At 72.5% G+C, this 55,793-nt stretch carries 53 protein-coding genes (2 of these 53 running past the window's edge); 22 read left to right on the top strand and 31 right to left on the bottom strand.

Annotated elements, in window-relative coordinates:
- The 5 genes in view from nuoE to ACZ6Y1_RS21050 are tightly spaced (at most 15 nt apart) and all read right to left on the bottom strand, a layout consistent with a single transcriptional unit that may run on beyond the window.
- Positions 1-683: the 5' portion of an NADH-quinone oxidoreductase subunit NuoE gene (nuoE, locus tag ACZ6Y1_RS21070; protein WP_469631763.1), read on the bottom strand. It extends 67 nt beyond the left edge of the window; the window shows 683 of its 750 coding nt (coding positions 1-683); its start codon is at positions 681-683; its stop codon lies beyond the left edge, outside the window.
- The gene (locus tag ACZ6Y1_RS21065; protein ID WP_469631760.1) at positions 680-2,008 is read right to left on the bottom strand and encodes an NADH-quinone oxidoreductase subunit D; all 1,329 of its coding nucleotides are present in this window, start codon (positions 2,006-2,008) and stop codon (positions 680-682) included. The genes nuoE and ACZ6Y1_RS21065 overlap by 4 nt, the downstream gene beginning before the upstream one ends.
- Positions 2,008-2,742 carry an NADH-quinone oxidoreductase subunit C gene (locus tag ACZ6Y1_RS21060; RefSeq protein WP_469631757.1) on the bottom strand — a complete coding sequence of 245 codons (735 nt, stop codon included), beginning with the start codon at positions 2,740-2,742 and terminating at the stop codon, positions 2,008-2,010. The genes ACZ6Y1_RS21065 and ACZ6Y1_RS21060 overlap by 1 nt, the downstream gene beginning before the upstream one ends.
- Positions 2,739-3,293 carry a NuoB/complex I 20 kDa subunit family protein gene (locus tag ACZ6Y1_RS21055; RefSeq protein ID WP_376658070.1) on the bottom strand — a complete coding sequence of 185 codons (555 nt, stop codon included), beginning with the start codon at positions 3,291-3,293 and terminating at the stop codon, positions 2,739-2,741. The genes ACZ6Y1_RS21060 and ACZ6Y1_RS21055 overlap by 4 nt, the downstream gene beginning before the upstream one ends.
- Positions 3,294-3,308: 15 nt before the next feature.
- Positions 3,309-3,668: an NADH-quinone oxidoreductase subunit A gene (locus tag ACZ6Y1_RS21050; RefSeq protein WP_030028256.1), complete on the bottom strand. Its 360-nt coding sequence runs from the start codon at positions 3,666-3,668 to the stop codon at positions 3,309-3,311.
- A 778-nt stretch (positions 3,669-4,446) separates the two neighbouring features.
- Here ACZ6Y1_RS21050 and ACZ6Y1_RS21045 point away from each other — a divergent pair.
- Positions 4,447-5,286, top strand: coding sequence for a C40 family peptidase (locus ACZ6Y1_RS21045; protein WP_469631752.1), 840 nt, complete (start codon positions 4,447-4,449; stop codon positions 5,284-5,286).
- Between the two features lie 78 nt (positions 5,287-5,364).
- On the opposite strand, the gene ACZ6Y1_RS21040 is transcribed toward ACZ6Y1_RS21045, so the two are convergent.
- From ACZ6Y1_RS21040 to ACZ6Y1_RS21030, 3 genes are all read right to left on the bottom strand, one after another.
- On the bottom strand, positions 5,365-5,625 hold the full coding sequence (locus ACZ6Y1_RS21040; RefSeq protein WP_469631750.1) for a hypothetical protein: 261 nt from the start codon (positions 5,623-5,625) through the stop codon (positions 5,365-5,367).
- A gap of 390 nt (positions 5,626-6,015) precedes the next feature.
- Entirely contained in the window at positions 6,016-6,990 is a 975-nt protein-coding gene (locus tag ACZ6Y1_RS21035; RefSeq protein WP_469631747.1) for a hypothetical protein, read from the bottom strand.
- Positions 6,991-7,022: 32 nt separating this feature from the next.
- Entirely contained in the window at positions 7,023-7,430 is a 408-nt protein-coding gene (locus ACZ6Y1_RS21030) for a hypothetical protein (protein ID WP_469631743.1), read from the bottom strand.
- 250 nt (positions 7,431-7,680) lie between these two features.
- Here ACZ6Y1_RS21030 and ACZ6Y1_RS21025 point away from each other — a divergent pair, with 250 nt between their 5' ends.
- The 5 genes from ACZ6Y1_RS21025 to ACZ6Y1_RS21005 are packed head-to-tail and all read left to right on the top strand — an operon-like array spanning position 7,681 to position 12,412.
- Entirely contained in the window at positions 7,681-8,169 is a 489-nt protein-coding gene (locus ACZ6Y1_RS21025; RefSeq protein ID WP_469631740.1) for a hypothetical protein, read from the top strand.
- Positions 8,170-8,189: 20 nt separating this feature from the next.
- Positions 8,190-10,067: a peptidoglycan-binding domain-containing protein gene (locus ACZ6Y1_RS21020; protein ID WP_469631737.1), complete on the top strand. Its 1,878-nt coding sequence runs from the start codon at positions 8,190-8,192 to the stop codon at positions 10,065-10,067.
- Positions 10,064-10,873 (top strand): ABC transporter ATP-binding protein, encoded by an 810-nt coding sequence (locus tag ACZ6Y1_RS21015; RefSeq protein WP_469631735.1) that lies wholly within the window; start codon positions 10,064-10,066, stop codon positions 10,871-10,873. Before ACZ6Y1_RS21020 ends, ACZ6Y1_RS21015 begins: the two co-directional genes overlap by 4 nt.
- Positions 10,870-12,099 (top strand): ABC transporter permease, encoded by a 1,230-nt coding sequence (locus tag ACZ6Y1_RS21010; RefSeq protein ID WP_469631732.1) that lies wholly within the window; start codon positions 10,870-10,872, stop codon positions 12,097-12,099. The genes ACZ6Y1_RS21015 and ACZ6Y1_RS21010 overlap by 4 nt, the downstream gene beginning before the upstream one ends.
- A 43-nt stretch (positions 12,100-12,142) precedes the next feature.
- Positions 12,143-12,412 carry a hypothetical protein gene (locus tag ACZ6Y1_RS21005; RefSeq protein ID WP_469631729.1) on the top strand — a complete coding sequence of 90 codons (270 nt, stop codon included), beginning with the start codon at positions 12,143-12,145 and terminating at the stop codon, positions 12,410-12,412.
- A 17-nt stretch (positions 12,413-12,429) separates the two neighbouring features.
- Here the strand turns inward: ACZ6Y1_RS21005 and ACZ6Y1_RS21000 are convergent, their stop codons facing one another.
- Positions 12,430-13,713 carry a geranylgeranyl reductase family protein gene (locus ACZ6Y1_RS21000; protein WP_469631726.1) on the bottom strand — a complete coding sequence of 428 codons (1,284 nt, stop codon included), beginning with the start codon at positions 13,711-13,713 and terminating at the stop codon, positions 12,430-12,432.
- Positions 13,714-13,815: 102 nt separating this feature from the next.
- Between ACZ6Y1_RS21000 and ACZ6Y1_RS20995 the strand changes: the two genes are divergently transcribed.
- On the top strand, positions 13,816-14,346 hold the full coding sequence (locus tag ACZ6Y1_RS20995) for a GNAT family N-acetyltransferase (protein ID WP_469631724.1): 531 nt from the start codon (positions 13,816-13,818) through the stop codon (positions 14,344-14,346).
- A 1,587-nt stretch (positions 14,347-15,933) separates the two neighbouring features.
- Here the strand turns inward: ACZ6Y1_RS20995 and ACZ6Y1_RS20990 are convergent.
- Together ACZ6Y1_RS20990 and ACZ6Y1_RS20985 are read right to left on the bottom strand one after the other, a co-directional pair.
- On the bottom strand, positions 15,934-16,845 hold the full coding sequence (locus ACZ6Y1_RS20990) for a glutaminase (protein ID WP_469631720.1): 912 nt from the start codon (positions 16,843-16,845) through the stop codon (positions 15,934-15,936).
- Positions 16,845-17,537, bottom strand: coding sequence for a demethylmenaquinone methyltransferase (locus tag ACZ6Y1_RS20985; RefSeq protein WP_469631717.1), 693 nt, complete (start codon positions 17,535-17,537; stop codon positions 16,845-16,847). Before ACZ6Y1_RS20985 ends, ACZ6Y1_RS20990 begins: the two co-directional genes overlap by 1 nt.
- A 247-nt stretch (positions 17,538-17,784) precedes the next feature.
- Between ACZ6Y1_RS20985 and ACZ6Y1_RS20980 the strand changes: the two genes are divergently transcribed.
- Positions 17,785-18,702: a DUF3152 domain-containing protein gene (locus ACZ6Y1_RS20980; RefSeq protein WP_469631714.1), complete on the top strand. Its 918-nt coding sequence runs from the start codon at positions 17,785-17,787 to the stop codon at positions 18,700-18,702.
- Between the two features lie 11 nt (positions 18,703-18,713).
- Complete coding sequence (locus tag ACZ6Y1_RS20975; RefSeq protein ID WP_469631711.1) at positions 18,714-19,016, top strand: response regulator transcription factor; 303 nt, start codon at positions 18,714-18,716, stop codon at positions 19,014-19,016.
- Here the strand turns inward: ACZ6Y1_RS20975 and ACZ6Y1_RS20970 are convergent.
- The 4 genes from ACZ6Y1_RS20970 to ACZ6Y1_RS20955 form a co-directional block, all read right to left on the bottom strand.
- Positions 18,985-19,629 (bottom strand): imidazolonepropionase-like domain-containing protein, encoded by a 645-nt coding sequence (locus tag ACZ6Y1_RS20970; protein WP_469631708.1) that lies wholly within the window; start codon positions 19,627-19,629, stop codon positions 18,985-18,987. The two genes, ACZ6Y1_RS20975 and ACZ6Y1_RS20970, sit on opposite strands and share 32 nt — an antisense overlap.
- Positions 19,630-19,657: 28 nt before the next feature.
- Positions 19,658-20,857, bottom strand: coding sequence for a cyclic dehypoxanthinyl futalosine synthase (gene mqnC, locus ACZ6Y1_RS20965; RefSeq protein WP_469631705.1), 1,200 nt, complete (start codon positions 20,855-20,857; stop codon positions 19,658-19,660).
- A 78-nt stretch (positions 20,858-20,935) separates the two neighbouring features.
- Complete coding sequence (locus tag ACZ6Y1_RS20960; protein ID WP_469632044.1) at positions 20,936-22,690, bottom strand: serine/threonine-protein kinase; 1,755 nt, start codon at positions 22,688-22,690, stop codon at positions 20,936-20,938.
- Between the two features lie 167 nt (positions 22,691-22,857).
- Positions 22,858-23,757, bottom strand: a complete 900-nt coding sequence (locus ACZ6Y1_RS20955) for a menaquinone biosynthetic enzyme MqnA/MqnD family protein (RefSeq protein ID WP_469631702.1) — start codon at positions 23,755-23,757, stop codon at positions 22,858-22,860.
- Between the two features lie 237 nt (positions 23,758-23,994).
- Between ACZ6Y1_RS20955 and ACZ6Y1_RS20950 the strand changes: the two genes are divergently transcribed.
- A complete protein-coding gene (locus tag ACZ6Y1_RS20950) occupies positions 23,995-24,198 on the top strand; it encodes a cold-shock protein (RefSeq protein WP_030012116.1) in 204 nt (67 codons plus the stop codon).
- Between the two features lie 299 nt (positions 24,199-24,497).
- Here ACZ6Y1_RS20950 and ACZ6Y1_RS20945 read toward each other — a convergent pair whose 3' ends face one another.
- Entirely contained in the window at positions 24,498-26,192 is a 1,695-nt protein-coding gene (locus tag ACZ6Y1_RS20945; protein WP_469631699.1) for a lytic transglycosylase domain-containing protein, read from the bottom strand.
- Between the two features lie 239 nt (positions 26,193-26,431).
- Between ACZ6Y1_RS20945 and ACZ6Y1_RS20940 the strand changes: the two genes are divergently transcribed.
- Positions 26,432-27,271, top strand: coding sequence for a thioredoxin domain-containing protein (locus ACZ6Y1_RS20940; protein WP_469631696.1), 840 nt, complete (start codon positions 26,432-26,434; stop codon positions 27,269-27,271).
- Positions 27,272-27,306: 35 nt separating this feature from the next.
- Here ACZ6Y1_RS20940 and ACZ6Y1_RS20935 read toward each other — a convergent pair whose 3' ends face one another.
- Positions 27,307-28,302, bottom strand: a complete 996-nt coding sequence (locus ACZ6Y1_RS20935; protein ID WP_469631693.1) for an endonuclease/exonuclease/phosphatase family protein — start codon at positions 28,300-28,302, stop codon at positions 27,307-27,309.
- Between the two features lie 137 nt (positions 28,303-28,439).
- Between ACZ6Y1_RS20935 and ACZ6Y1_RS20930 the strand changes: the two genes are divergently transcribed.
- The gene (locus tag ACZ6Y1_RS20930) at positions 28,440-29,087 is read left to right on the top strand and encodes a hypothetical protein (protein WP_469631691.1); all 648 of its coding nucleotides are present in this window, start codon (positions 28,440-28,442) and stop codon (positions 29,085-29,087) included.
- 93 nt (positions 29,088-29,180) lie between these two features.
- Positions 29,181-29,684 carry an FBP domain-containing protein gene (locus tag ACZ6Y1_RS20925; RefSeq protein ID WP_469631687.1) on the top strand — a complete coding sequence of 168 codons (504 nt, stop codon included), beginning with the start codon at positions 29,181-29,183 and terminating at the stop codon, positions 29,682-29,684.
- A gap of 44 nt (positions 29,685-29,728) precedes the next feature.
- Here ACZ6Y1_RS20925 and ACZ6Y1_RS20920 read toward each other — a convergent pair whose 3' ends face one another.
- The 3 genes from ACZ6Y1_RS20920 to ACZ6Y1_RS20910 form a co-directional block, all read right to left on the bottom strand.
- The gene (locus ACZ6Y1_RS20920) at positions 29,729-30,277 is read right to left on the bottom strand and encodes a hypothetical protein (protein ID WP_469631684.1); all 549 of its coding nucleotides are present in this window, start codon (positions 30,275-30,277) and stop codon (positions 29,729-29,731) included.
- Between the two features lie 76 nt (positions 30,278-30,353).
- On the bottom strand, positions 30,354-31,184 hold the full coding sequence (locus ACZ6Y1_RS20915) for a class I SAM-dependent methyltransferase (RefSeq protein WP_469631682.1): 831 nt from the start codon (positions 31,182-31,184) through the stop codon (positions 30,354-30,356).
- 79 nt (positions 31,185-31,263) lie between these two features.
- Positions 31,264-31,995, bottom strand: a complete 732-nt coding sequence (locus ACZ6Y1_RS20910; protein WP_469631680.1) for a DUF2625 family protein — start codon at positions 31,993-31,995, stop codon at positions 31,264-31,266.
- Between the two features lie 469 nt (positions 31,996-32,464).
- Between ACZ6Y1_RS20910 and ACZ6Y1_RS20905 the strand changes: the two genes are divergently transcribed.
- From ACZ6Y1_RS20905 to ACZ6Y1_RS20880, 6 genes are all read left to right on the top strand, one after another.
- Positions 32,465-32,893 (top strand): hypothetical protein, encoded by a 429-nt coding sequence (locus ACZ6Y1_RS20905; RefSeq protein ID WP_469631677.1) that lies wholly within the window; start codon positions 32,465-32,467, stop codon positions 32,891-32,893.
- Between the two features lie 154 nt (positions 32,894-33,047).
- Positions 33,048-33,323 carry a hypothetical protein gene (locus ACZ6Y1_RS20900; RefSeq protein ID WP_469631674.1) on the top strand — a complete coding sequence of 92 codons (276 nt, stop codon included), beginning with the start codon at positions 33,048-33,050 and terminating at the stop codon, positions 33,321-33,323.
- A 163-nt stretch (positions 33,324-33,486) separates the two neighbouring features.
- Positions 33,487-34,410, top strand: coding sequence for an ABC transporter ATP-binding protein (locus ACZ6Y1_RS20895; RefSeq protein ID WP_469631672.1), 924 nt, complete (start codon positions 33,487-33,489; stop codon positions 34,408-34,410).
- On the top strand, positions 34,407-35,306 hold the full coding sequence (locus ACZ6Y1_RS20890) for a hypothetical protein (RefSeq protein WP_469631669.1): 900 nt from the start codon (positions 34,407-34,409) through the stop codon (positions 35,304-35,306). The genes ACZ6Y1_RS20895 and ACZ6Y1_RS20890 overlap by 4 nt, the downstream gene beginning before the upstream one ends.
- A 93-nt stretch (positions 35,307-35,399) precedes the next feature.
- On the top strand, positions 35,400-36,425 hold the full coding sequence (locus ACZ6Y1_RS20885) for an AraC family transcriptional regulator (RefSeq protein ID WP_469631666.1): 1,026 nt from the start codon (positions 35,400-35,402) through the stop codon (positions 36,423-36,425).
- Between the two features lie 405 nt (positions 36,426-36,830).
- Positions 36,831-40,463: a hypothetical protein gene (locus tag ACZ6Y1_RS20880; RefSeq protein WP_469631663.1), complete on the top strand. Its 3,633-nt coding sequence runs from the start codon at positions 36,831-36,833 to the stop codon at positions 40,461-40,463.
- Between the two features lie 122 nt (positions 40,464-40,585).
- On the opposite strand, the gene ACZ6Y1_RS20875 is transcribed toward ACZ6Y1_RS20880, so the two are convergent.
- Positions 40,586-44,029 carry a hypothetical protein gene (locus tag ACZ6Y1_RS20875; protein ID WP_469631659.1) on the bottom strand — a complete coding sequence of 1,148 codons (3,444 nt, stop codon included), beginning with the start codon at positions 44,027-44,029 and terminating at the stop codon, positions 40,586-40,588.
- Positions 44,030-44,123: 94 nt separating this feature from the next.
- On the opposite strand from ACZ6Y1_RS20875, the gene ACZ6Y1_RS20870 reads away from it, so the two are divergent.
- A complete protein-coding gene (locus ACZ6Y1_RS20870) occupies positions 44,124-44,378 on the top strand; it encodes a lipase family protein (protein WP_469631656.1) in 255 nt (84 codons plus the stop codon).
- Positions 44,379-44,387: 9 nt separating this feature from the next.
- Here the strand turns inward: ACZ6Y1_RS20870 and ACZ6Y1_RS20865 are convergent, their stop codons facing one another.
- The 9 genes from ACZ6Y1_RS20865 to ACZ6Y1_RS20825 all read right to left on the bottom strand — a co-directional run bounded on the left by ACZ6Y1_RS20865 (position 44,388) and on the right by ACZ6Y1_RS20825 (position 54,394).
- The gene (locus tag ACZ6Y1_RS20865) at positions 44,388-45,905 is read right to left on the bottom strand and encodes an alpha/beta hydrolase (protein ID WP_469631654.1); all 1,518 of its coding nucleotides are present in this window, start codon (positions 45,903-45,905) and stop codon (positions 44,388-44,390) included.
- Between the two features lie 698 nt (positions 45,906-46,603).
- Entirely contained in the window at positions 46,604-48,475 is a 1,872-nt protein-coding gene (locus ACZ6Y1_RS20860; RefSeq protein ID WP_469631651.1) for an AMP-dependent synthetase/ligase, read from the bottom strand.
- 152 nt (positions 48,476-48,627) lie between these two features.
- On the bottom strand, positions 48,628-49,659 hold the full coding sequence (locus ACZ6Y1_RS20855) for a sporulation-delaying protein SdpB family protein (RefSeq protein ID WP_469631648.1): 1,032 nt from the start codon (positions 49,657-49,659) through the stop codon (positions 48,628-48,630).
- Positions 49,659-50,207 (bottom strand): SdpA family antimicrobial peptide system protein, encoded by a 549-nt coding sequence (locus ACZ6Y1_RS20850; protein ID WP_469631645.1) that lies wholly within the window; start codon positions 50,205-50,207, stop codon positions 49,659-49,661. The genes ACZ6Y1_RS20855 and ACZ6Y1_RS20850 overlap by 1 nt, the downstream gene beginning before the upstream one ends.
- Positions 50,208-50,352: 145 nt before the next feature.
- Positions 50,353-51,042 carry a sporulation delaying protein family toxin gene (locus ACZ6Y1_RS20845; protein WP_469631643.1) on the bottom strand — a complete coding sequence of 230 codons (690 nt, stop codon included), beginning with the start codon at positions 51,040-51,042 and terminating at the stop codon, positions 50,353-50,355.
- Between the two features lie 289 nt (positions 51,043-51,331).
- The gene (locus tag ACZ6Y1_RS20840) at positions 51,332-52,315 is read right to left on the bottom strand and encodes a DUF1648 domain-containing protein (RefSeq protein WP_469631640.1); all 984 of its coding nucleotides are present in this window, start codon (positions 52,313-52,315) and stop codon (positions 51,332-51,334) included.
- On the bottom strand, positions 52,312-52,659 hold the full coding sequence (locus tag ACZ6Y1_RS20835) for a GntR family transcriptional regulator (protein ID WP_469631637.1): 348 nt from the start codon (positions 52,657-52,659) through the stop codon (positions 52,312-52,314). The genes ACZ6Y1_RS20840 and ACZ6Y1_RS20835 overlap by 4 nt, the downstream gene beginning before the upstream one ends.
- 85 nt (positions 52,660-52,744) lie before the next feature.
- Positions 52,745-53,731, bottom strand: a complete 987-nt coding sequence (locus tag ACZ6Y1_RS20830; RefSeq protein ID WP_469631634.1) for a helix-turn-helix domain-containing protein — start codon at positions 53,729-53,731, stop codon at positions 52,745-52,747.
- A gap of 324 nt (positions 53,732-54,055) precedes the next feature.
- Positions 54,056-54,394, bottom strand: a complete 339-nt coding sequence (locus ACZ6Y1_RS20825; protein WP_469631630.1) for an ATP-binding protein — start codon at positions 54,392-54,394, stop codon at positions 54,056-54,058.
- A 222-nt stretch (positions 54,395-54,616) separates the two neighbouring features.
- Here ACZ6Y1_RS20825 and ACZ6Y1_RS20820 point away from each other — a divergent pair, with 222 nt between their 5' ends.
- Positions 54,617-55,474: a helix-turn-helix domain-containing protein gene (locus tag ACZ6Y1_RS20820; protein ID WP_469631627.1), complete on the top strand. Its 858-nt coding sequence runs from the start codon at positions 54,617-54,619 to the stop codon at positions 55,472-55,474.
- A complete protein-coding gene (locus ACZ6Y1_RS20815) occupies positions 55,471-55,719 on the top strand; it encodes a DUF397 domain-containing protein (protein WP_469631624.1) in 249 nt (82 codons plus the stop codon). The genes ACZ6Y1_RS20820 and ACZ6Y1_RS20815 overlap by 4 nt, the downstream gene beginning before the upstream one ends.
- A gap of 18 nt (positions 55,720-55,737) precedes the next feature.
- On the opposite strand, the gene ACZ6Y1_RS20810 is transcribed toward ACZ6Y1_RS20815, so the two are convergent.
- On the bottom strand, positions 55,738-55,793 hold the 3' portion of the coding sequence (locus ACZ6Y1_RS20810; protein ID WP_469631621.1) for a hypothetical protein. The gene runs 568 nt beyond the window's last position; the window shows 56 of its 624 coding nt (coding positions 569-624); its start codon lies off the right edge, out of view; the stop codon is at positions 55,738-55,740.

The raw sequence follows: 55,793 nt of genomic DNA, 5'->3' as shown, positions 1-55,793 counted from the left end.
GGGGACTCGCCGCGGGCGATGCGCAGGCCGATCAGGGAGGCGGGGCCGGCGCCGCCGGTCGCCTCGACCGCGCCCTCGCGCTCGTCCGGGAAGCCCGCCAGGATCCGGGCGGTCTCCTTGTACGTGCACAGGGGCGCGCCCCGGGTCGGCTGCACGGGGCGGCCGGCCAGCAGGTCGTCCACCATGGCCTTGGCGGACTCGGGGGTCTGGTTGTCGAAGAACTCCCAGTTGACCATCACCACGGGGGCGAAGTCGCAGGCCGCGTTGCACTCGATGTGTTCGAGGGTGACCTTGCCGTCGGGGGTGGTCTCGTTGTTGCCGACCCCGAGGTGCTCCTTGAGCCCCTCGAAGATCGCGTCGCCGCCCATGACCGCGCACAGGGTGTTGGTGCAGACGCCGACCTGGTAGTCCCCGGAGGGCCTGCGCCGGTACATCGTGTAGAAGGTCGCCACCGCCGTGACCTCGGCGGTCGTCAGGCCCAGCACGTCCGCGCAGAAGCGGATGCCGGTGCGCGAGACGTGGCCCTCCTCCGACTGGCACAGGTGCAGCAGCGGGAGCAGCGCGGAGCGGCTGTCGGGGTAGCGGGCGATGACCTGCTTCGCGTCCGCTTCGAGCCGCTCGCGCACGTCGGCCGGGAAGTCGGGGGCGGGAAGCTGCGGCATGCCCAATGAGATGTCGGTCATCGGTCGACGCCTCCCATCACGGGGTCGATGGAGGCGACGGCGACGATGACGTCGGCGACCTGGCCGCCCTCGCACATCGCGGCCATGGCCTGCAGGTTGGTGAAGGACGGGTCGCGGAAGTGGACCCGGTAGGGGCGGGTGCCGCCGTCGGAGACGAGGTGGACGCCGAGTTCGCCCTTGGGTGACTCGACCGCCGCGTACGCCTGCCCGGCTGGCACCCGGAAGCCCTCGGTCACCAGCTTGAAGTGGTGGATGAGGGCCTCCATGGAGGTGCCCATGATGTTCCTGATGTGGTCGAGCGAGTTGCCGAGGCCGTCGGGGCCCATCGCGAGCTGCGCGGGCCAGGCGATCTTCTTGTCGGCGACCATGACCGGGCCCGGCTCCAGGCGCTCCAGGCACTGCTCGATGATCCGCAGCGACTGGCGCATCTCCTCCAGGCGGATCAGGAAGCGTCCGTAGGAGTCGCAGGTGTCGGTGGTCGGCACATCGAACTCGTAGTTCTCGTAGCCGCAGTACGGGTCCGACTTGCGCAGGTCGTGCGGCAGGCCGGCGGAGCGCAGGATCGGGCCGGTGGCGCCGAGTGCCATGCAGCCGGTGAGGTCGAGGTAGCCGACGTCCTGCATGCGGGCCTTGAAGATGGGGTTGCCGGTGGCGAGCTTGTCGTACTCGGGCAGGTTCTTCTTCATGGTCTTGACGAACTCGCGGAGCTGGTCGACGGCGCCGGGGGGCAGGTCCTGCGCCAGGCCGCCGGGGCGGACGAACGCGTGGTTCATGCGCAGGCCGGTGATCAGCTCGAAGATGTCGAGGATCAGCTCGCGGTCGCGGAAGCCGTAGATCATGATCGTGGTCGCGCCCAGCTCCATGCCGCCGGTGGCGATGCACACCAGGTGGGAGGAGAGCCGGTTGAGCTCCATCAGCAGGACGCGGATGACGGTGGCGCGGTCCGGGATCTGGTCGGTGATGCCGAGCAGCTTCTCGACGCCGAGGCAGTACGCCGTCTCGTTGAAGAACGGCGTCAGGTAGTCCATGCGCGTGACGAAGGTCGTGCCCTGCGTCCAGTTCCGGAATTCGAGGTTCTTCTCGATGCCGGTGTGCAGGTAGCCGATGCCGCAGCGGGCCTCGGTGACCGTCTCCCCGTCGATCTCCAGGATCAGGCGGAGCACCCCGTGGGTGGAGGGGTGCTGGGGGCCCATGTTGACGACGATCCGCTCGTCGTCGGCCTTGGCCGCGGACTGGACGATCTCGTCCCAGTCGCCGCCGGTGACGGTGTAGACGAGGCCTTCGGTCGTCTCGCGGGAGGACGCGTGGTTCGAGGTGTTGGACATCAGCTGTACGACCTCCGCTGGTCGGGAGCCGGGATCTGGGCGCCCTTGTACTCGACGGCGATGCCGCCGAGCGGGTAGTCCTTGCGCTGCGGGAAGCCCTGCCAGTCGTCCGGCATCATGATCCGGGTGAGGGCCGGGTGCCCGTCGAAGATCAGGCCGAAGAAGTCGTACGTCTCGCGCTCGTGCCAGTCGTTGGTCGGGTAGACGGAGACGAGCGACGGGATGTGCGGATCGCCGTCCGGTACGGAGACCTCCAGCCGCAGGATCCGGCCGTGGGTGAGCGAGCGCAGGTGGTAGACGGCGTGCAGCTCGCGGCCCTTGTCGCCCGGGAAGTGCACGCCGGAGACGCCGGTGCAGAGCTCGAAGCGCAGGGCCGGGTCGTCGCGCAGGGTGCGGGCGACGCGGACGAGGTGCTCGCGGGCGATGTGGAAGGTCAGCTCGCCCCGGTCGACCACCGTCTTCTCGATGGCGTTCTCGGGGACGAGGTCCTGCTCCTCCAGGGCGCCTTCGAGCTCGTCGGCCACCTCGTCGAACCAGGAGCCGTACGGGCGGTGGCTCGCGCCGGGCAGGGCCACGGTGCGGACCAGGCCGCCGTAGCCGCTGGTGTCGCCGCCGTTCCTGGCGCCGAACATGCCCTTGCGGACGCCGATGACCTCGGGGCCGCCGCCGCGCGGCGCGGGGACGTTGTTGCCGTTCTCCGGGTGGCCGTTCTCCGGCTCTCGGGTCTCGCTCACCGGAGCAGCCCCTTCATCTCGATCATGGGGAGTGCCTTGAGGGCCGCTTCCTCCGCCTCGCGGGCCGCCTCTTCCCGGTTCACACCGAGCTTTCCGCCCTGGATCTTCTGGTGGAGCTTGAGGATCGCGTCCATCAGCATCTCGGGGCGGGGCGGACAGCCGGGGAGGTAGATGTCCACGGGGACGATGTGGTCGACGCCCTGGACGATCGCGTAGTTGTTGAACATTCCGCCCGAAGATGCGCAGACCCCCATGGAGATGACCCATTTGGGAGCGGGCATCTGGTCGTACACCTGCCGCAGCACCGGCGCCATCTTCTGGCTGACCCGGCCGGCCACGATCATCAGGTCGGCCTGGCGCGGGGAGCCGCGGAAGACCTCCATGCCGAAGCGGGCCAGGTCGTACCGGCCCGCTCCGGTGGTCATCATCTCGATGGCGCAGCAGGCCAGGCCGAAGGTCGCGGGGAAGACGGATGCTTTGCGCACCCACCCCGCGGCCTGTTCGACGGTGGTCAGCAGAAAGCCGCTCGGCAGCTTCTCTTCCAGTCCCATGGAAAATTCAGCCCCTCAGTCCCATTCCAGGCCGCCGCGGCGCCACACGTAGGCGTAGGCGACGAAGACGGTGAGCACGAAGAGCAGCATCTCGACGAGCCCGAAGATCCCCAGGGAGTCGAAGGTGACGGCCCAGGGGTAGAGGAAGACAACCTCGATGTCGAAGACGATGAAGAGCATCGCCGTGAGGTAGTACTTGATGGGGAAGCGGCCGCCGCCGGCCGGCGTGGGAGTGGGCTCGATGCCGCACTCGTACGCTTCGAGCTTCGCCCGGTTGTACCGTTTTGGGCCGATCAGCGTGGCCATGACCACGGAGAAGATCGCAAACCCTGCGCCGAGGGCGCCGAGCACGAGGATGGGCGCGTACGCATTCACGCTCCTCGCTCCTTCCAGTCGTCCTTGACCGTTGGACCGCTGCCGGCGCCGAGTGCCCCGCCTCGCTCGCATGTGAGGCAGTTCACAAGCCGGACTGGTGCGCATCTTATGCCCGCGCATCTGTGATCTGCGACACGGGTTACAACAACGAGTTTGTGATCTCCACCACCTGACGAACGATCATGAAGTCCGATGAGTGGTGATCTTCATACGCGAAGCATCCACATGATCACCAAAGGTGACATCCGGGCCCGTTACCGCAGGTAGAGAGCGGGTTGCTCTATCAAACGATGGAGCGTGCAGGCAAATTTCCCCAACCGGCGCCGGAGTGATAAAGGGATCGGCCTCCCCCGGTCGGGTTAGACCCCGCGTACGGAGGTGGACGCCGGCCGGCCGCCGGCTCCGGGGGCCCGGACCAAAGCGCGTCCGTTCACGAGCGGACCCGGCCGTCGGCCCGCGCGCGGCGCGCCCGGCTCACAGGCGGATCACGGACGGGGTACAACACCCTCACAGTGAGACTCTCCTGTGACCTGCGCCACTGTGAATCGACGGTTCCGAAAGAGGGCTTGGCCATCAGTGCGGAGGGATGGTAGGCGGGAGATCAATTCGGACTTATTGCGGAAACCCCATGATCACAGCCTTGTGAGGGCATGTCCGTTTCGCCCGTTACGGCGTCAATAAGGTTTGCGACGCGCCCGGTTCGGCCACTTCGCGCGCAACTGTGGCGCAGACCACGTTTCTTGATGGGACCCCTACCCCCCTGATAGCGGTTGTTCTCATGTCCCACACCGCTCACATACCCAGCCACCGGAAGCCCCGCCGCAGCGCCTCGAAGCTCGCGGTCCGCGCCGGAGTTGCCGGTGGCGTCCTCAGCACCCTGGCGATGGCCGGCACCGCGAGCGCGTCCCCCTCCGAGCCCGTGGCCGAGACGACGCTCGAGATGCCGGTCCTTAACCTGGACCTGGCCGCCGAGGTCGCCGGCGCCGTCACCACGGCCGCCGAGAACACCCAGTCGGCCGCCGTCCAGGGCGAACTGCACGCCCAGGAGGAGACGGCCCGTACCGGCGCCGCCGCCGAGGCGAAGCAGGCGAAGGAAGAGGCCCAGAAGAAGGCCGACGAGGAGAAGAAGGCCGCCGACGAGGCCGCCCGCAAGGCCGAGGCCGAGCGCGCCACCCGTTCCTCCTCCCGCGGCTCCCTCCAGAGCACCTCCGCCTCCGGCTCGGGCTCGCAGCAGGGCGTCGGCACCGTGACCGCGCCGGCCACCGGCTCGGCCGCCGCGATCGTCAACTTCGCCCGCGCCCAGGTCGGCAAGGCGTACGTGAGCGGCGGCACCGGCCCGTCCTCGTACGACTGCTCCGGCCTCGTCCAGGCCGCCTACCGCCAGGCCGGCATCACCCTGCCGCGCATGTCGCAGGACCAGTCCGCGCGGGGCACCTCGGTCTCCCTGAACGCCCTGCAGCCGGGCGACGTCCTGTACTGGGGCTCCCGCGGCTCCGCGTACCACGTCGCCATCTACGTCGGCGGCGGCAAGTTCGTCGGCGCGCAGAACCCCAGCACGGGCATCGTCGAGCGCAGCCTGAGCTACGACCGGCCGACGGGCGCCGTCCGCATCCTCTGAGCCGTGTGAGGCACCAGGACAACGCGAAAGGGCCGGCACTCCCCCGCTCGGGGGTGGAGTGCCGGCCCTTCCGCGCGCTCAGGCCAGTGAGGCCGCCAGCTTGAACCGCGCCTCGCGCTGCTTCTCGTACAGGGCGAGGGTCTCGGCGTGCTCCTCGACGAGCCGCTCCTGATACGCCTTCTCGGCGGCGGCCCAGGTCCCGACGAGGTTCACCTCGCGCTTGCAGGCGACATCGGCCTTGGCGGCGACGGCCCTGGGGCCGCCTTCGTCGCTTTCCAGGTCCAGTTCCTCGATGACTTCGTAGGGCGTACCGATCCCGTCATATCCCGACTTGGACATGCATGCCGACCAGTTCCCGAGCATCTCGACGACCCGCGAGTCCTGCCGGGACCGGTCAGCTGCGGGGCGGCCGGTTTGACCGCCGGCCGGCCCTGGGTCCCCCCGGCGCCGCCGGTACCGGAACAGCCGGCAACGAGCGTGGTCGTCAGCAGGACGGCCAGGGCTGTGGCGAACCGGCGTCGCCGGGGCGTGCACAGCGCTCGGGACTCCACATGGGACCGACGGAAACCTGGCAAGGCTTTTCGCGCCTGATGGCTGGTCAACTGAATTGACAGAAAATTATCGTTCGTCCCGCCGGAACGACTCCCCGCTGTCCGGCGGCACGCTCCAGCATTGCCCCGTAGTGGATTCGTCAATTCCGGCTTGAGTCGCTGCAAGGGAACCCACCGGTCACGCGAGAGAGGCCGCCAGTTTGAGGCGTGCGTCGCGCTGCTTCTTGTACAGGGCGAGGGTCTCGGCGTGCTCCTCGACCAGCCGCTCCTGATAGGCGCGCTCGGCAGCCGCCCATATCCCCACGAGATTGACCTCGCGCTTGCAGGCGACGTCTTTGGTGGCGACGGCGATCGCCCTGGGGCCGGACTTGTCGTTCTGCAGCCCCAGCTTCTCGATCACCTCGTACGGAGTGGCGACTCCTGCGTACCCGGCTTTGCCCATGCAGTCGGACCAGCTATTCAGGGCCGCGACCACCCGGGAGTCCTCCTGCGCGCGGCTGTGCGCCTGGGCGGCGAGTCCGAAGGAGAAGAGCAGGTCGACGCTGTCCTTCGTGGGCGCGTACAGCTTGCGGTACCCCTCCCGTCCGCAGCCGCCCGCCGGCACCTTCTGGCCGCCGACCTCGACTCCGCTGTCCGTCTTCTCGGCCTCTTCCTGGCTCATGGGGTCCGGTCCGACAGGGACGGTCTCACCCGGACGGGTACCGAAGAGGACTGCGGACGCGCTCTCGCTGAGCTGCGGCGGAGCCGGCTTCGGCGGACGCGGCACTCCGGAGTCGCTGTCGTAGCCGTAGGCCGCCGCATGCTCGGGATCCGCCTCGCCGAACAGGTTCCGGTGCCGGTCCCCGTCCGCCCCGTTGCCCGTCGTGGGCCGCTTCGACGGCGCCTCGTAGGTGAACCCGTACCGGGCCATGCACTGCTCGGTCAGGCGGGCCTGCACCGCGTCCATCCGCCGGACCTCGGCGTCCGAATCCATGTAGGCATCCATGGGGAGCGAGATGGACGAGGTGGCGGGGTTCGTCGCGACGGGGCCGAGGGCGGGTTCGCCTCCGCTCTTGCCCTTCCCACCACCGCCGTCCGAGCAACCCGCCAGCAGGACGACCGTTGCCGCCAGCAGGACGGTCGTGAGAGCCGGGCGGCGAGGGGTGGGAGACATCAGAGCGTTTCCTTCGGGACGATCGGGGCGGACTAGTACCAGTAGATCGAGCTGATGCTGTCCTTGAAATTGGCCGAGGCATTTCCCGTGTAGTTGGGCGGGATCGAGCCCTGGATGCCCTTGTAGTCGACGTCCGTGTAGACGTACCAGCCGTTGATGTCGAGGTTCTTGTAGGCCCGCGTGTTGTCGTTCACGTTCTGGGTGCGGCCGTCACAGCCCGCAGGGCCGTAGAAGGTGTTGTCCGTGAGGGTCGGGTCGTCATTGTTGCTGTCGAAGACACAGCCGCTCGGACCGTATTCGTAGTACAGCCCGAACTCGAATTTCTCCAGGTAGCCGTCGTGCACCCACGCCGAGGCGGGAGCGGCCGTCGCGACCAGCAACGCGGCCGCGATAGCCGCAGGGGCGGCCGCGAGGCGCAGCCCACGCAGGTTCTTGTTCATTCGTACATTCCCCACTGTAGAAAGGGACAGAGGTGCGTGATTCCACAACTGTCTTTAGTCAGCGGGGAGTTAACGGCACACAGGGTTTTCTCACAAGCGGCTTCTCAATCCATGGACCGTCAAAAAACTTGCTCTGGACAGGACTTGTCGCACCGCCCATTCCGTCCTTAGGATCACGAACCGCGTCCGCATCCTTCACCTCGCGCGGACGCCTTCATTCCACATTCCCACCCCCGGGGGAAGCGCCATCATGCGCAAGTACGCCACCGCCCTGTTCACAGCCGCGTCCCTCGCGCTCACGGCCTGCCAGGGTGACGGCCAGCCCAAGTCCAGCGACAGTCCGCCGCCCACCAAGGAGGACATCGCCTACTACGACTGCCTCAAGGCCAACGGGGTGAAGATCAAACACACCGATTACGGGGCCCCCCGCGTGGACAAGGACGATCCGTCGGCGAAGGAGAAACTCCCGGCGGCGCAGGAAGCCTGCAAGGACAAGGTTCCGCCGCCCCCCTCTCCCGTGCAGGCCGACCCGGAGAGGGTCGCCGCAGCCCGTGCGGAGTCCAAGTGCCTGCGCGAGAACGGCGTCTCCTGGTACCCGGATCCAAATCCGGTGACCGCCGAGATCGACGACCGGGCCGTGACTCCGGAACAGATGGCGGAACTGAAGACGAAGCACGTCGACGCCCTGCGCAAATGCAGGACCGACCGCGGTTCCGGCAAAGCCGTTCTCGGCGGGTGAGAGAGCTGCAGGACGTCGTGGTGAACGTACCGTCCCCCAGCCGGCAGGACGGCGGCGACGAGAACATCGCCCGGGACTCCGGCGGGCTCGCTCGGGGACGGCGGGTGGTGTTCGGGGTCGTGGCCGGGGCCGCGCTCATGGCTGTCGGGGGGTTGCTGGCCACCACGCTGGTGAAGTCGCCCGCGCAGGTCGCCGCCGAGACCGCGCCGCCCGCGCAGAGCGTGCTGACCGCCGAGGTCGAGCGGCGGGTGCTCGCGCAGAAGGTGGTGATGCGCGGGACCGTCGTCGCCGACCAGAGCGTCGAGGTGGCCCCGCAGCCGCGTTCCGCCGAAGGCGCGGGTACGCCCGTGGTGACGAAGCTGCCGCTCAGGGCAGGGGACCCGGTCGCGGCCGGGCAGCTGCTGGCGGAGGTGTCGGGGCGGCCCGTGTTCACCCTCAGGGGGACCCTGCCCGTCTACCGGGACCTCAAGCCGGGCGCCACCGGCGACGACGTGGCGCAGTTGCAGCAGGCGCTGCGCGACCTCGGGCACGGCACGGGCGGCGACGCGAAGGGCGTGTTCGGGCCCGGTACGAAGGCCGCGCTCGCCGCGCGGTACAAGGCCATCGGGTACGACCCGCTGCCCGCCGTGGCGGACGGCGCGGAGGTGCTGAAGGCCGCGCGGGAAGCCGTACGGTCGGCCGAGTGGGGCGTGGAGGACGCCCAGGCCGCGGAACGGGGTGAGGGCGCGGGGAAGACCGCGCCCGGGCCCGCCGGACCAGCCGGGTCCACCGGGCCCACCGCGTCCGCCGCACCCGGTACCGGCAACAGCGGGAAGGCCGGCGGCACCGGCGGTGGCAGCGGCGGCGACTCCGGCCGGGCCCTCGCGCGGGCCCGCCAGGCCCTCGCCGACGCGCGGGCCAAGCTCGCCGCGGCCGAGGCCGCCGACGGGCCGATGCTCCCCGCCTCCGAGACCGTGTTCCTCGGCTCCTTCCCCGCACGGGTCAGCGCCGTCGGCGGCCGGATCGGCGGGCCCGTGTCCGGGGCGGTGCTCACCCTGTCCGTCGGTGAGCTCGTCGTGGAGGCCTACCTCAAGGAGGACAAGAAGCAGCTGCTGCGGGCGGGCATGTCCGTGGTGGTCTCCTCGGAGGTGGCCGGTACCGACGCCCGCGGCAAGGTGGCGACGGTCGCCACCGAACGGTCCGTCGGCCAGCTGCCGGGCGGCCAGCAGGGCGCCCCGAACGGCCCGGCCGGGCAGGGCGGCCAGGGCGGGCAGGGCGAGGGCTCCCAGGGCAAGGGCGGTGGCGGGGCCGACCTCGGCTACCGGATGGTGGTCCGCGCCGACCAGCCGCTGCCCGCCGCCTTCGCCGGGCAGGACGTACGGCTGACCATCGAGTCCGCCGCCACCGACGGTGAGGCCCTCGTGGTCCCGGTCACCGCGGTCTCCGCGAGCCCGGACGGCCAGACCCTCGTGACGGCCGTCTCCGCCGACGGCACGCAGCGGCGCATTCCGGTCCGCACCGGCACCAGCGGCGACGGCTACGTGGCCGTGACCCCGGTCAGGAACGGCGACCTCGCGGCCGGCGCCCGGGTCGTCATCGGCATAGCCCCCCGGGAGCCGGCCAAGGGCCGCGGCGAATCGCCGAAGCCCGGCAGGACACCGGGCAGGGCGTCGGGCCTCCCGGCAACCGGCACCGGCACCGGCACCTGGAGCACCAGCACGGCCACGAGCACCGCCACCCGGACCAGCACCCGGAGCACCGGCACGTCCGCGCACCCAGGCAGGGACCCCAGCACGGGCACCGCCACGGCCACGGCCACGGGCACCACCACCGGCACAGCCACCGCCGCGGGCACCGCCACCGCCACCGCCACGGGCACCACCACCACCGCCACCGCTACCGCAGGGGTCCGCGCGTGAGGTTTCCGTGGCCGCGTCCTGCCCTCGGGGACGCCATGCCCGCCGCCGGGGACGCGGCGCACGACGCCCGGGACGCGGCGCTCGACGCCGAGGAGGCGGTGCCCGACAGCCGGGACGAGGCGCCCGGCGGCGGGGACGAGGCGCCCGTCATCGAGTTCCGCGGGGTCGGTCTCACCTACCCCGGGCCGCCCCCGGTCGAAGCCCTGCACCCCTGCGAGCTGGTCGTGGAAAGGGGGGAGTTCATCACCGTCGTCGGCCCCTCCGGGTCCGGGAAGTCCACCTTCCTCAACGTCGCCGGACTCCTCGACTCCCCCACCACCGGCCGGTACCTCCTCGACGGCATCGACACCGCCGCCCTCCCCGATCGCCGGCGCACCGCCCTGCGCGGCCGCCGGATCGGGTTCGTGTTCCAGTCCTTCCACCTCCTGCCCCACCGGTCCGCCCTGGAGAACGTCACCCTCGCCATGCTCTACACCGGAACGCCCCGCGCGCAGCGCCTCGTACGGGCCCGCGAGGCGCTCGGCCAGGTCGGCCTCGGGCACCGCGCCGACGCCGTGCCCGGACGGCTGTCCGGGGGCGAGCGGCAGCGCGTGGCCATCGCCCGGGCCCTCGTCGGGCGGCCCTCGCTGCTGCTCTGCGACGAGCCCACCGGCAACCTCGACTCCGCCAACGCCGCCTCCGTGCTGGGGCTGCTCGACGAGCTCCACGCCTCCGGGATGACCGTCCTCGTCATCACCCACGACCCCGAAGTGGCCCGGCGCGGCGCCAGGACCCTTACCATCCGCGACGGGCGGCTGCGCCCGTGAGCGCCGTCGCGCCGACCCGGCTCTCCGTGCGCGACGCCCTCGCCGAGGCCGTCGCCGGCATGCTGCGCCGCCCCGGCCGGGCGGTGCTCACCGCCCTCGGCACCGTCCTCGGCGTCGGCAGCTTCGTCGCCGTGCTCGGCCTCACCGCCACCATCTCCTCGCAGATCGACGGCCGGTTCAACGTGCTGACCGCCACCGAGGTGACCGTCGAGGACGTGGCCGCCCAGCAGAACGAGTTCGCCGGACCCGGCTTCCCCGCCGACGCCGAACAGCGGCTGCGCGCGGTCGCCGGCATCGAGCACGCGGGAGTGCTGTGGACCGTACGGCTGGACCCGCGCACCCCCATCGGCTCCCTGCCGTCCGCGGGAGGCGGTACGGGCTCCACCGGCGGCGGCTCGTCCGTCGTCGCCGCCTCCCCCGGAGCCGTCGCCGCACTCGTGCCGACCCTCCGGGAGGGCCGCCTCTACGACGAGTTCGCCGAGCGGAGCCGGGCCCGCGTGGTCGTCATCGGCGGCGGGCTCGCCGGCCGCCTCGGCATCACCACCCTGGCGACCCGGCCCGCGCTCTACATCGGGCAGGAGCCGTTCACCGTGGCGGGGATCATCTCCGACGTGGAACGCAAGCCGGAGAACCTGCTGTCCGTGCTCGTGCCGCGGGCCACCGCGGAGGAACTGTGGGGGCAGCCCTCACCCGGCAGCGCGAGCATGCTCATCTCCACCCGGCTCGGCGCCGCCCGCCAGGTCGCCGACCTCGCTCCGCTGGCGCTGCGCCCCGACCACCCCGAGTACCTGAAGGCGGTGCCGCCGCCCGACCCGCGGATGCTGCGCTCCGGCGTCACCTCGGACCTGAGCGCCCTCTTCCTGCTGCTCGCCGGGATCTGCCTGGTCATCGGTGCGGTCGGGATCGCCAACACCACCCTGGTCGCCGTGCTGGAGCGGACCGGCGAGATCGGGCTGCGCCGTGCGCTCGGCGCGCGGGGCCGGCACATCTCGGCCCAGTTCCTCACCGAGTCCGCCGCGTTGGGCGCGCTCGGCGGGCTGGTGGGCACCTCGCTCGGGGAACTGACGGTGGTCGGCGTGTCCCTGGCCCGCGACTGGACCCCGGTCATCCACCCGGCCACCGTCGCCGCGGCCCCGCTCGCCGGGCTGGTCACCGGACTGCTGGCCGGTCTCCATCCCGCCTGGCGGGCAGCCCGTATCGAACCGGCCGAGGCCCTGAGAAGATAGGCCCTGGCGCGTTCTCATCGTTCGACCTGTAGGCGGTGGCCCCGTGAATCCGAAGCCGTACGAACACGACGGCGCCGGCGACCCCACCGCCCTGCCGGCCGCACTGGGCCTCGGCATGCTCGCCGTCGGCGGCTGGCTGCTGACCACCGCCCGCCCCTGGCAGAAGCCCGGCCACGCCCTCACCCTCGGCCTCGGCTGGACCGCGTCCGGGGCCCTGCTGGTGTGGGGGCTGGCGCTGCTGGCCCGGTGCGTGCGCACGGTGCACGGCGGCGCCGCCGACTCCGGCGGCGAGGCCGTGCACTCCGACCGCTAGCCCGGGCACTGCGACCGCTAGGCCTTCGGGGCCACCTTCGACAGGCCGTTGATGATGCGGTCCATCGCGTCGCCGCCCGTCGGGTCGGTCAGGTTCGCCAGCATCTTCAGCGTGAAGCGCATCAGCACCGGGTGGGTCAGACCGCGCTGCGCGGCGATCTTCATGACCGTCGGGTTGCCGATGAGCTTCACGAAGGCGCGGCCCAGCGTGTAGTAGCCGCCGTACGTCTCCTTCAGCACCTTCGGGTAGTTGTGCAGCGCCAGCTCGCGCTGCGCCGTGGTGGCGCGGGCGTGGGCCTGGACGATGACGTCGGCCGCGATCTGGCCCGACTCCATCGCGTAGGCGATGCCCTCGCCGTTGAACGGGTTGACGAGCCCGCCCGCGTCGCCGACCAGCAGCAGCCCCTTGGTGTAGTGCGGCTGCCGGTTGAAGGCCATCGGCAGGGCCGCGCCGCGGATCGGCTGGGTCATGTTCTCGGGGGTGTAGCCCCAGTCCTCCGGCATGGACGCGCACCAGGCCTTGAGGACCTCGCGCCAGTCCAGCTCCTTGAAGGCGGAGGAGGAGTTGAGGATGCCGAGGCCGACGTTGGACGTGCCGTCGCCCATGCCGAAGATCCAGCCGTAGCCGGGCAGCAGCCGGTCCTGCGGGCCGCGCCGGTCCCACAGCTCCAGCCAGGACTCCAGGTAGTCGTCGTCGTGGCGGGGGGAGGTGAAGTACGTACGGACGGCCACGCCCATCGGCCGGTCCTCGCGCCGGTGCAGACCCATCGCGAGGGAGAGACGGGAGGAGTTGCCGTCGGCGGCGACGACCAGCGGGGCGTGGAAGGTGACCGGGGTCTTCTCCTCGCCGAGCTTGGCGTGCACGCCCGTGATGTGGCCGGTGCGGGGGTCGCGCACGGGCTCGCCGACGTTGCAGCGCTCGTACAGGCGGGCGCCGGCCTTCTGCGCCTGGCGGGCCAGGATCTCGTCGAAGTCGTCGCGCTTGCGGACGAGTCCGTAGTCCGGGAAGGAGGCGAGTTCCGGCCAGTCCAGCTGGAGCCGCTGCCCGCCGCCGATGATGCGCAGGCCCTTGTTGCGCAGCCAGCCGGCCTCCTCGGAGATGTCGATGCCCATCGCCACGAGCTGCTTGGTGGCGCGCGGGGTCAGCCCGTCGCCGCAGACCTTCTCGCGGGGGAAGGCCGTCTTCTCCAGCAGCAGGACGTCCAGTCCGGCCTTGGCGAGGTAGTAGGCGGTCGTCGAGCCGGCGGGCCCGGCCCCGACGACGATCACGTCCGCGGAGTGTTCGGAGAGGGGCTCGGTCACTGCGGGGTCTCCCGAAGGCTCGATCTCGATAAAGGGTGCCGGGCGGCCCCGGACATGTGCAGTCTATGCAGCGACAGAGATCGCGATCCGAAGGGCTGCCAGATGAACACCCCGCCGACCCGGCCGCTCCCCGTCATACAACTGCGCGTACCCACCGACGAGGACGCCTTCGCCTGGCACCGGGCTTTCGACGACCCCGACGTCATGGAATTCCTCGGCGGCCCCGCGGAGGTGTCCGCGTACGAGGAGTTGGCCGCGCGCCAGCGCATGCACGACGCACAGCTCGGCTACTGCCTGTGGACCCTGCTGGACGCCGAGGGCACGGTCATCGGCTTCACGGGCGCGCAGCCGTGGCCCCGGGAGAAGGCGTGGGGCCCGGTCGGCGAGATCGAGATCGGCTGGCGGCTGAGCCGGTCCGCGTGGGGGCGGGGGTACGCGTACGCCGCGGCGCTGGCCACGCTGGAGCGCGTACGGGAGGCGGGGGTCCCGGAGGTGGTGGCGATGATCGACGACGCCAACACCCGCTCCTCCGCGGTCGCGGAACGCCTCGGCATGACCCTGGCGAAGACCTTCCCCCTCCCGGGAGGCCGACGTACGGGCCGCCGGTACGAGCTCACGCTCACGCGGGGGTGAGGAGGGGGCGGGGGGACGGGTCACGCGCGGTCGGGGCTCCTCCCCCTGCACTCCGCCACCCCCAGCCGGTCGCTGCCCACCACACACGGCGGCGAGGCGGACCGGCGCCTGCCCGGTGCGGCGGGGGTGAGCGATGGTCAGTGCCCCGGTCGGTCGGGAGCGAGGAAGGGTTGGGGATTTCCCGTCAGTCTCATCGTCCTTCCGCGGCGGGCCGCCCTGTCAAGGGCGCTCCTCCTTCGTCGTCGCGTCGCTGCGCGATCGCCTGCGGCGACCCTTGACAGACCGTCCCGCCACGGAAAAACGAAGACTGCCGGGAAACCCCCAAAAGAACGGGCCGGGCGGAACAACAGATAGACGGGCCGGCCAGAGATGCGCGAGGCGGTGAGGGCGGGCCGAGCCCCTCCCCGGCCCGCCACCTCGCCCCTCCGGCCCGGGCAGACGACCGAGACCCCTCCCCACCTCGGCCACAAGAGCCTGACCGGCAGGAAGGGCGCACCAGATCGCTACGCGCTCCTCACGTCTCGGCGTCTGACCCCCGTCCGGGGCTGATCACGCCCCAGATCGCTACGCGCTTCGCTTTGACGGCGTCCACGGTCGCCTTGGGTCGGGCATAAGCCGCCCACGATCGCTACACGCTTCTCGACGACGGCGTCCGGCCCCCGCCTGGGGCTGATGGGGGCGATGGGGAGGAAAGAGGAGGGAAAAGGGGCCTGGGAAGGGGTCAGCAGGGAGGAACCTCGGCCTGGCCGAGCTGTATCCCCCACAGCGCAAGGCCGTCACCACAAACACATCCCCACATCGCCTCAATTGGGGCATTTCGATGGGTCTTTTCATGCACTCGGGCGTCTGACCCGAGTACACCTCGACATGGCCGCTGTGTGGGGCGTTTTCCACCCAAGACCGCCCGCAGACGCCGTCATCGAGGGCCCGAGGTGGTCTTTTGCGGCCTATGTCCAGCCCCAGGCGGTCGTCGGACGCCGTCAAAGCGAAGCGCGTAGCGATCTGGGGCGTGATCAGCCCCGGACGGGTCGCAGGCGCCGTCGGTGAGGAGCGCGTAGCGATCTGGGGCGCCCATCCCCCCGCCGGGCTCTTGTGGCTGAGGTGGGGAAGGGTGTCGGCCGCCTGCCCGGCCCGGAGGGCGAACAGGCGGCCCGGGGAGGGGCGCCGCGCCCACCCCCACCGCCTCGCACATCGCTGACCGCCCCGTCTATCTGCTCTTCCGCCCGGCCCGTTCTTTTGGGGGTTTCCCGGCAGTCTTCGTTTTTCCGTGGCGGGACGGTCTGTCAAGGGTCGCCGCAGGCGATCGCGAAGCGACGCGACCGCAGGGAGCGCCCTTGACAGGGCGGCCCGACGCGGAAGGACGATGAGACTGACGGGAAACCCCCAACCCTTCCTCGCTCCCGACCGATCGGGGCACCGCCAAACCCGTCTCCCGATCCCGACCGTCCGGCCCGAACGTACAAGGCCCCCCTCCCGCGGCGACGCCCGCCACACACCACCTGCACCCGAGGGGGCGGGTGGGCAGCCGCCGGCCCGGCGGGGCGGGCTGCGGGGGTGAAGGCTCCGACCGCCCGTGGGCCCGTACCCCTAGAACACCGACAGGCCCGTCAGCGTCGTGAAGCGGTCCAGGGCCGCCACGCCCGCCACCGAGTTGCCCTGGGCGTCCAGGCCGGGGCTCCAGACCGCCAGGACGCACTGGCCCGGGACGACCGCGATGATGCCGCCGCCGACGCCGCTCTTGCCCGGGAGGCCGACGCGGTAGGCGAACTCGCCCGCCGCGTCGTACGTCCCGCAGGTCATCATGACCGCGTTGATCTGCTTGGCCTCGCTGCGCGTCAGGAGGCGGGAGCCGTCCGCGCGCAGGCCGTGGCGGGCCAGGAAAAGGCCGGCGCGGGACAGGTCGGCGCAGGTCATCTCGATGGAGCACTGCCAGAAGTAGTGGTCCAGGAGCGCCGGCACGGGGTTGTCGATGTTGCCGTACGAGGCCATGAAGTGGGCGAGGGCCGCGTTGCGGTCGCCGTGCTCGTGCTCCGAGGCGGCCACCTCCGCGTCGAAGGCGACGTCCGGGTTGCCGCTCTCCGCGCGCAGGAAGGTGAGCAGTTCGCTGCTCGCGTCACCCGTGAGGGTCTGGAGCCGGTCGGTGACGACGAGCGCGCCGGCGTTGATGAACGGGTTGCGCGGGATGCCGTTCTCGTACTCCAGCTGCACCAGCGAGTTGAACGGGTTGCCGGAAGGCTCCCGGCCGACCCGCTCCCACAGGCTGTCACCTCCCTCGGCGAGGGCCAGGGCGAGGGCGAAGACCTTGGTGATCGACTGCGCGGAGAAGGGCACCTGCCAGTCCCCCACCCCGTACACGCTGCCGTCGAGGTCGGCGATCGCCATCCCGAAGCGGTTCCGGTCCACCGTCGCGAGGGCCGGGATGTATTCGGCGGGCGTGCCGCTGCCGACCAGCGGGGCGATGTCCTTCGCGATCCGCTCCAGCAGGGCGTCGTAGTCCATCAGGCCTTGGTGCCCCGGTGCAGGGCGACGATGCCGCCGCTGAGGTTGCGCCACGCCACCTCGGACCAGCCGGCCTTCTGCAGGAGCCCGGCGAGGGCGGGCTGGTCGGGCCATTCCCGGATGGACTCGGCGAGGTACACGTACGCGTCGGGGTTGGAGGACACCGCCCGGGCCACCGGCGGCAGCGCGCGCATCAGATACTCCGTGTAGACCGTGCGGAACGGCGCCCACGTGGGCTGCGAGAACTCGCAGATGACGACCTTGCCGCCGGGCTTGGTCACCCGGTACAGCTCGCGCAGGGCGGCGTCGGTGTCCTGGACGTTGCGCAGCCCGAAGGAGATCGTCACGGTGTCGAAGACGTCGTCCTTGAACGGCAGCTTCGTCCCGTCACCGGCGGTCAGCGGCAGCCACGGGTGCTTCTTCTTGCCCTCGCGCAGCATCCCGAGGGAGAAGTCGCAGGGGACGACGTACGCGCCGGTCGCGGCGAACGGCAGCGAGGAGGTCGCGGTGCCGGCGGCCAGGTCCAGGACCTTGTGCCCGGGACGGGCCCCGACCGCCTTGGCGACCTCCTTGCGCCACACCCGGTCCTGGCCGAGGGAGAGCACGTCGTTGGTGAGGTCGTAGTTGGCCGCGACGCGGTCGAACATGGAGGCGACTTCGTGCGGCTGCTTGTCCAGGGAAGCGCGGGTCACTGGCGTTGGCCCCTCGGTGTGCGTGCGGTACGGATCGGCGGATACGGAGCCATCCTCTCAGGCCTCGCCGCGCCCCGCGGCGGGGGCTCCACGAACCGGTACAACTGGCCCGAAGGACAGTTACGCGAGGCCCACGGGTCCGCGTTGACTGGCGGGGTGCGGCCCGGTGCGAGGGTCACCCCCCGGACCGGCATCCGAGTCACGGCACGGTCCGGGCAGTGGCCGCCGGAAAACAGAGGGCTTCACGATGCCGGCAGGCCATAACACCGGTCGCTCGCGCCGCAGCACCCCGAACAGTCCGCGTGCCAGACGCCGCGCCGAGCGGCGCAGACGGCTGCGGCGCACGCTCGTCAGCACGGCGGCGGTCCTCGCGGTCGCGGTGGGCGTGACCGCGTACGCGACGAGTGGGCACGAGGGGACCACCGTCGCCGAGGGCCGCAAGAAGAAGGACGGAGGGGCCGACGAGCAGCCCGGCGCGGCCTCCGACGGCGGTGACCCCTCCGCGCAGGGCGGCCGGCGCTCCCCCTCCCCCGCGCACCACTCCGCCCCGCCCCCCACACCGTCCACGCACCCGCCGACGCCCGCCGCGACGAGCGCCGCGCCCGCCCGGCCGGGGGTCTTCACCGCCTCCGCCGCCTCCGGTGGCCCGCAGGGCAAGGGGACGGTGCGCCGCTGGCGCATGGAGGTCGAGGAGGGCAGCGGGGTGGACGCAGACGGCGCCGCGAAGGCCGTCGAGGCGATCCTCGGACACCCGCGCGGCTGGACCAACGACCCGGCGTACGGCTTCCAGCTCGCCGGGCCCGGCGAGCCGGTGGACTTCACCGTGAAGATCGCGACGCCGACGACCACCGACCGGCTGTGCGAGGTGGTCACGCCCGAGCTGATCGGGGAGACGAACTGCCGCGCCGGGCACACGGTCGTGGTCAACCTCAAGCGCTGGCAGGAGGGTTCCCCGCAGTTCAAGGGACCGGTGGAGGAGTACCGGGCGCTGATCGTCAACCACGAGGTGGGGCACGAGATCGGCCGCGAGCACGAGACCTGCCCGGGGCCCGGCAAGCCCGCGCCCGCGATGATGCAGCAGATCAAGGGGCTGCTCGGCTGCGTGGCAAACGCCTGGCCGTACGACACGAGCGGAACTTATCTGTCGGGTCCGCGCGTCCCATAACCGTGGAAACCTTGCGCGTCGTCAGTTTCACCGTCCCCGGCTGGTTCCCCTCGTACGGCACCCAGGTGCCGCAGGAGGCCCAGCTCACCGAGCAGGAGTCGGCCGTGTTCCTCTGGCTGGCCACCGGCGCCTCCAACGCGGAGCTCGCCGATCAGCTCCAACTGTCGGTCAGCACGGTGAAGTTCCACGTCGGGAACATACGGGCCAAGCTCGGCGGGATAAGCCGGCTCCAGGCCTGTCTGCTCGCCGCCCTCGCGCGGGAAGGGGCCTGCGGCCCGTCGCTCAGCGGCGGCGGTGCAGCAGACGGCCGCTGATGACCGTGGCCACGCAGGTCGTCGCGCCCTGCTCCAACAGCGCCGCCTCGTCCGCCACCGCGAAGACCGCGAAGCGGGCCGGCGCGCCCGCCGCCAGGACCCCGTGGAAGGCCTGCCCCGCCGTCTCCCGCCCGGCGAAGGGGTCCAGGGAGGGCGCGCCCTCCGGCGCCGCCGGCGGCAGGATCGCCAGGCCGGAGCGGGACACCGCCGTGCGCACCGCCGGGACCGTGAAGCGGCCCGCGACGGCCACGACCCCGCGCGCGAGGAGCTTCTGGGTGCCGCGCCGGGCGCTGTTGCCCCAGCGGGCCTCCGTCAGCTTCAGCTCCTCCAGCGCCGCCTCCCCGCTGATGGGGTCGGCGCCGAGCTCGGTGACCTCGTACGGCTCGTCCGGGTAGTACGTGCGCTCCAGCAGCTCGTCCGCCCCGCGCACCAGCAGCCCTGGGGTGAGCAGGCCGGGCCAGCGGCGGGCGCGGGCGTGCGGGAAGCCCTCGGCGAGCTCGGCGAAGGGGCCGAGCGCCGCGATCCGGTCGCCTTCGACCAGGACCGCGCCGTTGGCCACCGGCGCTGATCCGGGCCCGGGGAGGAGGAGTTCGGCGGAATGGAGCGTACGCATCGGTTCGTCGGCGTCGGTTCGTCCGGCGTCAGTTCGCGGAAATGAGCTTCAGCTCGGGGTGGGCCGTGCCGCCCTCGATGGCGATCGAGGAGATGTGCGAGGCGACGCGGTCGTCGACCGGGTCGTTCGCCGGGTCGTCGTGCACGGCGAGGTGCTCGTACGTCGTCGCGCGCTGGGCCGGGGTGCGGCCCGCCTTGCGGATCAGGTCGATGATCTCCTGGCGGTTGGAGCGGTGCTTGGCACCGGCCGAGGAGACGACGTTCTCCTCCAGCATGACCGAGCCGAGGTCGTCCGCGCCGTAGTGGAGGGAGAGCTGGCCCGCCTCCTTGCCGACAGTGAGCCAGGAGCCCTGGATGTGCGCGACGTTGTCGAGGAAGAGGCGCGCGATCGCGATCATGCGCAGGTACTCGAAGATCGTCGCCTGCGTACGGCCCTTGAGGTGGTTGTTCTCGGGCTGGTACGTGTACGGGATGAAGGCGCGGAAGCCGCCGGTGCGGTCCTGCGTGTCCCGGATCATCGCGATGTGCTCGATGCGCTCGGCGTTGGTCTCGCCGGTGCCCATCAGCATGGTGGAGGTGGACTCCACGCCCAGCTTGTGGGCGATCTCCATGATCTCCAGCCAGCGCTCGCCGGACTCCTTGAGCGGGGCGATCGCCTTGCGCGGCCGCTCCGGCAGCAGTTCGGCGCCGGCGCCCGCGAAGGAGTCGAGACCGGCGGCGTGGATGCGCTGGATCGCCTCCTCCACCGACACCTTGGAGATGCGGGCCATGTGCTCGACCTCGGAGGCGCCGAGGGAGTGGATGACCAGCTGCGGGTAGGCCTGCTTGATGGCGGAGAAGTGGTGCTCGTAGTACTCGACGCCGAAGTCCGGGTGGTGGCCGCCCTGGAACATGATCTGCGTGCCGCCGAGCTCGACGGTCTCCGCGCAGCGGCGCAGGATGTCGTCGAGGTCGCGCGTCCAGCCCTTCTTCGTGTCCTTGGGGGCCGCGTAGAAGGCGCAGAACTTGCACGCCGTGACACACACGTTCGTGTAGTTGATGTTGCGCTCGATGATGTACGTCGCGATGTGCTCGGTGCCCGCGTAGCGGCGGCGGCGCACCGCGTCGGCAGCCTGGCCCAGCGCGTGCAGGGGCGCGTGGCGGTAGAGGTCGAGCGCCTCTTCCTTGGTGATCCGGCCCCCCGCGGCGGCGCGGTCGAGGACAGACTGGAGAACGGCCTGGTCGGTCACCGGTGAGTCACCCTTCGGCGGTGTGTCTGTGTCAAGGTCCGGACCGATCCAGCCTACGCCAGGGCCGTCCGGCCGGTTTCAGGGGCTGCGCGTCAGATCTCCTTCGGGGTTTCCGGCCGGGCCGTCGCCCGACTTGTAGTGCAGTGTCCCGTTGGCGTTGAGGGTCAGGCGCTCGTTGGCGGAGCCGTTGGAGCAGATGCCGGGGGCCGGGTTGGGCCCGGCGGAGGTGTCCAGGACGAGGGAGCGGTCGGTCGCCGAGGCGAGCCTCCAGTCCCCGCCGCAGTCGGTGCCGAGGACGGGCACGACGGACTTGTCCCGGGCGACGATCTCGCCCACCTTCCCGGCCTTGACGGTGATCTCGATCTCCGTGGTCAGCCGCCCGGTGGTGGTGACGTTGCCCTTCCAGGTCCCGATGAGCTCCTTGGGGACGTCGGTACGGCCCTTCGGCGCTTCGGAGCCGCCGCCGCTCGTACTGGGCGTGGCCGCGGGGGCCGTGCCGGCCTGGCCCGGGACGGTGGGGCGCGCGCTGCCGTCGGCCAGGTCGCGCTGCCCGGCCCCCTGCCCCGGCAGCAGCCCCATCCCGTACAGCCCGCCCGCGAGCCCGGCCAGCACCGCGGCGGCGGCCAGCACGAGCGTGCAGCTGAAGCGGCGCCCGGCCGCGGTGACGGCGACCTGCCGCCCGGCGTCGGGCGCGGTCCGCGGCTGCGGCACGCCCCCGGCGGGCGTGGCGGGCGTGCCGGGCGTGGCGGGCGGGCCGGGCGTGGCGGGCGTGCCGTAGGGGCCAGCGGGCGCGTAGGGCCCGCCCAGGCTGCCGTACGGGCCGCCGCCCGTGCCCGGCGGACCGTACGCGGCCCCGGCGGCCTGGCCCCCGTACGAGGGGGTCGTGAACGGCACCGGCCCGGACGGGGCCTCGGCGGGCGGGGGACCGAACCCGGGTTCGGCGGGGCCGGCGTCGAGGTTGAGCAGCGCCACCGCGGCCCGGCTGGCCTCCTCGACCAGGGGCGCGGGCAGCCAGCCCGGTGCGCCCAGGGCGGGGGCGAGGACCTCCGCGACGGCCGCCGGGGCCGGGCGGTCGGCGGGGGTCTTGGCCAGGCAGGCCCCGATCAGCTCGCGCAGCGGGCCGGGCGGGACCGCGTCCAGCTCCGGCGGCTCGTGGACCACCTTGTAGAGGAGGGTCGCCGAGTTGTCCCCGGTGAAGGGCGGGCGGCCGGTCGCGGCGAAGGCCAGGACCGCGCCGAGGGAGAACACGTCGGCCGCCCCGGTGATCCCCTTGCCGAGGATCTGCTCGGGCGACATGTAGCCGGGCGAGCCGACGGAGACCCCGGTGGAGGTGAGCGAGGCGGTGCCGTCGGTGGCCCGCGCGATCCCGAAGTCGATCAGCCGGGGCCCGTCCAGGGTCAGCATCACGTTCGACGGCTTCACGTCCCGGTGGACGAGGCCCAGCCCGTGCACGGCCACCAGGGCGCGGGCCAGCCCGGCTCCGACGGCCCGCACCGAGGCCTCCGGCAGCGGGCCGTGCCCGGCGACCGCCCGGTCCAGCGAGGGCCCGGCCACGTACCCCGTCGCCACCCACGGCACGGCGGCCTCCGGATCGGCGTCCAGTACGGGCGCCGTCCACTCCCCGCCGACCCGCCGGGCCGCCTCCACCTCGCGGCGGAAGCGGGCGCGGAACTCCTCGTCGGTGGCGAAGTGCGGATGCACGATCTTGACGGCCACGGTCCGGCCGCCCGTGCTGCGGCCGAGGTAGACCCGGCCCATGCCGCCCGCGCCGAGCCGGCCGAGCAGCCGGTACGCGCCGATGGTCCGTGGTTCGCCCGCTTCGAGCGGCTGCATCGCGTCCCCCATCCCCCGGGAAGATCCCTGACAGCACCTTAGGGCGTCGGGGTGTCCGCCGCCGTGGGTCCGCGAAGCGGAACGGGCGGCCATTCCTTTCCGCATTCCCGTGCCGGGCACTCGGAAAGGAATGGAATGGAAGCCACCGGAAACAGCGGGTAAATCGGTCAGGACTCGATGGCCGGTTCCATGACCGGTTCCATGACGGGCGCCGGTACGGACGCTTCCAGGAGCTGCACGGATACATCGGCCGGATAGCCCGTCGTCGCTCCGGTTCGGCGCGCGAATTCCCTTACGCCGGCCAGCTGTTCCGGCCCGAAGCGGAAGTCGAGCGTGGTGAAGTAACGCTCCAGCAGGTCGGCGTCGAAGGCCTCCCAGCGGGCCGCCTGCTCGGCGACCTTGGTGACCTCTTCGAGGGACAGGTCACGGGAGGAGAGGAAGGCTTCGTGGACCTCGCGCACGACGCCCGGCTCGCGTTCGAGGTAGTCCTTGCGGGCGGCCCAGACGGCGAAGACGAACGGCAGTCCGGTCCACTCCTTCCACATGTGCCCCAGGTCGTACACGGTCAGCCCGAGCCGGGGCGCGTCGTGCAGGGAGGCGCGCAGCGCGGCGTCCCCGATCAGTACCGCCGCGTCCGCCTCCTGCATCATCAGGCTCAGGTCGGGCGGGCAGGTGTAGTAGTCGGGCCGTACCCCGTACTGCTCGGAAAGCAGCAGCTGGGCGAGGCGTACGGACGTACGGGAGGTGGATCCCAGGGCGACCCGGGCTCCGTCGAGCTGCCCCAGGGGCACCTGCGAGACGATCACGCAGGACATCACCGGGCCGTCGCAGCCGACGGCGATGTCGGGGAAGGCGACGAGCTGATCGGCGTTGCGGAGGAACTCCACGAGGGTGATCGGGGCGATGTCGAGGTCCCCCTCGACGAGCCGCTCGCTGAGCTTCTCGGGGGAGTCCTTGGTCAGCTCCAGGTCCAGCAGGGTGCCGGTTCGGGCGAGCCCCCAGTAGAGGGGCAGGCAGTTCAGGAACTGAATGTGGCCGACGCGGGGCCGGCTGCGATAGGCATCCACATCGCGAGACTAGCCGCAGGGTCGGCGTCAGCCTTGAGGCGGGTCTCAAACGTCCGGGTGACGTGATCTTTCCCTCTGGTCTCGGCCGCGGGGTGCGTGCTAGGCTCGACGCAAGTTGCAGTTTGGTTTCCCTTGCAGTACGAGGCCTGCGGAGAATGTGACCCGCAGGCTTTTGTAGTTTTCAGACTTCTTAGCAGGTTCTGGAGCAGGGCGACCCTTTGGCCCATAGGAGGGCTCATGGCTACCGGAACCGTGAAGTGGTTCAACGCTGAAAAGGGCTTCGGCTTCATCGCCCAGGACGGCGGCGGCCCGGATGTCTTCGTCCACTACTCCGCGATCAACGCCTCTGGCTTCCGCTCCCTCGAGGAGAACCAGACGGTGAACTTCGACGTCACGCAGGGTCCGAAGGGCCCGCAGGCGGAGAACGTCACCCCGGCCTAGTCGCCTGGGCCAACTCTCTCGCGGGTTGGAAAGCAGTACCCAAGGAGCCCCGTCCCCTCTGCGCAAGCGGAGTGGCGGGGCTCCTGCCTTTTCCCTCCCGGGGTGGGTGGCGGGGTTGTGCCGAAGCCGCCCCGGCACCGTTGGCACGGTGCCGGGGCGGCTTCGGCACATCTGGCCCCTGCGGGCCGGAGCTCCAGCACCCCGTGGGCCTGGCCCCTGCGGGACCAGGCCCGGAGGGCCGGGCCACAGGCCCGGCCGGGGGCCGGGCCGGGGGCTTCGGGTCCAGGGCCCGGGTGGGGTCAGGGGGTCGGCTTGGTCGTCGGGGTGGTGGCCGGGGCGGTGATCTTGATGTCCAGGATCAGGGTGACGCCTCCGGGGGTGCTCACGCGGAGCTGGTACGTCCCGGCGGCGAGGTCCTTGTCCGTGAAGAGCTCCGGGAGGACGAGGGTGCCCACATTGGCCGTGGTGCCCGGCTCGCCGGTGTAGACGCGCTTGCCGGACTCGTCCTTGAAGTACGGGCCCGTCGGGGCCGCCGGATCCACCGGGACCCACGTGCCGTCCTTCAGCCGGCCCAGGCCGACCGCGGCACCCGGCACGGCGACGGGCTTGCCGTCGGCGGTGGCGAGGACCTCGACGCCCTTGATGCCGGCGCCGGCGACGGCCTCCAGCGGTTTCGAGCCCTCCGGGCGCGCCAGCCGGTCCGCGACCGGCTTCGCCGTGACCGTGCCGTCGAACTTCACCGTGAACTTGCCCAGCGTGTCGTAGGCCGAGGCCCGCAGGCTGAACGCTCCGGCCCTGGGGCCCGGCTTCAGGCCCGGCGCGGTCGCGATGCCGTTCGCGTCCGCCTTGGCCACCAGGGAGTCCGCCGTACCGAAGAGGGTGCCTCCGGTGGTGTCCGTGTCGACGGCGAAGACCACTTCCTGGCCGACGGCCGGCTTGCCGTCGCTGAGGAGCACCTTGACCCGGGGCACCTTGTCGAAGGCCGCCGCGCCGACTTCGGCCGTGATCCCGGGGCCGTCGAGCACGACCAGCTCGGCCAGCCGCGGAGCCGGGTTCGGCGTCGGGGTGGGCGTCGGGGTCGGGGTCGGGGTCGGCGTGGGAGTCGGCGTCGGCTTGGGGGTCGGCGTCGGGGTCGGCTTGGGCGTCGGGGTCGGCGTGACGGGCGTCGTCGGGCGCGGGGTGGGCAGGTTGCCCGGCGGCACGGTCGGGTAGTTCCCGGCGGGCGGGTTCGGAACCTCGCTGACGCCGCCGTCCTGGTACTGCCGCATGAAGCCGAGAACGGTGTTCACGTACTCGCGGGAGTTGTTGTAACTGAGGATCGCCTGGTCGAGCTTGGCCGCGTTCGACAGGTCGCGGTCGCCCGAGCACAGGTAGAGACCCGCGCCCAGCGCCGCGTCGTAGATGTTGTTCGGGTCGCGCTTGCCGTCGCCGTTCCCGTCGGCGCCCCAGTTGACCCAGGTGGACGGGATGAACTGCAGCGGGCCGACGGCCCGGTCGTACACGGTGTCCGCGTCCCACTCGCCCTTGTCCGTGTCGCGGATCTCGGCGAAGCCGTTGCCGTCCAGGCGCGGGCCGCGGATCGGCTTCTCGGTGTAGCCGTCCGGCTTGAGGCCGTAGCCGGAGGCGTGCACCGACTCGACGCGGCCGATGCCGGCGAGCAGCGCCCAGGGCAGCTTGCAGCCGGGCAGCGCGGCGCCCACCGACAGCTCGGCGCGCTTGTAGGCGTCCAGGGCGGTGGCGGGTATTCCGCTGGCACCCTCGCCACCCGCCGCGGCCGCTCCCGAGGGCGGCGGGTCGGCGACGAGGTCGGGCAGGTCCAGGCGGGCGTCGCCGCGTTCGGCGGCCTGCGGACTGTCCGGGGTCGACTCGGACTCCCCCGCGTCGGCGGTCGTCGGGCTGGTCACGACCGCGGCGGTGGTCAGGCTCGCCGCGAGTGCGGCCGTGCACAGGACCTTGCGCGAGGTGTTGACTAGATGACGATGAAGCGGCTTCACGGTGCGGCGATCCCCCCAAGGAGCCGTCAGGCATGCGGCACACGACCGGTCGGGCCGTGAATATCCCTCTGTTTATCAGGTCTTCGGACGCGACTCGCCATCCCCCCGGCAGATATGACACACCATTCGTCTCGGCTTCACGGGACCCTCACGACAGAACGAACAAAGGACTTAAGTCCCCACCCGATATACCCCAATGACCCCAGTTTTCTGCCACGCCCGCTCCTAGGCTGGCCGACATGGCGAGCAGCACGGGCACGAAGAAGGACCAGCGGCGCGAGTCCCGCGACCGGCTCCGCGGGGAGCGCGAGGCGCAGGCGCGGCGGGCGCGGCTGCGCGGCCGGCTGCTGGTCGGGGGCTCGCTGGTCGCCGTACTCGCCGTCGCGGCCGGCGTGGGCGTGTACGCCTCGAACTCCGCCGCGTCCTCCGCGTCCTTCGCGTCCGGAGCTCCCGGCGACCCCGACTCGGCCGGAAAGCCATTCGTCCAGCCCGCCCACACCACCGGCCCGGACGGGGTCGTGATCCCGTACGGCAAGGCCGACGCGCAGCACACCCTGACGGTCTGGGTCGACCCCCGGTGCCCGTTCTGCGCGGGCGTCGAGACCGGCCTGGGCAGGACCATCAGGGAACAGGCCGACGCGGGCGAGTACAGGGTCGAGTACCGCTTCGCCACCTTCCTCGACGGCGCCCTCGGCGGGAAGGGCTCGAAGCGGGCCGTGAACGCGCTGGGCGCGGCGGTCGACGAGAGCCCGGAGAAGTTCATGGAGTACCTCCAGGTGCTCTACAGGAACCACCCGGAGAAGGAGACGGACGACAAGTACGGCTCCACCGCCACCCTCCTCGAACTCGCCGACCAGGTCCCGGGCCTGCGCACCCCCGCCTTCGACCGGGCCGTCCGGGAACTCACCTACATGCCGTGGGTCGAGAAGGTCGGCAAGGCCTTCCACGACGAGGGCGTCAAGGGCACACCGGCGGTCTTCATCGACGGCCGGCAGATCATCGTCAACACCGGCCGCGGCGTCGACTCGGTCACCCCGGAGGCCTTCGGCAAGCTGATCGCGCAGAACCGGAAGCCGTAGCCCGCAGGGCCCGGTGAAGCTAGCCGGTCACCGCACTACAAGCGGAGGCGGGCCGCCACCGGGAGGTGGTCGCTCGGGGTCGCCGGGAGGGTCCAGGCCGAGAGCGGGGTCAGGCCGCGGACCATGACCTGGTCGATGCGGGCCACCGGGAAGGCCGCGGGCCAGCTGAAGCCGAAGCCCGCCCCCGCCGCGTCGTGCGCGGAGCGGAACTGCGACATCAGCGGGGCCACCGCGCGGTCCCCGGTGGTGCTGTTGAGGTCGCCCATCAGGAGGGTCCGCCCGCCCGGCCCGCCCCGGACGGCCTCCGCCAGGCGCCGCGCGGCGGCATCGCGGCGGGCCGTGTCGAAGCCCGAGCCCGGCCGAACGCGTACGGACGGGAGGTGCGCGACGTACACCGTCAGCGGCCCCTGCGGGGTCCGCGCGGTGGTGCGCAGGACGCGGGTCCACTCCATGACCGGTACGGCCCGGGTGTCGGCGAGGGGGTACGTGGACCACAGCCCGACGGTGCCGCGCACCTCGTGGTACGGATACGCGCCCGCGAGCACCTCCGCGTACCGGCCGGCCGCGGGCTCGACCAGCTCCTCAAGCGCGATGAGCTGCGCCCCGGTGGCGGCGAGGGCGCGGGCGGTGCCGGCGGGGTCGGGGTTCTCGTCGTCGACGTTGTGGGTGACGACGGTCAGCACACCGGTGGCCCCGGTGCCGTCGGCGGCCCGGTCGGTGAGCGTGCCCGCGTAGAAGGAGCCCCAGACGAGCGCCGGCACCGCAGCGGCCACCAGCGCGGGCCTCGACCTGCGCAGCAGCGCGACCCCGCCGAGCACGAGCACGACGACCCCGCTCCAGGGCAGGAAGGTCTGCACGAGGCTGCCCGGGTTCCCGACCCGGTTCGGGATCCGGCCGGCGAGCAGCATCAGCAGGGCGGTGACGAGCGCGAGCGCGGGCAGGATCCGCCCCGTTGACCACGCCCACCGCTTCCGGACCGGCCGCTCCCGCACCGGCCGCCCGCGGCCCTTACCGGTCGCACCGGTCGCCATCCGCACCCCGTCCGTCCCCGGGCCGCCGCGCCCTCGCCGCCCTCGCCGCCCTCGCCGCCCCCAGTCGGTGGACGCCGCGGGCGTGCGCCCGGTTGCGGAGGGCTGCGCTGTCGGTGGCCCGTGGCACAGTGCACCGCATGAACGAGGACATGCACGGCGCCGCGCTGATCGACCGGGTGATCGAACGGGTCCGCGAGCATGGCTGGCCCGGCTGCGACGCCCCGGACCTCGACGACCCCGTACCGCTCGCGCCCGGGGTGCTCGACCGGCTGACGCTGCCCGGCGGCCGGCCGCTGCCGCCCAGCCTGCGCCGCTGGCTGGCCTTCGACGGCTCGTGGCTCGCCGGCGTCGGCTGGTACGAGGACCCGGCCGCCCCCGTCCTCGGCGACCGGGGGCTGGGGGCGACGGCGGAGTGGATGTACGGCTCCGGCGACGGCATGGCCGCGATGTTCGGCGACTTCGAGGAACTGCTGCCCGCCGTGTGCCTGCCGCTCGTCGGCGGCTGCGACTCGCGCCGCCTGCTCTACCTGGGCTCGCCGGACTCCACGGGCGAGTACCCGGTGCTGGTGACCGACATCGACGACCTGCCGTACGTGGCCGTGATGTACCCCGGTCTCGACGTGTACCTCGCGGACCTCGCCGAGATCCTGGACCTGGACTTCGACACCTACACCTCGCTCGCCGGGCATCCCGAGTACGCCGCCCGGATGGCCGAGCACGCGGAGAACACCGGACTCGGCGCGGACGGTCTGGAGTTCCACGAGCTCGACCTCTTCGACGCGTGACGGCGGGCGGTGGCGGTGACGGCGGGCGGTGGCGGTGACGGCGGGCGATATCGGGATGCGGTCCGATCCGGCCGGACCTTAGGGTCGGTGCCCGTGGAACCACTCAGCGAGAACCAGATCCGCTCGTCCTTCGTGAACTGCACCAAGGGTGAGGCCTCACGCCTGCGCCTCCCGCTCGGCTTCGCCGAGCTGCCCTGGGAGGACCTGGACTTCCTCGGGTGGGTGGATCCGGGCGCGCCCCTCAAGGCCCATCTCGTACTCCCCCGGCAGGACGGCCCGCTCGGCATCTCGCTCCGCGTGCCCTCGGTGAGCCGTACCAGCGCCGTGAAGTCCAGCCTCTGCCAGCTGTGCCTGACGGGCCACGCCTCCTCGGGCGTCACGCTGCTCGCGGCGCCCCTGGCGGGCGCCCGCGGCCGCGAGGGGAACACGGTCGGGGTGTACGTGTGCGCGGACCTCGCGTGCCCCCTTTACGTACGGGGCAAGCGGCAGCCGAAGCTGCGCACGACCCGGTACGAGGAGTCCCTGACGCTCGACGAACGGCTGGAGCGGATGGCCGTGAACCTGGACTCCTTCGCGGCGCGCGTCACGGCCGGGTGACGGCGGACCGCGACCGCGAAGACCGCCCCTCAGAAGACCGCCACTCAGAAGACCGCGACACCGATCGCGACCACGATGCCGCTCACCACGGCCAGCACGATGACGGCGACCATCCCGGCGAGCGCGGCGAGGAAGTAGCCGTCGCCGCCCCCGGGGCGGGCGCCGCGCGCGCAGGACACCAGCCAGGCCGACAGGGTGAGGAACGGCACGAGCAGCAGCCCCGTGGTCGTGCCCGTGTCGAAGACGGCCGTGCCGGACAGCTCGTAGGCGCGCCCGCCCGCCGTCCGGACCTCCACCTCGGCTCCGTGCCGGTGCTTCCCCGCGGCCGACTGCAGCACGATCTCGCGCGCCGGCCTGCCGGCTCCGCGCGGGGCGTACCAGCCCGTGCAGTCCGTGCCGGTCGAGTAGCCCTCGGCGTCGGCCGCCTCGTGGCACTCGTACACCGTGACGACGCCGTCGACGGGCCCGAAGCCGAGGATGGCGGCCAGCTGCGGGCCGGGCAGCAGCCACACCAGCCACCCGGCGAGCCCGAGGGACAGCACGGCGCCCACCGCGGCCGCCACCCGCCCCACGTTCCGTACGACCGTACGCACGGCGCCCCCTCTCCCCTCCTGGCCGGATACCCCGGGCGGAGCCGCCGTAATGCCGCTGCCGGGCCTCCGAACGCGGTCAGACGTTCGGCGGCCGGGGCCCGCCGGGGGCCGGACGCCGGCCCTTGACCGCCCAGGCGCGGGCGGTCAGCACGATCGCCCCGTCCGCCCTCACCGGCACGGCCTCCCGGAGTGCCTCGCGCAGCCGGTCCCGTGCCGCGGGGCCGAGACCGGCGGCGAACGCCGGGGCGGGGCCCTGCCCGGCCAGGAACGGCACCCAGAAGTCGTCGAAGTCACCGAACGCGGTGTCCACCTCGATCGGCGCGACGTCCACCTCGGCCAGCCCCGCCTCCGTCCAGAGCGCCCGCAGCGGCTCCGGCCGGCACACGGGGAACCGGCGGGTCTCGTCCGCCTCCGCGGCGGACGGATCCACCGCCACGGCGGCCCGCCAGAAATGCCGGAGGAACTCCATGCCGTCCGCGTAGTCCCACACGTACGCGGCGACCAGCCCGCCCGGCCGCACCACCCGGACCGCCTCGGCGAGCGCGGCGCCGGGCGCGGGAAGGAAGTTGAGCACGAGCCCGCTGCCCACGACGTCCCACTCCGCGTCCCGTACGGGCAGCGAAGCCGCGTCACCGACGACGAACCCGGCGCGGGCGGGAGCACTCGCCCGGGCCGAGGCCACGAACCCCGGGGACGGGTCCACCCCCAGCACGGCCCGGGGCCGGCACCGTTCGGCGACGGCCCGGCTCAACGCCCCCGTACCGCAGCCCACGTCCAGCCACCGCAGCCCGTGCGCGCAGCCGAGCCACGCCACGAACCGCTCGGCGACCGGCCGGCTCCACCGCCCCATGTACCGCTCGTAGGCGTCCCCGGTCACCCACACCCCGAACCGCTGCTGCTCGTCCACAGCCCCAAGATGCCCGGCGCATGCCTCGGGGCGGGCCGGGACACCCCGGGACGCGCCTCGGAACGCGCCTCGGGACGCCTCACAGGATTCCGAGGAACCCCGGATCGACCCCGTCGAGCTGGAGGCACGACTCCCGGCTCAGACCCACCAGCTCCGCCATGGGCACGGGGCGCCGACTGGCCGCCCGCAGGTCCCGGCGCGCCTCGGCCGACCACAGCGGCGGGTGGAACGACAGGCCTTCCGTACCGCGCAGCCCGGCGACCTCCTCGTGCCACTCGGGCCACCGGACGCCCTCGTAGAAACCCTTGAGGTCCCCGCCGAGGACCCAGGACAGCCAAGCCGAATACCCGGCGCCGAGCGCCTCCCAGCGCAATGCCTCGGGAGCGAAGTAGACCACCTCGCCCGGGCCACCGGGCCGCCCGTCCCCGGCGGGGTCGGCGCCGTTGAGCGCGAACACCCCGCCCAGCACGTCCTGGGCCACGACCAGCCCCGCGTCCGGCCGCCACGCGGGATCGAATGCCTCGGGCATGCCGTTCACCGCGCCAAGCCCCGGCAGCCGGCCCGCGTCCGCGGCACCGGGACTCCCGAACACCCGGAGCCAGCCACCGTCCACGAGCAGCCCACCGCAGTTGAGCACGACCCCGCCGAGGTAGGACCGCGCTGTCACCTGCAACTGCATCAAGTCGGCCCGCCCCAGCGCGGCATCGCCCCCCACCACCTCAACGGCCACCCGCGCACCGGCGACTTCCTCGAGGAGAAGGGGCCAGGCGGGATCTTCGACGTCGGTCAGCTCATGGAGTACGCGCATCATCCCCGCATCGTCGCAGGGCACTTGAGCGGCAGCGGGGGTGGCCCTCGACGTCAGGCGGCCGGACCGGGCGACGACGTGGCCGGAAACGTCACGCACGCCGGTCCGAGCGCTCATCACGTGTACCTCCCATCCCGGCCACAAAGACGGTTTCCGGCCAAGCAATGTGAAGGTAAAGCGAAGGCACTTCCATAAACCCGCTGGTAGACGCGTTGAACCCGGTTGCACCCGAGGCGTGTTGGCCATTCACACGGTGGTCAAGTGATCGACTTGTGGGTAACGTGCACGTGTGCCCGCCGCTCGAAGGATGAGACGACGAGCACATCGTCGGACTTCTCCCTGACCAGGAGCGGACCGGCAACGACCAAGTAATCGGGGGAAAGAAGTCCGCGGGTGACCATTCGGTTTCCACGCCTGTTCAGGTTGCCCACGAGGGCTTCCTCCCCCTTGCGACAACGCAAGGGAATTCCAAATGAATCGCAACACCCTGCGCATGGCGGCCGTTTCGGCCGTTGCAGCCATCGCCATCGGGGGCGGCGCCGGTCTGGCCCAGGCCTCCTCGGCATCCGTGGCGGCGCCCCAGTCCGTCTCGGCCACCCAGCAGGCGGAGGCGCAGCAGGCCGCGCGCACCCTGCTCGCGAGCCCGCTCGCGGCTGACCTGACGCCTGCCGAGCGCACCGAGATGAACAAGATCGTCGCCGGTGAGGCCTCGGCCGCCAGCAAGTGGAGCGCCATCCGCGCCGCCTTCAGCAAGGTCGGTGGCTTCGCCAAGGCCATCGGCGGCAAGTACAGCGACTTCAAGGCCTGGTACGAGGGCCTGTCGTGGTGGGTCCGGGCGCCTCTCGCCGCCATCTCTCCGGGACTGACGCTCCTCGAGATCTACAACGCCCTGCGCGGCTGACCGAGCTCCGCGGCTGATCCGGTGACGTCGGCCGGGCCGTCCGGGTTCTTCCCGGACGGCCCGGTCCGCCGCCACTCCGGAACCGTCGAAGCACCACCCCAGCACCACCCCAGCACACCCCAGCACCACCCGGAACGAAGACGGAGTACCCGGGATGACCGATACCAAGTCCGCCCGAGCAGCCGGTGAAGGCGCCTGGGCCCTGCCCCTGCTGACCCTCGTCCCGGTGGTGGCCCTCCGCTATCTCACCGCACCCTCCACGCCCTGGCTCGTCATTTCCTGGGCGTTCTGCGCCCTGTCCGCGGTATTGATCGCGGCGGGCTGGGTGACGGTTTCCCGTCATGGAATGCGCGGCCCCAGTGCCTGGGTGACGAGTGTTCTCGCGCACGCGGCTCTCGCGGTGCAGGTGATCTGGCTCGTACGGAATTGATTCCGACGTATACGTGAAGTCGCCGACGTGAAGTCGGGCCGTAATTGACGGACATTCTCATCGGGGGAAGAAGCCCGCGGGTGACGCCCCTTCGGTTTCCACGCCTGTTCAGGTCGTCGAGTGCGGGCTTCCTCCCCCTTGCGATAACGCAGGGAGACCCTACATGAACCGCCACCCCATGAATACGGTGGTCGAGGCGGAAGGTCTCGGCCGGTCCTTCGGCCCCAAGCGGGTGCTGGACGACGTCTCGTTGACCCTCCGCGCCGGCGAGGTGACCGGATTCGTCGGCGCCAACGGGGCCGGCAAGTCCACCACCATCCAGCTGATGCTGGGCCTCCTGCACGGCGAGGGCAGCACCCGCTACCTCGGCCGCCCCCTGCACGCGTGGGGCGCTCCGGGGACGGTCGTCGGTGCCGTGCTCGGCGGGGTCGCCGGTCACCCCAAGCACCGTGTACGGACCCATCTGCGCATGGTCGCCGCCGGCAGCGCGGCCGACGACCGGCGGGTCGACGAGCTCCTGGCCACCGTCGGCCTGACCGGGGCGGCCGGGCTGCGCCTGGACCAGCTGTCGCTCGGGATGTCCCAGCGGGTCGCCATCGCGCAGGCCCTGCTGGGGGATCCGCCCGTACTGATCCTGGACGAGCCGGCGAACGGGCTCGACCCGCATTCGATCCGGTGGCTGCGCGAGTTCCTGCGCGGTCAGGCCGAGGAGGGCGGGCGGGCCGTGCTGGTGTCCAGTCACTTCCTCGGCGAGATGGAGCAGTTGGCCGACCGGGTGGTGGTGCTGTCGCGCGGCCGGGTCGTGGCGGCCTCCCCCATGGCGGACCTCCTGGAACGGGCCGCCGACCGGCGGGTGGTGACCGTGGAGTCACCGGACCTGCCGGGGCTCGCCGGCCTCGTCGCGGCGGCCGGCGGCCGGCTCGACCCCACGGGCGGGCAGAGCGCGCGCATCACCGGCCTGGACCGCGTCCGGATCGGCACCCTGGCCGCCGAGAACCGGCTGCCGCTGTACTGGCTGCACGAGGCGGGACCGTCCCTGGAGGAGTTCTACCTGGGCATCGCGGAAGAGGAGTTCAAGATCTCGTGAGTTCTCCCGTCACGGAACCGTCGCCGACCCGGCCGGCCGGTTCCACCCCCCTCACCCCCGTGTCCCGCGCCGAGGCCTTCCGCCGGGCCTGCCGCTACGAGTGGCGGCACCTGGCCGGGCTGCGCTCCACATGGGTGCTGCTCGGCGTCGCGGCGCTGCTGAGCCTGCTCGCCGGGGTCACGGTCCTGCTCGACCACGACGCGGGCCGGCAGCCCGTCGGCGCCGCCGCCGTGGCCGACGCGGTCACCTGGGCCCCGCTGGCCACGCAGGTCCCCGCCCTGTGCTTCTTCCTGCTGGTCCTCGGCACCGGCCCCGTCTCCACCGACCTCGTGCGCGGTGCCGCCCGTACGACGTGGCTGGCGGTCAACGGGCGGTCTGCCGCCTATGCCGCCAAGTGCCTGGTCGGCTTCCTGGTCGGGGCCCTGACCGCCGCCGCGAGCGCGCTGCTGGGCGCCCTGTCCTGCGCCGTCGTGCTGGCCGCGTCCGGTGCGGCGCAGCCCGAGTGGGGCCGGGTGGCGGCGCCCGCCCTGCGGTTCAGCCTGTGGACGGGCTGCTGGGCGCTGCTGTGCCTCGCGCTGGTGTCCCTGATCCGCAGCCGGATCATCCCGGTGCTGTTCCTGTGCATGTGGCCGCTGATCGTCGAGCGCCTGCTGGGCGGGCTGCTCGGCCGGATCCCGGGGCTGGACGGGATCGGCGGGCTGCTGCCGTTCGCGGCCGGCCGGGCGATGCTGACCGACGTGTCCGCGTACCCGGCGGACGACCGGCCGTTCGCCCGGGCGCTGGTGGGCTCCGACCTCGCCACGGGCCCGGCGACGGGCCTGTTCTGCCTCTACACCGTGCTGATCGCGGCGGCGGGCTGCTGGGCGTACCGCCGCCGGGACGCAACGCCGGGGTGAGGCCCCGCGCGGGCCCACGCGCCCCGCGCACGTCCGTATCGCGGGGCGCCCCGGCGGGGTTACCGTCGGACCACGGGGAGGCGGACGATCACCGTGCACCACGCACGGGCCGTGCTCGCGGGGGCCCGTGGCAGCGGCATCGACACCGTGCCGCTGCTCCAGGAGGCGCAGATCCCGCCCCTCCTCCTCGGTGACGACCGGGCGCGGGTCACGCCGGCGCAGTTCGCCCGGCTGTTCCGGGCCCTGTACCGGACCACGCAGGACGAGTTCCTCGGGCTGGGCGCGGTGCCCAGCCGCCCCGGCACCTTCGCGATGATGTGCCACGCCTCGCTCGGCTGGCGGGACCTGGGCGCGGCCACGGAACGCGCTGCCGCCTTCTACGGGCTGTTCCCGGGCGGCCCGGAGCTGTCCCTCGAAGTGACCGGCTCCGAGGCGCGGTTCACCGTACGGCACGACCTGTCCCGCGACGAGGAGCGGTTCCTCACCGAGTGCGTGCCGGCCATCTGGCACCGGCTGAGCAGCTGGATGGTCGGGGGGCGCATCCCGCTCGCGCACGCGGCCTTCACCTGTCCCCCGCCGCCGCACGAGGACGAGTACGAGACCCTCTTCGGCTGTCCGGTCCGCTTCGGGGCGGACCGTACGGGCGCCGCGTTCGACGCACACTGGCTGACGGCCCCCCTTGTACGGGACGAGGCCGCGCTCGACGCGATGCTGCGCCGGGCCCCTTCGACCTGCTCCCCCGCCCGGAGTACGGGACCACCGTCGCGGAAGCAGGTGCGCCGCACGCCGACCCGGCGGCTGCGCACGTCCCCGCGGCTGCCGGCGCTGGCCGAGGTGGCGGCGCTGCTCGCGGTGTCCCCTGGCGACGCGGCGGCGCAGGCTCCGGCAGGAGGGGACCTCGTTCCAGGACCTGAAGGACGGCGTTCGCCGGGACGCGGCCATCGCCGGCCTGGCCGAGGGCGGCGAGCCGATCGCGGAACTCGCGGCCCGCCTGGGCTTCTCGGAGGACACCGCCTTCCACCGGGCGTTCCGCCGCTGGACGGGCACGACGCCGGGGGCGTACCGGGTCGCATCGGGCAGGTAGCCGCACGGTCCAGTCGCCGGGACCGCACGCCGTGACATCGAGGGGCGGACGCTACACTCCGCGTGCCCGGAACTCGTGTGTGAATCCGAGGGGCCGGGCCCATTCGAGCTGGGGGGTTCATGAGATCGCTGCCGATGGGCAGAAGAGAACGGAGCGGTCGGGGGCGGGGTGGCAAGATTGCCGCATCGGGCGCTCTGCTGCTGACGCTGCTGGCCTCGCTCGCGGGTCAGACCGCTACCGCTGTGGCGGCGCCGGCGGCGGCCTCTGCCGCGGGGCCGGGCTCGGCCGTGTCGGGTGAGGCGACGCTGCAAGGGCCGCCGAAGGCCGACCGGAACACAGACCCGAAGGCTGTGCACGAAGCGGCCGAAAAGGCCGCGCTACAGGCGCTCCGGACGACCGGGGTCGCGGCCGCCTGCCCGTCGTCACTGTCACCGGACACCGTGGTCAGTTGCACGCTCGCGGCGGACACGACCGCTTCCTTCTCCTTCACGATGCCCCGGCAGAAGGACGTGGTGCTGCTCCAGATCTCCAGCCGGACCGTCCGCAAGCTGACCGGTCCGGGCGGCGCCGTCGTTCCGTGCGAGAGCGTCTATCACGCCGGCGAGCAGTACCCGCCGCTCCAGTGCCCCGTCAGTCAGGCCGGGGCGTACACGCTGGAGGTGAAGAGCAGCGACGGGAGCGCGCAGGACATCGGGGTCTCGTACACGGCGCTCCTCTCCTCCACCGCCTGCAAGGCGGTTGGCCCGGCCGATCGCAAGCTCGGCTCCCCCACCGTGTTCCACGGCTATCCCGGCGCTTTCTCCGCAGGTGACTGCTACACGCTGGACCTGGCCCCGGGTGACGTGCTTCGCAGCCGTCTCGTCTCTGAATACCCGTGGTTCACGAGGGTGGTCTACGACGCCGACGGCAAGAAGGTGTGCACGGATCCGGACGCCGGGTCGTCTGCGTTCGAGTGCAGACTCACCGGTACCGCGCCGTTCCGTACGATCGTGCACGGGAGCGGCGGCTACGACCTGACCCTGGCACGGTTGTCCAGGGCCGAGGGTTGCGCCGTCGTGGACCCCCAGGCGTACGGGCTCTCGCCGGACGTGAGTTCCACGGTGCCCTGCCGCACCCTGCGGGTCACTCAGGCCGGCACGTACACCATCGTCCCGGTCTCCTCCTCCGACTACGCGCCGATGGGTGAGATGTACCTGCCGGACGGGACCCCGGGGTGCTCGTACCGCAATGGCCCCTGCGCCTTGGCGGCCGGCGACCACACGTGGGTCGTCAGGGCCGACATCGACGAGGCGCGCGCGTTCGGCATGGCGTTCCGCTCCACGAAGGAATCCCGGGGCTGCACCCCGGGCAACGACAACGGCCTGGTGGCCGGCCCGGCGACCGGGACCTTCTCCGGCCCCGGGCAGGAGTTCTGCCTGACCCTGCCGACCTCCACCGGCAAGGGCGTCTACCTGCTCAGCCGCCCGCCCGCCGGGGGCACGGACGTCGTGGCCACGGTCTACGACGCCACGGGAAGCAAGCAGTGCCAGGTCAAGAGGCACGAGGACCCCGTCTGCCGGCTGACCGGGACCGCCCCGTTCCGCACGGTCCTGACCGGTGCACCGGCCAAGGCGTACGGCTTCGTGGTCCACCGGACCGGTGAAGCGGCGGGCTGCACTCCCTGGCGGCAGACCGGATTCGACAACACTCCCGGCGCGACGATCTCGCTGTCCGGGACCTCGCCTCAGGCCTGCCTGAGCATTGCCGCAGATCAGCACTCCACGATGGAGACGATCGGCCAGGCCGCCAGGTCCTCGACGCTGACGACGGCGATCTATCTCGCCGACCCCGCCGGCACGGTGTGTGCCTCCGACGTGTGCGTTCTGTCCGCGGGCACGGCCTACACGGCGATGGCGTTCAGCCCTTATGAGGTTACGTTCGACCTGGCTCGGCGTGACGTCTCGCCGAGCTCGTCCTGCGCGGCTCCGGCCTCCACGAAGGTCGGCGGACCGTCCCTCTCCTTCGCTCTCGCGTCAGCTCTGGACTCACGATGCGTCCGGGTCGCCGCGGCCTCCTCGGACAAGTTCTGGTTGGCCGCGCGCACACCGGTCGACCGCTACTCGCCCTCCGCCACCACGGTGACGGTCGTCGATCCCGCCGGACGGGTCGTGTGCCGGCAGGAGCAGACTCCCTCGTGCCGGGTCTCCGGCTCGACCTCGTACGTCGCGATCGTGAGCGTCGCGCCGCACCCGGGGAAGCCCGCCCGCGTCAACGTGGACACCTGGAAGGTGGGCACGGCGGCGGGCTGGACGCCGGAGTGCACGGCCGACCGGGTGTCGGACGACTCGTCGGTGATCCGCAGCGGCGTGCTCACCGAGCAGGCCACGGCCCGCTGCATGGTGGTGGCCATGAAGCCTTCCCATGCGTTCGGGGTCGGCCTGACCACCACGGCGGACGACCTGCGGCAGGACGCCGGATCCGTGGAGCTGAATCTGCACAACGGCCCGGGCTGGACCCAGTCCGCCGCCGAATCCGGATACGGGTGCACGGGCGGCCTCTGCTCGGCATCCGGCAGCGCCGCAGCCGGCGACGCCGTGCTGCTGCTGAGCGCAGGGAAGGCCGCGACACCTGTCGAGTACAGCCTGCAGGGAGCCTGCTCCGCGGGCTGCAAGACGGCCCCCGACTCCTGGATCAGCGGGATCAGCCCGGCGGCCGGACCCGCGGGCACCCTGAATCAGGCGGTCATCCACGGCGTCGGGTTGCGCCTGTGGACCGAGGTGAGGCTGATGCCGGGTGACGACCCGTTCGCCGAGGGGACCGTCATGAAGGTGCTCTCGGTGAGCCCTGACGGTACGTCGATGAAGGTGCTGGTAGACACCAACGGTCTCAAGCCGGGCCTGTACGACGTGGGGCCCTACATCGGGGGACACCGGATCGTCAAGGCGTACACGGTCACCGCCCCCGCGTCCGCGCAGACAGGCAGCCGGTTCGTGCCGGTCGGCCCGCAGCGGTTTCTGGACACGCGTGACGGCACCGGAGCGAAGCAGCAGCGCGTCGGGCCGGGCGGGGTCGTCACCCTCCAGGTCGCAGGCGTCAACGGCGTCCCGGCCACGGGGGTGACCGCGGTCGTCATGAACGTCACCGCCGTCTACCCCACCCAGGCCGGACACGTCACCGTCTACCCCAACGGGCAGCCGGCACCCCAGTCCTCGAACCTCAACTTCACGGCCGGACAGATCGTCCCCAACCTGGTGACCGTACCCGTCGTCAACGGCAAGGTGGACCTCCGCAACAACGCCGGCTCCGTCGACCTCATCGCCGACGTCACCGGCTACTACACCGACAAGGTCGGGGTCGGCTCCGCGCTCAACTCGATCACGCCGTCGCGGTTCCTGGACACGCGTGACGGCACCGGAGCGAAGCAGCAGCGCGTCGGGCCGGGCGGGGTCGTCACCCTCCAGGTCGCAGGCGTCAACGGCGTCCCGGCCACGGGGGTGACCGCGGTCGTCATGAACGTCACCGCCGTTTACCCCACCCAGGCCGGACACGTCACCGTCTACCCCAACGGGCAGCCGGCACCCCAGTCCTCGAACCTCAACTTCACGGCCGGACAGATCGTCCCCAACCTGGTGACCGTACCCGTCGTCAACGGCAAGGTGGACCTCCGCAACAACGCCGGCTCCGTCGACCTCATCGCCGACGTCACCGGCTACTACTCGGCCACCGGATCGGCCTTCTCCCCGGCGGGTCCGGTCCGGCTGCTCGACACCCGTGACGGCACGGGTGCGCGAACGGGGGCCGTGGGTCCCGGTGGCCTCGTCAGCCTCCGGGTGGCCGGGGTTGCGGGAGTGCCCGCGCAGGGAGTGACCGCCGTGGTCCTGAACGTCACGGTCACCAACCCCACCGCGTCCAGCCACATGATCGCCCACCCGCACGGCGCCGCGCGTCCGAACGCCTCGAACCTCAACTACACGGCCGGACAGACAGTCCCCAACCTGGTCGTGGTTCCGGTGGTGGACGGACGAGTGACGTTCTTCAACAACGCGGGCTCCGTCGACGTGATCGCCGACCTCAACGGCTACTTCACCTCCTGACCGTCCCGATACCCGAACGAGGGCCCTGTCCGATCCTGATCGGACAGGGCCCTCGGTGCTCTCACAGGCCGCGTCGCCCCATGCGTATCCGGCGCTCCCGGAACTTCGTCCTCGCCGCCGGCTCAGCCGCGGCCCACCGCCACGGCGTACGCGGCGTCGCGCACCTCCGGTTCGGGGTGGGAGCGGAGCGCGAAGACGGCCTCGCGGCAGGGTTCCGTCCAGCCCTGGCGCAGGCCGAGGGCATGGACGAGAGCGACCGCGAGCAGGCCTTCGGCGAGCCCGTCGCCCAGGGCGGCCACGGCTGCGAGCACGGGTTCCGGGTTCTGCAGCGCATCCCCGTACCGGTGGCGCTCGTGCAGGTACTGGGCCGTCCGCCCCGCGAGCGCGGGACGCCCCCGCATCACGTGCGCGAGCGCGCGCAGGGCCCGCGCCAGGTCTTCCACGGACGGGGACGCGGTGAGGTCGACGGCGTGGGCGAGGAGCGCGGCCCGCAGGGGCGTCAGGGTCGGAACGCCCGCAAGCTGACGGGCCAGGGGACCGCTCAGCCGGTTCACGTTCGCGGCGTACTGGTTCCCGGCGAGGGCCTCTAGGCGCCGCCGGGCCGGCAGGTCGGGGCCCGGCCGTCCGCCGGTGTCCCGGGGGTCCGCCTCGCCGGCGGTGACGATCTCCACGAGGCGGGCGACGACCCCGTGCAGCACGCTGCCCGGCTCCGCCCCGCCCACCGGGTGCGGCAGGTCGGACAGGGCGACGGCACGCAGGCCGTCGTGGGCGCGGCGGGCGATGTCCCAGTGGACCGAAAGGTCGGTGCAGAGACCGCTCAGGACCTCCGTGACCTCCGGCGTGCAGCGGACCCAGCCCGCCAGCGCGGACACCGCCGCGGCGGCCACCTCCGTGTCCCCGTCGGCCGTCAGCCGGGCGACGAGCGCCCCGTACCGGGCACGGTGGGGCCGGGGGACGTCGAGGGGCGAGCGCTCCAGGAACGCCTTCCGGGCCGCGGCGGGGCCGTGGGTGACGACCCGCTCCAGCAACTCCACCGCCCCGGGTGCCGGGAGCAGCGCCACGGCCTGGCCGGTGACGGCGGCCAGTACGTCGGGATGGCCGCCGGGGTCCCGTGCCACCGTGAGGAGGAGTTCGGCGGCGGCCTGCGGCGGCAGGTGCAGGGCCGCCAGGCGGGCCGCCGCCTTGCGGACGGTCACCTTCACCCCGCTCTCGCGGGTCAGCAGCCCGCGCAGCAGGGCGGCGAGCAGGCTGGGACGTACGCGGTCCGCGACGCGTCCCGCCGCGGCCCAGGCGGTCGCCGCACCGTCCGTTCCCGCGTGGTCGAGCAGGATCGTGAGGGCCTCGTCCGGCGCGCTGCCGTGGCCCGAGGCCTCCAGTGCGGCACGCGCCAGCGCCGGCGGGACGGCTTCGCCCACGGGCTGCGCGGAGGGCAGGTACCGCCGGACGAGGGCGGGTCCGTGTTCCGGTACGGCGGCCACGGCACGCAGCAGTTTCGCGCGCTCGTCCAGGCTCCGGGCATCGTCGGCGAGGGCCGCGCGGACAAGCCGTACGGCCGCCTCCTGCTGGTGGGGCGTCCACCGGTCGGCGTGGCGGAGGTCGGGCAGTTCGCGCGGCGCGCCCGGCGGCGGGAAGCGGCCCGGGGGCGGCGTCCCGACGAGGGCGCGGCCCAGGAGGTCCGTCCGCTCGGCGGCCAGTACGGCGAGCACGGGCGCGGTGAACGCGGCCGACGGCTCCCGCTCCAGCAGCTGCGCCACCCGTTCGCCGCGCTCGGACGGGCTGCCGCCCAGCCACAGGGCGGCCACCTGGGGGAAGTCCGCGTCCGAGCAGGAGCGCAGGGTGCGGGCGAGCCGGTCCTGGAGCCCGGGGAGGCGGTGTGCCCGGCGCCCGAAGGCCTTCGCCACTTCGATCAGGGGCCCCGTGTCGCCCCGGGCGGAGGCCCCGTCCAGCCAGGGCAGGAGCCTGTCGAGGAGGGCGCTCTCCCGGCCCGCGGGCAGGGTGCGGGCGGAGGCGTCGAGCTCCAGGGTGCCGGTGTGCGCGGTGAGCGCCCCGATGATGCGGACGGCGGCCGCCTCGGCGGCCGGGTCGGCCAGTCCGAGGAGCTTCAGGGCCAGGCCGCCCACCGTCCACCGGGTGAAGTCCGAGCAGTCCCTGGCGCTCAGTGCGTCGAGGCACAGCCGCTCCAGCGGCCCCGGTGCCGACGCCGGACCGGCTCCCGCCGCCGCAGCCACCGCGGCCGCCAACAGCCCGTCGCCCAGGCGTTCGAAGTCGTCCAGGACGCTCTGGCGCACCGCGTCCCGATCGTTGCCCACCCTGACCGCCGCCAGGTCCATGACCTCGGCCACGGCGCGGGCGTCCTCGGTCAGGGCGGCGTTGGAGACGATCCACATCCAGAGGGCCTCGCGCTCATCGGCGTCGGCGCCGGTGAGCGCCGCGAACAGCTGCGGCCGGGCCTGCTCGGGCGGCAGGAGGCTCAGCGCCGACCAGAGGTTCCATGTCGACCCGCCATCGGCGCGGAGTGCCTCGATCTTCGCGGTGGCCTCGGCGTACCGCTGCGGCGGGGGCAGCACGGCGAGTACGTGGTCGCGCAGCCCGTGCTCGGCGGTGTAGCGGTCGTGTGCGGTGACGGCCGTGGCGAACGTGTGGCGGCGGGCCGGCGGCACCAGGGCGAGCAGGGTCCTGAAGGCGTCCCGGTGGAACCACCGGGAGGCGTACCGGGGCAGCGAGGGCGGCTGGGCGTCGACGAGCTGCCGCAGGACCCGCCGGTTCGGGGTCCGCTCCCAGCGGGCGGTGCTGCGCTCGGGCGCGGCGAGCCACCGCGTGATCCGCTCGGCGTCCACCGCGACCAGGTCGCCCAGCCTGTCGTGCACCGGTCCCGGCAGCCGGGCCGGGCCGTGGCGCTCCAGCAGTTCGAGGACGCGTTCCGGTGCGGCGGGCAGGGCGGCGCCGATGCCGGTGGCGTGCCGTGTCCACCAGCGGTCGTGGTATCCGGCGGGCAGGGCCGCGAGTTCGCGTTCGGCGTGGTCGAGCACGGCGTGGGGGTGGCGCAGGGCCAGTCGGCTCCAGCCCTCGAAGGGAACCGCCGCGGCGAGCTCCGGCAGCGTCCGTGCCGCGAACTCCGGGGAGCAGCCGGGCAGCAGGCGGGCCGCGTCGCGGTCGCCGTACGCGGTGCGCAGGCGCGGCACGAGCCGCTCGGCGAGCGCCGGCCGGTTCCCCTCGCGCAGCAGCCGTGCCAGGTCGGCGCGGACCGAGGCCGGGGCGTCGTCGAAGGCGGCCTCGACGGCCCGGTCGGGCACGGGCAGCCGTCGGGCGCCGCGGAGCGCGTAGCGGCGTACGACGGGATCGGGATCGGCGAGCCGGTCCGCCAGGTGGGGTACGTCGCCGCCGACCAGTGCGGCCAGGGCGGCGAGCCGGCGCCCGTACGGGCCCAGGGCGTCCAAATCAGCGAGCAGCGGCGGCAGTTCGCCGCGGTCGGCGAGGCGGCGGGCGGTGACGGCGGTGAGGCGGAGCCGGGCGGCGAACGGGAGGGGGGTCACGGCGGCGAGCAGCTGCTCGGCGGTATCGATCATCGCGGCCCATTCTGCGCACCGGCCCGGCTCCCGCCCACCGGTTTTCCACCTCGCGCCGGGCCCCGGCGGGGGTCGGGGCGGAGAGGGCACGGCCGTGCCGCGGGGGGGGGTGCTCGGCCGGACGGCCCCCGCCGCGCCCGTGTACCAGTACCACGCCCGCGGCGACGAGCTGATCCCGTACGCGGTGGGCCGCGCGCTGCGCTCCGACTGGTGCGCGCGGGGCGCGAACGTCGAGTTCGACACCATCTGGGTCGGCGAGCACGTCAGCGGCGTGATCACCCAATCCCTGGCGGTCGGGGACTGGATGGCGGACCGCTTCGCGGGCCGCGCCACGCACCCCGACTGCTGAGGGAGGGGTTCAGTCCTCGGCGGGGCAGGACCGCGTCCCGGACGGCAGCCGGCCGCCGACGAGGAAGTCGTCCACGTACTCCCGCACGCACTTCGAGGACGAGTAGCCGGTGTGCCCGTCGCCCTTGAAGTCCACGATCACGGCCGAGCCGAGACGTTCCGCCGTCTCCTCCGTCCACTCGTACGGGGTGGCCGGGTCGCCGCGGGTGCCGACGAGGAGCATCCGCGGGGCGCCGGGGTGGTCGATCCTGCGGATGAAGTCGGTGCCCGCGGGGCGTCCGTAGCATCCGAGGACGGTCGCCAGCTGGTTCGGCCCGAAGATCTTCGAGGCCTCCAGGAACTCGCCCCGCAGCTCCTCCTGGCGGTCGTGCAGCGCCCGCGCGACGGCGCCCGCGCTGGCGCCGGGCCTGATCTTCAGCCGGTCGGGGTCGTCCGCGCAGTTCACGGCGGTCAGGGCGGCCCGGGCGTTGTCGGCGGGGACGGCGGGGACGGCGGCGGTGCCGGGACGTCTTTCCTCGTGCGTCGGGCCGCCCAGCTGGAGCAGCCCGACCGGGTCGTGGCCGCGTTCGGCCAGGGCGAGTGCTTCGGCGAGGTCGGGCCACATGTCCTTCGCGTAGAGGGCGGCGCCGATCGCGCCGACCGCGTCCTGCCCGGTCACTGGCGAGCCGTCGTCGCCGATCAGCGGCTCCTCGTCGAGCCGTTGAACGAGGGCGGCCACCTTCTCCTTGGCGGTGCGGGTGTTGGTGCCGTAGACGCAGCCGGGCCGGTGGGCGCACCAGGTGAGGAAGTTGTCGAGGGCCCGCTGCTGGCCGCGTGCCGATACGAGTGCCTGTTCGCTGAGCGGTTCGGTGAGGGTGTCGACGCCGTCGAGGACCATGCGGCCGGTCCTGTGCGGGAACTGCGCGGCGTAGACGGCGCCGAGGCGGGTGCCGTAGGAGAAGCCGAGGAAGTCGAGCTTCTTCTCGCCGAGGGCCTGGCGGATCCGGTCCATGTCGCGGGAGACGTTGACGGTCCCGATGTACGGGAGCACGGGCCCGGAGGCCTGCTCGCAGCGTCGGACCCGGGCGCGGAGGGCGGCGAGCTGGGCGGTGGCGGTCTCCTCCGCCGCGTCCGCGGAGGCGCCGCCGCAGGAGACGGGCTCGCTGTGGCCGACGCCGCGGGGGTCGAAGGCGACGAGGTCGTAGCGCTTGCCGAGTTCGGCGAAGGCGGTGGGGTCGGCGGCGAGGCCGGCGATGCCGGGGGCGCCGGGGCCGCCGTAGTTGAGCACGAGGGAGCCGAGGCGGTGGTGGGGCTCGGCCGCGGGTATGCGGGCGAGGGCGAGGCGGACGTGGCCGGTGCGGTGGCCGCCGTAGTCGAGCGGTACGTCGAGGGTCGTGCACTGCATCCCCGCCGGGACGTGGGGTTCGGGGCAGGCGCCCCAGCGGAGGCCGTGCCGGGTGGGGGCGGGGGCGGGCGCTGCCGCGAGTGCGAGTGCGGCCAGCGCCAGTATGCCGAGCGCGGCGGGTGCGGCGGTACGGGTGCGGGGCACGGACCCTCCTCCGGGCGGACCCCCCGGCCCACCATAGGCGCGGCCCGTCCCGGCGGCACTCCCAGCCGCGCCCCGGGGTGACCGCTGCCACTCCGCGACGGCGGGGTCGGGTGTGGGGCGGGGTGCCCCGCAGGGCGTCGAACGAACCACGCCCCCCACACTTGGCGGTGCCTCTGCAGGTTCGACGCCCGAGGGGGTGCCCCGGCGCGCGGCCGGGCCCGGCGGCCCCTCGTGCCGCCCGCCCCGGGGTGCCGCTGCGCGGAGCAGTCCCCTACCCTCCCCCAGACTCCGTCCGGGGGGACCCCCTCTTCCACCGTTCCCCGGCCTCCGCCCGGACCCACCCTGGGGCTCCGCCCCAGACCCCGCGCCTCAAACGCCGGCGAGGCTGGATCGGCCCGGCAGCTGGATCGGGCCCCGCCCGGACCCGCGCCCCACACGCCCGCGAGGCCGGGTGGGGGGCTCCGCCCCAGACGCCGGCGAGGTTGGAGCGGGGCTCCGCCCGGACCCCGCGCCCCCCACGCCCGCGAAGCTGGATCGGGCCCTGCCCGGACCCCGCGCCCCCCACGCCCGCGAAGCTGGATCGGGCTCCGCCCGTACCCGCGCCGCACGCCCCCGCCGGGGCTGGAACTGCAGCCTCGCCGGCGTTTGAGGCGCGGGGGCCGGGGCGGAGCGCCGGGCGTTCGGCCCCCGCCGGGAGGCTAGCGGGCGCGGTACAGGGCCTCGATGCGGTCCGCATAGTCCCGTGCGATCGCCGGCCGCCTCAGCTTCAGCGACGGCGTCAGATGGCCCCGCCCCTCCGTGAACTCCCCCGGCAGCACCGCGAACCGCCGGATCGATTCCGCCCTCGACACCAGCTGGTTCGCGTCGTCCACCGCCCGCTGGAGGTCCGCCAGCAGTTGTTCGTCCTGCACCAGCACCCGCATCGGCACGTCCTGCTTCTTGTGCATCTGCCGCCAGTGCGCCAGCCCGTCCGCTTCCAGGGTGATCAGCGCGGTGACGTAGGGCCGGTTGTCGCCGACCACCATGCACTGACCGACGAGCGGGTGGGCCCGCAGCCGGTCCTCCAGGGGCGCCGGGGCCACGTTCTTGCCGCCCGAGGTGATGATCACGTCCTTCTTGCGGCCGGTGATCGTGAGGTACCCGTCCTCGTCGAGTTCCCCGATGTCGCCGGTCGGCAGCCAACTGCCGACCGGGACGCCCTGCCCGCTGTTCCAGTAGCCCGCGAAGACGTGCCGGCCGCCCAGCAGCACCTCCCCGTCGTCCGCGATCCGCACCGACGTGCCCGGCAGCGGCCACCCCACGGTGCCGAGGCGGGGCCGCTGCGGTGGGCTCACGGTGCTGGCGCCGGTCGTCTCCGTGAGCCCGTACCCCTCGAAGACCTCTATCCCGGCCCCGGTGTAGAAGGCGGCGAGCCTCCGCCCCAGCGGGGAGCCGCCGCTCAGGACGTACCGCACGCGCCCGCCGAGCGCGGCCCGGATCCGCCGGTAGACCAGCGGGTCGTACAGCGCCCGCGCCGCACGCATCCCGAGCCCGGGGGCCTTGCCCTTGCCCGTCCCCTCCACCGACTCGCCGAAGCTGCGCGCGATCCGGGCGGCCCGGTCGAAGGAGGAGGCCCGTCCCATCTTCTCGGCGGTCGCGCGGGCCGTGTTGTAGACCTTCTCCAGGACGTAGGGGATGGCGAGCAGGAACGTCGGCCGGAAGCCCGCGAGGTCCTCCAGCAGGTCCTCGGTACGGATGCTCGGCGCGTGCCCCAGCTTCACCCTCGCCCGCATGCACCCGATGGCGACCATCCGTCCGAAGACGTGCGACAGCGGCAGGAACAGCAGCGTGGACGCCGGGTCGCTGCTCACCGACCTGAAGACGGGGTGGAGCAGCTCGACGGCGTTGTCGACCTCGGCGAAGAAGTTGGCGTGGGTGAGCACGCATCCCTTGGGCTGTCCGGTGGTGCCGGAGGTGTAGACGATGGTCGCGACGGAGTCCGGCGTACGGGCCGTCAGGCGCTCGTGCACCACCTGGTCGGGCAGGTGCTCGCCGGCCTTGACGAGCCGCCCCACCGCGCCCGTGTCGAGTGCCCACAGGTGCGTCAGCCAGGGCAGGGCGGTCCGCTCGATGCTGATCATGCGGGCCTGCGCGGTGTCCTCGACGGCGCAGGCGACGGCGCCGGAGTCCTGGATGATCCAGCGGGCCTGGACGGCGGAGGAGGTCGGGTAGATCGGTACGGTGATCAGCCCCGCCGCCCAGCCGGCGAAGTCGAGCAGGGTCCATTCGTAGGTCGTACGGGCCATGATGGCGAGCCGGTCGCCCTCGCGCAGCCCCTCCGCGATCAGGCCCTTGGCGACGGCGAGCACCTCGGCCGCGAACTCGGCGGCGGTGACGTCGCGCCAGGTCCCGTCCGGTTCCTTGCGGGCGAGCACCGGCTCGGTGGGGGCCTGGCGGGCGTTCTCGAACGGTATGTCCCCGAGGGACCCCCGCTCCGGCACGGCGGCGAGCGCGGGCACGTACACCTCGCGCACGACCCCGTCGACCACGGTCCTGACGGGCTCGACCAGCTTCGGCTCGGCGGCGTCCAAGGCGTGTCCTCCTGGGTCAGTCAGGTGTTACCGCCGGTAATCTAGGCACGGCGCACCACTGACGACCACCCCTCTGCACGGCTCCTTTCCACACCCCCCACATCGGCCCGCATCGCCCACACCGCGCCCATCGCCCCACATCACCGGTCGGGTCAGGCGGGCACCCCCTCGGCGACGGCCCGGTCGCCCTCCACGGGACCGGCCTCGCGTGCCCGGCTCAGGTCGCCGCTCGGGTCGCCGCTCGGGTCGCCGCTCCGGCCGTCGCCCGGATCGCCGCTCCGGCCCCGCAGCCAACCCCGCAGGCGGCCGGCCGGCCGCGAGAAGTCGGGGTCGTGTCCGAGCGGCGCCAGCAGCAGGACCAGTCCGGCCCACATGGCGAAGGCGAAGCTCCACAGGCCCATCGTCACCGCGATGAACAGGTGGAAGACGAAACCGGCGGGGAGCAGCATCCACCTCACCCGCTGCGGCATGAGCAGCGCCGCGGCGAGGGCTATCTCCAGCACCAGCGGCCCCCAGGTCATCGCGGCGACACCCAGGGGGTGTTCGACGACGGCGCCCAGGGCGGGCCGCAGCCAGTCGGGGGCGCCGAAGGCGTAGTTGTTGACCCAGTAGTACAGGGCGCTGCCATCGGCCCACTCCGCGTGCGGCAGCTTGGCCACGCAGGACTGGAAGTAGAGCACCGACATCTGGATCCGCGCGACGACCACCGCGCTGATGCCGATCAGCGCCCACAGGCCCTCACGGCCGCCTTCCGGGCGCCGGGCCGGCCCGCTGCGCTGCCAGTGCCAGCGGCGGGAGTCGCCCACGGCGACGAACGCCACCAGCAGGGACAGCAGCCAGGTGATCTGGTCGCCGCCGTCGGGGATGGAGATGCCCGAGAAGACGCTGAAGGCCACGTAGGCGTGGGGGATCGCGGTGTACCGCGGCCGCCACCCGGTGGCCGCGATCACGAGGACGAGGCAGCAGGCCCAGCGCATCGTGTCGTACTGCCCGGACGGCACCAGGCAGAAGGCGCCGGCCGCGGTGACCCCGCGGCACAGCGGGTACTGGCCGACGGTGGCCACTTCCCTGAACAGGGTCGCGGCATCGCTGAAGGCAAGCGTGCCGAGCGTGCCGAGGGCGAGCAGCGTCCGGGCCAGGCCGTACCCGGCGGCCCAGGGCAGGGGGATCGTCCGCCTGCGCATCAGCAGGTCACCTCCAGCACCATGACGCGTTCCACGGTGTGCGCGTCGTCGACGAGGTCCCGCCAGGCCCACGGGGTGGGGCGTTCCTGGAGCAGACCGACGGTCCCGCAGAGTGTCGGCTCGGGCTGGCCGTTGCGGACCTGGCGGGCGGCGGCTCCGAAGCCTTCGAGGCAGGTGCGCCGGTCGTCCGTGCAGTCATGCCAGTCGTCCTTCTGTGCGGCGGCGAGCAGCATGGAGATCTCGACCCCCTGGGCGCGCGACGCGCGGTCGAGGCCGAAGGCGTTGCGGGGTGAGGCGTGAGGGGTGAGGGAAAGAGACTTCCACTCGGCGCCCCCGTCCCCCGTTCTTTTCCCGAAGGGGATCACTTCGGGATCCCTCGGGGATTTCGTGAAGAATGCCCAGCCCTGTGGGGCGACATTCACCACGGTGAATCTCGCCGTCTTTTGAGCGGGCAGCGTGACTACATTCTTGGGAATTTGTTCCTGGACGACGTAGGCGATGACCACAGCCCATACGACGGCCACGACGACGATCGCATTCAGCGGCACGGAAACGGAATGTCCCCCGCGGCGAACGAATGCGGAACATACTCTTCTCATTTTGTTCTTCATGATGGTGTCCCTGCCCCCGTGGGGCGCAGAAGGCCCGCCGACGGGACGGAGAGTCTGCAGCCTCTCCGTCCACGAGGAGGTACTAGGCCTTGAGCGCCTTCGTGACCTGCGCGACGGCTTCGTCCCGCGTCAGCGGGGTGGCGTCACTGCTGGTCGGCTCGGGGCTCCAGAACCAGTTCTTGCCCTTCACGAAGTTGGCACCGACCGCGACCGTGACGGTCACCACGGCGCCGGCCGCGGTGACGACGGCCGCGATGTGCACGACGGCCGCACCCACCGCGACCGTGACGCCGCAGAGCTGGCCGTTTTCCACCGGAGTGGCGGAGTTGTCCTTCTGGGCGACCGACATCAGCATGTTCTGGGCGTCGATGACGGCCTTCTCGACCTGCCTCGGGTCACCGCTGCGGGCCTTGCGGCTGAGGTCGGCGAAGAAGCGGGGCGAGTGCTTGTCGATCAGGTCGATCACGGCGTTCGACGCGCGGATCTCGTCGACGTCGCCGTTGTCGAGGTTCTGCCGGGCCTCGGAGAAGAGCGGCAGCTCGGCCAGGTCACGGCCCACCGCCCCCTGCCCGAAGAACAGGCCGCGGAAGACGTTCTGCCCGTCGGCCTTGGCCGCGGCCTCGGAGGCCGCGGGGGCCGCCGGGGCGGCCGCGGCGGCGGACTTGGCGGACGTCGAGTGCGAATCCGCCATCGCGGACGGCGCCGCCGCCACGCAGAGAGCGGCAGCGGTCACACCGGCCACGACTAAGATTCCGCGCTGCTTGATATTCATTTCGATTCCCCTCGAATGATGACGCGCATCGAAGGGTGCAAAACGTGCGGTCAACACGTCTCCCCCCGGTGCACGGTGTTTCCCGTTGATCTTCACACGAGAGATGTCCGAAAGTCGAACGGAGGTGAGGGAGCTCACACTCCCGCATTCCGGGGATTCGCGCACCTTTCCCATCCCTTGACTTTCCGGCCATGGAATCAAAGGCGCGGCAAAATCGCGGCAATAACGCGTCAGGGGTCCCGCATCCGGCCGGTGTCGGGGGGAGGTTCACACCGGCCGGGTACGGCCCTCACCCGGAGCGGCGGGCGCCCAGGGAGTTAAGGAGGGCGGCGCCGCGCTCGGCGTCGTCCACGCTCACCGCGAAGTCCTTGCCCTTCGAGCGGATGACCAGGCACTCACCGCCGCGCAGCATCACGGTCGTTCCGAGCCCGCTCAGCCGGTAGCCCCAGCCGCCGACCTGTCCGGCCGTACGGTCCTCCACCCGGGCGGACTCGATGTCCTCGGCGGCCCAGCGCCGCACCGGCCGGCCGAGCGGCCCGAAGGCGACTTCCAGGCCCTGCCCGGTGACCCGCGCCTGCACCGAGGAGAAGACGAGGGTCAGCAGGGAGGCGACGGCGAAGGGCGCGACCAGCAGCCACTCGGACCCCATCAGGCCGCCCAGTCCGGCGAGCGCCCCCGCGACGGCCACCAGTCCGGTGACGGCCGCGATCAGCTGGAGCCACGCGTTGGACGCGCGGGAGAGCCACACGAGCCGCTCCCCTCCGGGGATCTCCATGCTGGGCCCTTCGGCCGCGGGCACCTGGGGCCCACCCGCACCCCTGCGGCCCACCAGGGCTCCGCCGAGACCCGCCAGCGCGGCCGCCACGAGCACGACGACGACCCAGCCGGTCGCCGAGTCGGCCTGCCGCCAGTCCTCGTGGTCCAGGTTCGCCCGGACGATCGAGGCCTGCGCGCCCGCCAGGAGCACGCCGCCCGAGAGCAGCGAGCCGGCCGCCCAGCCCCGCGCCGACCCGCCGGTCCGCCGCACCGCCAACGCGACGGCGAGCGCGAGGACGGCCCAGATCAGCGCCGGGAAGAACGCCGCCGCCCACAGCGGCATGGAGCCGTCGGGCGCTTCGGAGAGCCCGCCCCAGTGGGTCGCCAGCCGGTCCGGAAGCCGGCCGCTCGCGGCCAGGGGCAGCGCCACGAGTAACACCAGGATCCCGACGCCGGCGACCCAGCCGCCGACACCCCACCCTGTTCGGTTCGTTCCGCCGGAAGCACGGTCGCTCACGGCACCTCCCTGATCATTTCTATGAGGTCGGTCTTGCTGTACCCCAGGCGCGCCCCGTCGGCGACGAGTTCGCGCAGGCGCTCCATCAGCACCGACCGCCCGTCCGCCCCGCCGGCCACGGTCACCCCGCGGCCCCGGCGGAACTCCAGCAGGCCTTCGTCGCGCAACGTACGCAGCGCCCGCAGAACGGTGTTGGCGTTGACGCCCAGCGCCTGCGACAGGTCACGGGCAGGCGGGATGCGGTCGCCGGGGCCGCATTCCCCCTCGGCGATGGCACGCCGGATCGCGCCCGCCACCTGCTCGTGCAGGGGGCGGGTGTCCGCGGTGTTCAGCCTCAGCAACATGATGCTAATGAAGCTAGCACCATCCACATCAGATGACCACCACACCGGGGCCCGAGGGGCGAACACCGGCCACGCGGCCCCCGGTTCAGGCCGCCGCGTTCACCGTCGGCGGGCACGTGCCGCATCGGCCCGGGGTCGGGGAGCGGAAGGCGCGGTCGCAGCCGTCGCAGTTCTGGAGCGGGTGCGGGCGCGGTCTGTCCTGCTTGCCGCCCGCCGGGGCCGGGGCCGATGGCAGGCGGGGCGGGAGCAGCGCGTTCAGCCGGTACGCGACGACGGCGGCCGGGTTGCGCATCGGCTCGGGGAGGTTCGCCGACAGGGTCTGCCCGATGGCCACGGGATCGGCCCCGCGCTCCAGCCATTCCGACATCCCGGGCACGAGCCGGGCCACGTCCCGCTCGGACAGCAGCAGCCGCGGATCGTACCGCCGCAGCCCGGCGAGCACGACGACGGCCTGCGGGTGGGGCGCCGAAGGCGCCGGCGCGGGGGCGGGGGCCGGGGCGGGCGCGGGCGCGGGCGCGGCGGCCGAGGCGGGCGCGGGCGCCGGGGCGGGCGCGGGCGCCAGGGTGGGCGCGGGTACCAGGGTGGGCGCGGGAGGCGGGGTGGGCGCGGGAGCCGGGGCGGGCGCAGGCGCCGGCGCGGGGACGGGAGCCGGGGCGGGCGCGGGCGCCAGGGTGGGCACGGGAGGTGGGGCGGGCGCGGCGGCCGGGGCGGGCGGGGGGTCGGCAGTCGCGTGTGGTGCGGGCTCCGGCTCCGGCTCCGGTACGGGCTCACGCTCCGGCGGCGGTGGGGGCGGCTGTGGCGGAACGCCACCCCGCGCGGACCCCGGCTTGTTGTACGAGTACGTCCGTGTCACCACCCGCCCCGACGCCAGCCGCTCGCGCCGCCGCTCCAGGTACCCGTGCCGCTCCAGCTCGCGCAGCGCCGACCCGATGCGGATCTCGCCTTCCGGGAACCGCTCGGTGAGCACCTTCACGCCGACCGGGGACCCCTCGGGCAGCGACTGGATGTAGGCACCGATCCCGATCGCCGTCGCCGACAGCAGGCGGTGCTGGAGGAGGTGATTACCGACCACTGTGAAGTGACTCGTGTGCGGCGAGTTGACGTGGATGACACCGGATCGGGCGGTCCCGGCGTGAACACGGGACGAGGCGCGCGAGGGCGCGCTAGGGTGCTGGGGAGCCATGAGGAAGGTACTGCTTCCTGTTTGGTCAGGCCCTCGACCGGGATGCCAGTCCCGCCGGGGGCCGTCTCATGTCTGCTGTTGTCGGGCCGAGCATATGCCCGGCAACCAGCCCGAAATCCAGTCCAGTTGGCACGATTCACCCGACCGAGGGACGCGGGCCGGTGGGGTTGGGTTGGTTGGTTTTTTCTCCCGGTTCTTTGAAGCCTTATACGTCTAAGCACGCCGGGTCGCGGAGCCCCGGGACGCGGTGTTCAGCACTACCTCCGCCCACACCACCTTGCAGGGAACCGGTCCTTCCCTTACGCCCCAACGGTCCGCGAGCCCTTCGACGATCACGAGCCCCCGCCCCGGGTCGCGGATCTCCGGGATCCGGTCACCCCGGGTATCCGTCACCTCGATGAGGAGCGTGCCGGAGGTGACGGTGAGAGCCAGCCGGAAGTCCCTCCCGGCGACCCGGCCGTGGGTCACGGCGTTGGCGGCGAGCTCGGCGACGATCTGGGCCGGGACCTCCAAGGGGAGTCCCCAGGCGCGGAGTTGCTCGACGGCGAGCATGCGGCCGAGTCGGGCCCGCGAGGGGTCGAGGACAGCTGGACGTGGAAATCGGCGAGTTGAAGGATCACGTCACTCAGCGTGGCCATCCGTGCGTACCGTGAGAAGGGACGACGCCCTTGCGTCCGGCTTTTGTCCGGCCGCTGTCCGACGCTGTCCGGGCTGTCCTGCCCGGGCCCGGGGAACGGAGCGTTGAGAAGTTCGGTCCGGCGGAGGTGGGTGCGCATGAGCGTGGACGGCGACGGTACGGAAGACGCGGGCTGGGAGGTCGATCCTGACGACGAGCAGGGGGTGGCCGTCCTGGCCGCGCTCGGCCGCCAGCTCAAGGTATGGCGTGAAGAGGCGAGGGTCAGGGCCGCCGACCTCGGTACACAGATCGGCTACGGAGAGGACCTCGTCCGCAAGGTCGAGGCGGGCAAGCGGATCCCCCGTCCCGAATACCTGGACAAGGTGGACGAGGCCCTTCGGGCGGGCGGGAAGATCGTCGCGATGAAGACGGACATGGAACAGGTCCGCTACCCGAAGAAGGTCCGCGACCTGGCGAACCGCGAACGTCAGGCAGTCGAGATCGGGGCCTACCGGGTCCACGGGATACACGGTCTCCTGCAGACGGAGGACTATGCCCGGGCGCTCTTCGAGATGCGACAGCCCGCCTACAGCCAGGACGAGGTCGAGCGCTACGTGGCGGCCCGCATGGCCCGGCGCACCATCTTCGCGCGGGAACCCGCTCCCTCACTCAGCATCGTCCAGGAGGAGGCCACCCTGCGGCGCCCCATCGGGGGCACAATGGTGTGGCGGCAACAGCTCGAACGCCTGCTGGACGTCAGCCGATTGCGTCACGCGGCCCTCCAAGTAATGCCGACCAACCGCGAGGTGCACGCCGGCATGGACGGCGGGATCGAGGTACTGAAGTTCGTAGACGGCACAGCGGTAGGTCGATCGGAAGGCGCCTTCAGTGGGCGCCCGGTCTCCGACCCACGGCAGCTCCGGATCCTTGAGCTGCGCTATGGCATGATCCGAGCCCAGGCGCTCACGCCCCGGGAGACGCAGGGCTTCATCGAGGGACTGCTGGGAGAAACATGACCGACACCACCGAGCTGCACTGGTTCAAGAGCAGCTACAGCGATGGGAGCGAGGGCGACTCCTGCGTCGAGGTCGCCTGGTTCAAGAGCAGCTACAGCGACAGCGGCGACATCAACGACTGCGTCGAGGTGGCCGCCGCGCCCGCCGCCGTCCTGGTCCGGGACTCCAAGGACACCCGACTCCCCCACCTCACCATCGGCCGCCACGCATGGGCCGGTTTCGTGACCCACGCGTCCGGCAGCTGACGGCGACGGCGACAACCGTCAGGCCCGCGTGCACACGTGCACCGACTCGCTGCCGTGGCCGTCGTCGTGGACGA

The sequence above is a fragment of the Streptomyces sp. NPDC053432 genome, assembly GCF_055585365.1.
The sequence above is the reverse complement of the archived record's forward strand: the minus strand, read 5'-3'. Positions and strand labels throughout refer to the sequence as shown.

Excerpts from the sequence above, each read along its gene's own strand:
- ACZ6Y1_RS21065 (WP_469631760.1), bottom strand. The coding sequence starts at position 2,008 with ATGTCCAACACCTCGAACCACGCGTCCTCCCGCGAGACGACCGAAGGC.
- ACZ6Y1_RS21055 (WP_376658070.1), bottom strand. The coding sequence starts at position 3,293 with ATGGGACTGGAAGAGAAGCTGCCGAGCGGCTTTCTGCTGACCACCGTC.
- ACZ6Y1_RS21045 (WP_469631752.1), top strand. The coding sequence starts at position 4,447 with ATGTCCCACACCGCTCACATACCCAGCCACCGGAAGCCCCGCCGCAGC.
- ACZ6Y1_RS21040 (WP_469631750.1), bottom strand. The coding sequence starts at position 5,625 with ATGTCCAAGTCGGGATATGACGGGATCGGTACGCCCTACGAAGTCATC.
- ACZ6Y1_RS21035 (WP_469631747.1), bottom strand. The coding sequence starts at position 6,990 with ATGTCTCCCACCCCTCGCCGCCCGGCTCTCACGACCGTCCTGCTGGCG.
- ACZ6Y1_RS21030 (WP_469631743.1), bottom strand. The coding sequence starts at position 7,430 with ATGAACAAGAACCTGCGTGGGCTGCGCCTCGCGGCCGCCCCTGCGGCT.
- ACZ6Y1_RS21025 (WP_469631740.1), top strand. The coding sequence starts at position 7,681 with ATGCGCAAGTACGCCACCGCCCTGTTCACAGCCGCGTCCCTCGCGCTC.
- ACZ6Y1_RS20995 (WP_469631724.1), top strand. The coding sequence starts at position 13,816 with ATGAACACCCCGCCGACCCGGCCGCTCCCCGTCATACAACTGCGCGTA.
- ACZ6Y1_RS20990 (WP_469631720.1), bottom strand. The coding sequence starts at position 16,845 with ATGGACTACGACGCCCTGCTGGAGCGGATCGCGAAGGACATCGCCCCG.
- ACZ6Y1_RS20980 (WP_469631714.1), top strand. The coding sequence starts at position 17,785 with ATGCCGGCAGGCCATAACACCGGTCGCTCGCGCCGCAGCACCCCGAAC.
- ACZ6Y1_RS20970 (WP_469631708.1), bottom strand. The coding sequence starts at position 19,629 with ATGCGTACGCTCCATTCCGCCGAACTCCTCCTCCCCGGGCCCGGATCA.
- ACZ6Y1_RS20960 (WP_469632044.1), bottom strand. The coding sequence starts at position 22,690 with ATGCAGCCGCTCGAAGCGGGCGAACCACGGACCATCGGCGCGTACCGG.
- ACZ6Y1_RS20950 (WP_030012116.1), top strand. The coding sequence starts at position 23,995 with ATGGCTACCGGAACCGTGAAGTGGTTCAACGCTGAAAAGGGCTTCGGC.
- ACZ6Y1_RS20940 (WP_469631696.1), top strand. The coding sequence starts at position 26,432 with ATGGCGAGCAGCACGGGCACGAAGAAGGACCAGCGGCGCGAGTCCCGC.
- ACZ6Y1_RS20935 (WP_469631693.1), bottom strand. The coding sequence starts at position 28,302 with ATGGCGACCGGTGCGACCGGTAAGGGCCGCGGGCGGCCGGTGCGGGAG.
- ACZ6Y1_RS20930 (WP_469631691.1), top strand. The coding sequence starts at position 28,440 with ATGAACGAGGACATGCACGGCGCCGCGCTGATCGACCGGGTGATCGAA.
- ACZ6Y1_RS20910 (WP_469631680.1), bottom strand. The coding sequence starts at position 31,995 with ATGATGCGCGTACTCCATGAGCTGACCGACGTCGAAGATCCCGCCTGG.
- ACZ6Y1_RS20905 (WP_469631677.1), top strand. The coding sequence starts at position 32,465 with ATGAATCGCAACACCCTGCGCATGGCGGCCGTTTCGGCCGTTGCAGCC.
- ACZ6Y1_RS20900 (WP_469631674.1), top strand. The coding sequence starts at position 33,048 with ATGACCGATACCAAGTCCGCCCGAGCAGCCGGTGAAGGCGCCTGGGCC.
- ACZ6Y1_RS20895 (WP_469631672.1), top strand. The coding sequence starts at position 33,487 with ATGAACCGCCACCCCATGAATACGGTGGTCGAGGCGGAAGGTCTCGGC.
- ACZ6Y1_RS20875 (WP_469631659.1), bottom strand. The coding sequence starts at position 44,029 with ATGATCGATACCGCCGAGCAGCTGCTCGCCGCCGTGACCCCCCTCCCG.
- ACZ6Y1_RS20855 (WP_469631648.1), bottom strand. The coding sequence starts at position 49,659 with ATGCGCAGGCGGACGATCCCCCTGCCCTGGGCCGCCGGGTACGGCCTG.
- ACZ6Y1_RS20845 (WP_469631643.1), bottom strand. The coding sequence starts at position 51,042 with ATGAATATCAAGCAGCGCGGAATCTTAGTCGTGGCCGGTGTGACCGCT.
- ACZ6Y1_RS20835 (WP_469631637.1), bottom strand. The coding sequence starts at position 52,659 with ATGTTGCTGAGGCTGAACACCGCGGACACCCGCCCCCTGCACGAGCAG.
- ACZ6Y1_RS20825 (WP_469631630.1), bottom strand. The coding sequence starts at position 54,394 with ATGCTCGCCGTCGAGCAACTCCGCGCCTGGGGACTCCCCTTGGAGGTC.
- ACZ6Y1_RS20820 (WP_469631627.1), top strand. The coding sequence starts at position 54,617 with ATGAGCGTGGACGGCGACGGTACGGAAGACGCGGGCTGGGAGGTCGAT.
- ACZ6Y1_RS20815 (WP_469631624.1), top strand. The coding sequence starts at position 55,471 with ATGACCGACACCACCGAGCTGCACTGGTTCAAGAGCAGCTACAGCGAT.